The sequence below is a fragment of the Streptomyces sp. NPDC038135 genome (assembly GCF_055601245.1).
Genome location: NZ_JBVJXS010000002.1, coordinates 1 through 57,671, shown reverse-complemented (window position 1 = coordinate 57,671; position 57,671 = coordinate 1). Strand labels below are relative to the sequence as shown.

The window sequence follows — 57,671 nt, the reverse complement described above, 5'->3', positions numbered from 1 at the left end:
GCGGGGTCCATCTGCTGCACGGCGGCCGGATCACCGTCGGCCGCTCCGCCGACGCCGACGTCCCGCTGGACGACCCGGACGTCTCCCGGCTGCACTGCGCGGTCACGGTCGGCGCCGACGGCCGGGTCTCGGTCACCGACCTCGGCTCCACGAACGGCACCACCCTGGGCGGCACGCGCGTGGGCGAGCGCCCGGTGCGGTTCCCCGCGGGCGCGCTGCTGCGGATCGGCGAGTCCGCCCTGCGCGTTACGCCGTCCGGGGGACCCGGGGCGCGCACGGCGACGGTGCCGGACGGGGAGGGGTGCCTGCGGGTGCTCCCGGGCGGCCCGGAGGAGCACGCGCGCGTGGAGCCGCCGGCCGCCGCGGGCGGCCCGGACCCGGACGGGCCCACCCGGCACGCGTACGGCACGGCGGACCACGCCGTCGGCCACGACCACACCCGGGTCGAGCCCCTGGTGCCCGGGCAGGCGGAGGCGCCGAGCGCGGAGCGCCTGGACGCTCCGTACGGCGCGGGCGGCGACACGCACGCCGGACCGCACGGCGTCGGCCTGCCCGGCGGTCCGGAGTTCCCCGAGGACGCCGGCCACGGCACCCGTAAGGGCACGCCCCTGCGGGGCACCGACGTGCCGCCGGGAGTGCGGCGGCGCGGCGGGCTCGGCGCCTGGGCGCGCCGGCTGGCGGGCGGGCGCGGCGAGCAGCCGGCCGGCCCGCCGGAGGAGTACGGCGCGGCGGGCGGCGGGACCGCCGCCGCGCACACCGGCGCCCCTCAGCGGCCCGAGACCTGGCCGGACCCGGCCGCGCTGCTGCTGACCGCGCTGGGCCCGGGCCCCCGGCTGTGGGAGCGGGGCCCCGGGCACCCGGAGGCGCTGACCGTGCGGCTCGGCACGGCGGACCGGGGCGCGCCGGACGGCTCGGGCGTGCTGCCCGCCGTGCCGGTGACCGCCGCGCTGCGCGAGGCGGGCGCGCTGGGCCTGGCCGGGCCGCGCCCGCGGCTGTCCGGGCTGGCCCGGGCGGTGCTGGCCCAGCTCGCCGCGCTGCACTCCCCCGACCTGCTGGAGATCGTGCTGATCAGCGCGGACCGCGCCCGCCCGGTGGAGGAGCGCACGGCCGAGTGGTCCTGGCTCGGCTGGCTGCCGCACGTCCGCCCCGGCCACGGGCAGGACTGCCGGCTGCTGCTCGCCCACGACCGCGAGCAGGCCGCGGCCCGCACGGAGGAACTGCTGCGCCGGGTCGAGGAGTACGCGGCGACGGGCCGCGGCACGGCCCAGCCGGCCCCGCCCCGGACGGCTTCGGCTTCGGCTTCGACTTCGCCCGAGCACGGCGTCCCCGGGAGCGGCGGCATCGCGCACCCCGGCGCCGCCTCCGTACCGGGTCAGCGGCGGCACGACGCCCACCCGGGCCCGGGCCACCACCCCGGCCCGGACCCGGCCCTCCCCGCCGGACCGGCCTCCGCCACCGGCACGGTGCTCGGCACGGCGGCCGCCTTCACCGCACCGGCGGGCGGCGCCCGACCGGACACGGCCGGCGACGCCACCCCGGTCCCGCCGCCGGCCGCCACCGGACCCGCGGACGCCCCGACGGCCGCCCGCCGCCCCTCGTGGGCCAGGGAGGACGCCGGCCCGGCGGGAACCGGCGGCTTCCCGGGGCCGTACACGGTCGTGGTCGTGGACGGGGACCCCGGAGGCGCGGCCCTGCGGGAGTCCCTGGCGCGGCTGGCCGTGGCCGGGCCGCGGGCCGGGATCCACGTGGTGTGCCTCGCCGAGACCGAGCCCGCCTCCGCCGCCTCCCCCGTCACCCGGACCTACGAGACCGCCTGCGAGGCCACGCCCACCTTCCGGCACTGCGGGGCCGTCGCCCTGCTCGGCGGTGACGTCGCCGGCGCCCTCCATCTGATGCGGGTCGCGCCCACCGGTCCGGTCGGCCCGGGCACCCTCGCCACCGTCGACGCCGTCTCCCCCGCCTGGGCCGAGCGGTTCGCGCGGGCGCTGGCTCCGCTGCGGCCGGACGGCCCGCTCGCCGAGCCGCACGCGCGCGTGGCCGTACCGCTGCCGACGTCCGCGCGGCTGCTGGACGAACTGGGTCTGGCCCGGGCCACCCCGGCCTCGCTGATGGCCCGCTGGGCGGACGCGGCCGACGACACGGCGTCCCCGGCCGGCCGGGCCAGGGCGGTGCTGGGCGCCGGGCCGCACGGACCGCTCACCGTCGACCTGGTCGCCGACGGGCCGCATCTGCTGATCGAGGGGCCGGCCGGCAGCGGCCGTACCGAGCTGCTGCGGACGGTGGCCGCCTCGCTCGCCGCCGCCGAACGGCCCGACCGGCTGGGCATGGTGCTGATCGACGGCCGGGACGGCGTCGGCACCGGCGCGGGGCGCGGCGAAGGACTGCGCGTCTGCACCGACATACCCCATGTGACGACCCACCTCATCGCCAACGACCCCGTGCGCATGCGGGAGTTCGCGCAGTCGCTGACTGCGGAGCTGAAGCGGCGTGCGGAGCTGCTGGGCCTGGCGGACTTCGCCCAGTGGCACACCGGGCGCGAGATGCCGGGCCGGATCGTCGCGCAGCGCGGGCCGAACGGCCGCACCGCCGCCGCCGGTTCCGGCACGGCGGACGCGGCCGGGGACATAGAGACGCCGCCCAGTTCCACGCTGCGGCTGCGGCCCGGCGCCGCCGCGCGGCAGCGCGCCGAGGCCGCGCCGCCGCTGCCCCGGCTTGTGGTGGTCGTCGACGACCTCGACGCGCTGGTGTCCCCCGCGCTCGGCTCGCCGGGCCGGCCGGCCGCCGGCTCGGTGCTGCGTGCGCTGGAGGCGGTGGCCCGGGAGGGCGAGCGGCTCGGGGTGCACCTGGTGGCGACGGCCGGCACGGGCGGCCGCACGGCGGAGACGGAACCGGCCAGGAGGGCCACCCTGCGCATCACGCTGGACGCGCCGGCCGCCGGACGCACGGGCTCCGCCGCGGCCGAGCGCGCCGGCGAGCCCGGCGGGGAGCCGGCGCCGGGGCGGGGCCGGCTGACGTACCCGGACGGACGGGCGGTCGGCTTCCAGGGCGGCCGGGTCACCGGCCGTATCCCGCGCACCGCGACCCAGCGGCCCACGGTGGTGCCGCTGGAGTGGCAGCGCATGGGCGATCCGCCGGCCCGCCGGCCGGTGCGGGAACTGGGCAACGGCCCGACCGACCTGGCCCTGCTGGCCAGCGCGGTGCAGCGGGCGGCCCGCGAGGTCGCCGCGGCGGAGGTGCCCTCGCTGCTCTGACGGACCGCCCCGGGGCGGCCGCGCATACCCCGTTGATCACGAGCCGGTCACGATGGACCGCTGGACGGCGCAGGCGCTCTTGCCGCCCCCGTCCGGCCCGGCGTAGACCGGACCGGACGGGACAGAGTTCTGACGTTCAACGGAGAACGACGAACGGGGAAGTGATGCGCAGCAACAGCGGCACCATCCGGACACACAGGGCCGTCACCACACTCGCCGCACTGGTCGCGGGAGCCCTCGCGCTGTCCGCCTGCTCCGGCGGCGACAGCGACAAGAAGGGCGACGGCGACACGGGCGGCGGAGCCACCGGCTCCACCCTCACCCTGCCGAAGCTGAACGGCGAGAAGCTCGAGGTCGCCGCCGTCTGGACCGGCACCGAACAGGCGAACTTCAAGAAGGTCCTCGCGGAGTTCGAGAAGCGCACCGGCGCGAAGGTGACGTTCGTGCCCGCCCAGGACCCGATCATCAACTTCCTGGGTTCCAAGATCGCGGGTGGTCAGCCGCCGGACGTGGCGCTGCTGCCGCAGCCGGGCGCGATCAAGCAGGCCGTGCAGAAGGGCTGGGCGAAGCCGCTCGGCGCGGACGCGCTCAAGGAGCTGCGGAAGAACTACTCGCAGGGCTGGCAGGACATCGGCAAGGTCGACGGCAAGAGCTACGGCGTCTACTACAAGGCCGCCAACAAGTCGCTGATCTGGTACAACGCCAAGGCCTTCGAGAACGCGGGCGCCAAGGAGCCCAAGAACTGGCAGGACCTGCTGACCACCGCGCAGGCGGTGTACGACTCCGGGGTCACCCCGTTCTCGGTCGGCGGCGCCGACGGCTGGACGCTGACGGACTGGTTCGAGAACGTCTACCTCTCCCAGGCCGGCCCGGAGAAGTACGACCAGCTCGCCCAGCACAAGATCAAGTGGACCGACCCGTCGGTGAAGCAGGCGCTCACCACGCTCGCCCAGATCTGGGGCAAGAAGGACTACGTGGCGGGCGGCGCGGACGGCGCGCTGCAGACCGAGTTCCCGGCCTCCGTCACGCAGACCTTCACCGGCGGCGACCAGCCGAAGGCCGCCATGGTCTACGAGGGCGACTTCGCGCAGGTCAACATCGGCGACACCAAGGCGAAGGTGGGCACGGACGCGAAGGTGTTCCCGTTCCCCGCCGTGGGCTCCACCGCGCCGGTGGTCTCCGGCGGTGACGCGGCCGTCGTGCTGAAGGACTCCAAGGCGGCGCAGGCCCTGGCCACCTTCCTGGCCTCCCCGGACGCGGCGACCATCCAGGCCAAGCTCGGCGGCTACCTCTCGCCGAACAAGAACGTGGCGGAGTCGGCGTACCCGAACGAGGTGCAGCGCACCATCGCCAAGGCGCTGATCGCCTCCGGCGACGACTTCCGCTTCGACATGTCCGACCAGGCCCCGCAGGCGTTCGGCGGCACCCCCGGCAAGGGCGAGTGGAAGGACCTGCAGGACTTCCTGAAGAACCCGAAGGACGTGGCGGGCACCCAGGCACAGCTCGAGAAGGACGCGGCGGCCGCGTACGGGAACGGGAGCTGATCCGGCCATGGCGTCGGCAGCGGCGGCCGGGGCCCCACCGGGCCCGGCCGCGCCCAAGAGCCGCAAGAGCGTGACCGGCACCCGCAGGGCCGTGGCAGCGCTGTTCCTGCTGCCCGCCCTGGTGCTGCTCGGCGCGCTCGTGGTCTACCCGATCGGGTACTCGGTCGTCCGCAGCTTCTACAACGCCTCCGGCGACGGCTTCGCCGGGTTCGACAACTACAAGGCGCTGTTCACGGACGACGGCATCCGCACGGCCCTGAAGAACAACATCATCTGGGTGGTGTTCGCGCCGACGGTCTCCACCGCGCTCGGTCTGATCTTCGCGGTGCTGACCGAACGGATCCGCTGGGGAACGGCGTTCAAGCTGGTCGTCTTCATGCCGATGGCGATCTCGATGCTGGCGGCCGGGATCATCTTCCGGCTGGTGTACGACCAGGACCCGGACAAGGGCGTCGCCAACGCGGTGTGGGTGGGCGTGCACGACACCTTCGCCCAGTCGTCGGCGTTCCCGAAGGCGCACCCGGGCCGTGACTCGCCGCTGAAGGCGGACGCGGGCGGGTTCGTCACCTCGGCCCCCGTGCGCGCCGGGCAGCCGGTCACGCTCCCGCTCGTCGGGGTGGCGCCGGACCAGATGCCGGACGGCGCGAAGAAGGCCGCGGCCGCCGGGGCCGAGCCGGGGAAGGTCACCGGCACCGCCTGGCAGGACTTCACGCGCGGCAAGGGCGTCGGCAGGCTGGGCTCGCCGGACCCGTCCGAACTGGGCTACGCGGGGATGCGGATCGAGGCGGTGAAGGACGGCAAGGTGGTGGCCTCCACCGAGGCGGCCGGTGACGGCACCTTCACACTGCCCGCGGCGGCCGACGGGGCGCTGCTGCGGCTGCCGGCGAGCAACTTCAAGGAGCCGTACAACGGCGTCGACTGGCTCGGCCCGGCGCTGGTCACCCCGGCGGTCATCGGGTCGTACGTGTGGATGTGGGCGGGCTTCGCGATGGTGCTGATCGCGGCGGGGCTCGCGGGCGTGCCCCGGGAGCTGCTGGAGGCGGCGCGCGTGGACGGCGCCAACGAGTGGCAGGTGTTCCGCAAGGTCACCGTGCCGCTGCTCGCGCCGGTCCTCGCGGTGGTCGTGGTCACGCTGATGATCAACGTGCTGAAGGTCTTCGACCTCGTCTACATCATCGCCCCCGGTTCCTCCCAGGACGACGCCAACGTGCTGGCCCTGGAGCTGTACCGCAAGGGCTTCGCGGAGGGCCAGCCCGGCATCGCCAGCGCGATCGCGGTGTTCCTGCTGCTGCTGGTGATCCCGGTGATGCTGTTCAACATCCGCCGGCTGAGGCGGGAGGTGCGGCGATGAGGACGCGTGCGCCTCGGCACGGCCGGGGGTCCGGGGGTCGTCCCCCGGGAGGGCACAGCGACATCCGCCGGCTGAGGCGGGAGGTGCGGGGATGACGGCGACTGCCGGAAGGATCGGGAAGGTGACACCCACCGACACGGCCGTGCGGGCCCGGCAGTCGTGGGCCGCGCGGATCACCGGGCGGCTCAGCGGCGGACTGGTCCGCTTCTTCCTGCTCCTCGTGGGCCTGTTCTGGCTGGTGCCGACCATCGGTCTGCTCATCTCCTCGCTGCGCGCGCCGGAGGACATGAGCGCGAGCGGCTGGTGGCAGGTATTCGCCAAGCCGTCCCAGCTGACCCTCGACAGCTACCAGAAGCTGCTGGAGAACGGCGACATCACCAACTCCCTGGTGAACACCGTGCTGATCACGGTCCCGGCGACGATCCTGGTCGTGGTGATCGGCTCGCTCGCGGGCTACGCCTTCGCGTGGATGGAGTTCCCCGGCCGGGACTGGTGGTTCCTCGGCGTGGTCAGCCTGCTGGTGGTCCCGGTGCAGGTGGCGCTGATCCCGATCGCGGAACTGTTCGGGAAGATCGGGCTGTTCGGGACCATCCTCGGGGTGATCCTGTTCCACGTCGGCTTCGGCCTGCCGTTCGCGGTGTTCCTGCTGCGCAACTTCTTCGCGGAGATCCCCAGGGAGCTCCTGGAGGCGGCCCGGCTGGACGGCGCCGGTGAACTGCGGCTGTTCACACGGGTGGTGATGCCGCTCGGCGGCCCCGCGATCGCGAGCCTCGGCATCTTCCAGTTCCTGTGGGTGTGGAACGACATGCTGGTCGCCCTGGTGTTCACCAAGTCCGGCTCGCAGCCGATCACGGTCGCCCTGCAGACGCAGGTACGGCAGTTCGGCAACAACATCGACGTGCTGGCGCCCGGCGCGTTCATCTCGATGGTGATCCCGCTGGCGGTGTTCTTCGCGTTCCAGCGGCAGTTCGTGTCCGGAGTGATGGCGGGCGCGGTCAAGTAGTCACCGACAGCACGGTTTTCCTGGGGCGGGCCCGCCGGGGCCCGCCCCTCGGCGTGCGGCCGGTGCGTGCGTTCGCGGTGTCCCCCGAACGCCGTACACGCCGTAACCAATTCACTCCATCGGCCGTTCCCGGGCCAGACGCCCGTGCCGACCGACCCATGGATGTCCCGTGCCCAGGTTCACTGTGATTGTCCCCGCGTACCAGGTCCAGGCGTACCTCTCCGAGTGCCTGGACTCGGTGCTCTCCCAGTCGTACCCCGATCTCGAACTGATCGTCGTGGACGACTGCTCGCCGGACGCCTGCGGCGCGATCGCCGACGAGTACGCGGCCCGCGACGCCCGCGTGCGGGTCGTGCACCTGGCGGAGAACCAGGGCCTGGGCCGCGCCCGCAACGCCGGCATGGCCGGGGCGACGGGCGACTACCTGCTCTTCCTCGACAGCGACGACACCCTCACCCCGGGCGCGCTGCGGGCGATCGCCGACCGGATCGAGGAGACCGGCGACCCGGACCTCCTGGTCTTCGACTACGCGCGCACCTTCTGGACGGGCGAGGCGGTGCGCAACCAGGTGGCCGCCCAGCTGACCGAGCGGGGCCCGGCGCCGTTCCGCCTCGAGGACCGTCCGGGGTTGCTGCGGGTGCTGATGGTCGCCTGGAACAAGGCGTACCGGCGGGAGTTCGTCGAGGAGCGGGGCCTGTCGTTCCCGCCCGGCTACTACGAGGACACTCCCTGGACCTTCCCGGCCCTGATGGCGGCGGAGTCGATCGCCACCCTGGACCGGGTGTGCGTGCACTACCGGCAGCGCCGGCAGGGCAACATCCTGGGCACCACCAGCCGCAGGCACTTCGACGTCTTCGAGCAGTACGACCGGGTGTTCGCCCACGTCGACCGGCATCCGGAACTGGACCGCTGGCGTGCGGAGTTGTTCGGCCGGATGATCGACCACTACGTCACGGTCCTCTCCCGCCGGGACCGGCTGCCGCGCGGCAGCCGCGCCGAGTTCCTGCGCCGCGCCCGGGCCCACTACCGCCGTTACCGCGTCCCCGGCGCCGCGGTGCCGGCCCGCTCCCGGCTGCGGCACGCCCTGGTCCGCTTCGGCCTGCACCGCACCTTCCGCGCCCTGCGCCTGGCCGCCGCCCTCCGGCGCCGCTCGCTGACGCACGCGCGCAGGCTCACCCGCGCCCTCCGGGCCGGTGCGCTCCGGCTGCACTACCGGGTCCAGCTCCGCCTGCCGCTGCGCGCCGACCGCGCGGTGTTCGCCGCCCAGGAGGGGCCCGGCGGCGGGCCGGGCGCGCTGGAGGAGGCGTTCCGCACGCACGCCCCGCACATCCGCACGGCCTGGGTCGCCCGCCCCGAGCACCGGCACGCGGTTCCGCCGGGTGCGGGCCGGCTGCTCCCGGGCACGGCCGGCTACTGGACGGCGCTGGCCCGCTCCAAGTACCTGGTGCACGACGCCCACTTCGGCCCCAGACTGCGCAAGCGCCCGGGCCAGGTCTTCGTCCAGACCGAGCAGGGCACCCCGCTCGGCCACCGGGGCCTGGATCTGCAGGAGCGCCCGGCGGCCGCCCGGGGCACCGACTTCGAGGAGCTGCTGCGGGGCGTCGACCAGTGGGACCACGTACTGTCCGGCAACCGGCACACCACCCTGACCTGGGAGCGGGTGTACCCGGGCCGCTACACCACGCTGGAGTACGGCTCCCCGCGCAACGACGTCCTCCAGCGGGCCACCTCCGCGGACGTCACCCGGCTGCGCGAGTCGCTGGGCGTCCCGGAGGGCGCGGTCGCCGTCCTGTACGCGCCCGCGCACCGCGACCACCTCCGCACCCAGCGTCCGCTGCTCGACCTGGAGCTGATCCAGCGCCGGCTCGGTCCGCGCTTCGTCGTCCTCGACCGCTCCCCCGCCCCGCACGCCGGCTCCCCGGTGGCGGACGGCCGGATCATCGACGTCTCCGGGCACCCGGACGTGGCGTCCCTGTGCCTGGCCTCGGACGCGCTGCTCACCGACTACTCGTCGCTGATGTTCGACTACGCCTGCCTCGACCGGCCGATCGTCGTGCACACCGGGGACTGGGACACCTACGCGGCGACCAGGGGCGTCTACTTCGACCTGCGCGCCTTCCCGCCGGGCGCGGTCGCCGCCGGCGAGGACGAGCTGATCGACGTCTTCGCCACCGGCCGGTGGCGGGACTCCGGCTCCGGCCGGCTGCGGGCGGCCTTCCGGGAGCGGTTCTGCCCGTACGACGACGGGCACGCCGCCGAACGGGTCGTACGGCGGATCGTGCTGGGCCAGACGGAGGGGCTGCCGGCGTTCGTCCCGCTCGCCGAACGCAGGCCGGCGCCGTCGGCCGCGGCGGCGCCGCCGCGTTCCCCGCTCGTCACCGTGCCGCAACCTTCCGGCCCGCACCCCGTCACCGAGAGCCGCTGAACAGCGTTGGTCATTCCGGGAGTTCCCATGCCCCTCGGCACGACGCGGCCCACTCCCGTCCGGCCGTCCACCTGGCGTCCCGCCGGACGGCCGAGTCGCGTCGGCGGGCAGACGCGTGTCGGTAAGCCAACGAAAAGAGCAGAATGCCCCGCTTCAGCATCATCGTCCCGTCCCACGGGGTCGCCGGCCGGCTGTCCCAGGCGCTGGACTCGGTCCTCGGCCAGTCCTTCGGCGACCTCGAGCTGATCCCGGTCTGCGACGCACCGGACTCCCCGGCCGCCGCGGTGGCCGCGGCGCACGCCGAGCGGGACTCGCGGGTGAACCCGGTCCACTCGCCGCCGTCGGCCGGTCTGAGCGGGGCGCGGAACACCGGGCTGCGGGCGGCGGGCGGCGCGTACGTGCTGTTCCTCGACGGCGACGACCTGCTGCTGCCGGGTGCGCTGGCGGCCCTCGACGCGCGGCTGACCGAGACCGCGGGCGTCGACGTGATGTACACGGAGCACGAGCGGACGCCCTGGTGGGAGGGCGAGCCGGCCAACCCGGCCGCGCCGCTGCTCGCGAAGGCGCCGAAGGGTGCCTTCCCCCCGGACCGGTGCCCGGAGCTGACCGGCGTGCGGCTGCCGGTGTGGGGCACCGCCTACCGCCGGGCCTTCCTCACCGAGCACGAACTGCTCTTCCCCGAAGGCCACTTCACCGACCTCGGCTGGAGCGGGCTGACCGGCATCGCCGCCGGGCGGATCGCGGTGCTGCGCCGGGCCGTCGTACGGCACCGGTCGCGCCGCCAGGGCAGCCGGCTCAACCTGCCCGGGCCGCACCAGCACACGCTGCTGGACCAGGTGGAACTGGTGCTGACCCGGGCCGCCGTGGCGGGGCTGTCCGCCGAGCGGGCGCGGCCCCTGTTCGACCAGCTCTTCGCGCACGTGCTGAAGACGGCGTCGCGCCCGGAGCGGCTGCCCTCCGGGCACCGCGCCTTCTTCCGCCGGGCCGGGCGGCTCCACCGGACGCACCGGCCGGCCGGGCACCGCAGGCCCGCGGGCAGCCTGGGGGTGCAGCACCGGCTGCTGGCGGCGGGCGCGTACACCGCGTTCCGGGCGCTGCGGGGCGCCAACCGGGTGGCTTCCCGGGCCGCCGAGCGGCTGCCGCGCCCGCGCATGGTGCGCACCCGGCTGCGCTACGCACGCGACCTGCGCCGGCCCCTCGACCCCCGGCTCGCGGTGTTCTGCGCCTACTGGGGGCGGGGATACGCCTGCAACCCGGCCGCCGTCCACGCCAAGGCCCGGGAGCTCGCCCCGCACATCCGCTCGGTGTTCCTGGTCGAGGCGGACCACGTCCATGCGATGCCGGAGGGCGTCGACCACGCGGTGATCGGCTCCCGCCGCTACTGGGAGGTGCTGGCCCGGGCCACGTACCTGGTCAACAACGCCAACTTCGCGGAGGGCGTGGTGAAGCGGCCGGGCAGCGTGCACCTGCAGACCCAGCACGGCACCCCGCTGAAGACGATGGGGGTCGACCAGTCGACGTACCCGGTGGTGGCGGCGCGGTCCGGCAGCTACACCAAGCTGCTGGGCCGGGTGGACCGCTGGGACTTCAACCTGTCCTCCAACAGCCACTCCACCCAGATGTGGGAGCGCGCCTTCCCCGGCTCGTACGAGCACCTGGAGTACGGCTATCCGCGCAACGACGTCTACTACACGGCGACCGCCGACGACGTCGCCCGCGTCCGCCGGGAGCTGGGCGTGCCCGAGGGCGCGACGGCCGTGCTGTACGCGCCGACCCACCGCGACCACCACACCGGGTTCGAACCCGGCCTGGACCTGGAGGCGTTCTGCGAGGCGGCCGGCGAGGACGTCGTCGTCCTGCTGCGCGCCCACTACTTCTACGACGTGGGGCGCCCGGCGGGCTCCGGACGGGTCATCGACGTCACCGCGCACCGCTCCTCGGAGGACGTGTGCCTGGCGGCGGACGCACTGGTCACGGACTACTCGTCGATCATGTTCGACTACGCCAACCTGGACCGGCCGATCGTGGTGTACGCCGACGACTGGGAGGTCTACCGGGAGACGCGGGGCGTCTACTTCGACCTGCCGGCCGGGCCGCCGGGGCCGGTCGCCCGGACCCCCGGCGAGCTGGCCCGGATCTTCCGCGACGGCTCCTGGGCGGGCCCGGAGTCCACGGCGCTGCGGAGCGCGTTCCGTGAGCGGTTCTGCCAGTTCGACGACGGGCGGGCCGCCGAACGCGTCGTACGGCGGGTGCTGCTCGGGGAGCCGCCGGAGGCGATCGCACCGGTGACGCCGCTCGCCGAGCGCGTCCCCGCCCCCGCCGCCGCGACCCTCGTGAGGAGCTGACCCGTGCCCCGCTTCAGTCTCATCGTCCCCTGTTTCAAGGTGCAGGGCTTCCTGCGCGAGTGCCTGGACTCGGTGCTGGAGCAGTCCTTCGGCGACTTCGAGGTGATCGCCGTGGACGACCGCTCCCCGGACGGCTGCGGCGCGATCCTGGACGAGTACGCGGCCCGCGACCCGCGGGTGAGGGTGCTGCACCTGCCGGAGAACGCCGGTCTGGGCCGGGCCCGCAACGCGGGACTGCCGCACGCCACCGGCGACTACCTGTTCTTCCTGGACAGCGACGACACGCTGACTCCGGGCGCGCTGGGCGCCATGGCCGACCGGCTGGCGGAGGCCGACGACCCGGACGTGCTGGTCTTCGACTACGCGCGCACCTACTGGTGGGGCGGCACCCGGCGCAACGCCCTGGCGCACGTGCTGGCCGAGGCCGGCGCGGAGGAGTTCACGGCCGCCGGCCGGCCGGAGATCCTGGACCTGCTGATGGTGGTGTGGAACAAGGTCTACCGGCGCGGCTTCGTCGAGGAGAACGGCTTCGAGTTCCCGCCCGGGTACTACGAGGACACCCCCTGGACCTTTCCGGTGATGCTCAGCGCCCGGCGGATCGCCGCGCTGGACCGGATCTGCCTGAACTACCGGCAGCGCAGGCAGGGCAACATCCTGTCCACCACCAGCCGCAAGCACTTCGACATCCACGACCAGTACGAGCGGGTCTTCGCCTTCGTGGACGGGCGCCCCGAGCTGGCGGCCTGGCGGCCGTATTTGCACCGCAAGATGGGCGAGCACTGCCTGGACGTCCTCGCCAAGCCGGACCGGCTGCCCCCGGCGGACCGGGCCGAGTTCTTCCGGCGCACGGCGGAGATGTTCCGCCGGTACCGGCCCGAGGGCGCCCTCGTGGACGGTGAGGTCGCGGTGCTGGAGGGCGGCTACGCGCGGTACCTGCTGAAGCGGCAGGCGGGTCGGGCCGGGCGGGAGGCCGTGCGGCGGGCGGCGCCGGCCCGGCGGGCCGTCGGGGCCCGGGCCCGGCGCGGCTGGGCGCGGCTGCACGCGCACCGGCCGCTGGACGAGAACCTGGTGGTGTACTCGGCGTCCTCGCACCGGGGTGTGCTGGGCGACCCGGCCGCCGTCTACCGCAAGGCGCTGGAGATCGCCCCGGGGCTGCGCGGGGTGTGGGTGGTGCGCGACGAGGAGGCCGCCGCGCGGCTGCCGGCCGGCGTCGAGCACGTGCTCGTGGACTCGCGGCGCTGTCTGGAGATCACCGCGCGCGCCAGGTTCTTCGTCAACGACGTCAACTGGCCCGGCGCGCTGGTCAAACGGCCCGGCAGCGTGCACATCCACACCCACCAGGGCACCCCGCTGAAGTACATGGGGGCCGATCTGCTGGACAAGCCCGGCGCCCGGCTGGGCTTCGACGTGCCGCAGATGCTGCGCCGGGCCGACCGCTGGGACTACAGCCTGGTCGCCAACCGGCATTCGGAGCTGGTCTGGGAGCGGGCCTACCCCTGCCACTTCACCTCGGTGCGCACCGGCAGCCCGCGCAACGACGTGCTGGCCGGCGCGGCCGAGGGGGCGGGCGCCGGCTTCCGGCAGCGGCACGGCATCCCGGCGGACCACACGGTCGTGCTGTACGCGCCGACCCGCCGGGACTACCGGCGCGGCGGGCACGTGGACCGGATCGACCTGGCCCGGTTCGCGGCGGACCTCGGCGAGGGCAGCACCCTCGTGGTCCGGCTGCACCCGACGCTGGCGGCCGGTCCGGCGCGCGGCATGGGCCTGACCGAGCTGGCCCGGCGCGGGGTGCTGGTCGACGCGACGGACGAGCCGCACGTCGAGGAGGTGATGCTCGCCTCGGACGCGCTGGTCACGGACTACTCCGCGATCATGTTCGACTACGCCGTCCTGGACCGGCCGATCGTGGTGCACGCCGACGACTGGGCCGCGTTCACCGCGAGCCGGGGCGCGTACTTCGACGTCACGGCGCAGGCGCCGGGCCATGTGTCCCGCTCCGAGCGGGAACTGGCCCGGCTGTTCACGTCCGGTGCGTGGCGGGACGAGGAGGCGCGGCGGCTGCGGGCGGACTTCCGCGCCCGGTTCTGCGAGTTCGACGACGGGCGGGCCGCCGAGCGGGTGGTGCGGACGCTGCTGCTCGGCGAGAGCATGCCGGCCGGGCCGGGGTCCGTGCGGATCCCCGGCCAGGCGGTCGGCGGCCCACTGCCGGCCCCTGAGACGAGGCCGGCCGGCCGCCGGTGACGGGTCCGGCTACTCGATGACGAGGTCGACCTCGATGTTGCCGCGGGTGGCGTTGGAGTAGGGGCAGACCTGGTGGGCGGTCTCGACCAGCTTGCGGCCGGTCGCCTCGTCCACGCTCTCGGGCAGCTCCACGCGCAGCGTCACCTTCAGGCCGAAGCCCTCGCCCTGCTTGCCGATGCCGACCTCGGCGGTCACCGCGGCGTCGGTGACGTCGACCTTCGCCTGGCGGCCGACGAGGCCGAGGGCGCTGCCGAAGCAGGCGGCGTAACCGGCGGCGAAGAGCTGCTCCGGGTTGGTGCCCTGGCCGTCGCCGCCCAGCTCCACCGGCGGGGCCAGCTTGACGTCGATCTTGCCGTCGGAGGAGACGGCACGGCCGTCGCGGCCGTGGGTGGCGGTGGCGACAGCGGTGTAGAGCGCGTCCATGAAGACCATCCCTCTGGAAGTCGGTTGCGTTCCGGCGGCTCCGGTCGGGGCCGCCTCACGGCTGTAAGTAGAGCACACAATTAAATTGTGCACAACTGAATGGCGGGAGAGAGCTACCCTGGAGCCATGAGCGCCTCGCCGACCCCGTCGACCCCGCCGGCCACCGAAGCCGCCCCGGACTCCGAGTGGCTGCGGCTGGACCGCCAGATCTGCTTCTCCCTGCACGCGGCCTCCCGCGCCTTCAACGGCGTGTACCGCGTGATCCTCAAGGACCTCGGGCTCACCTACCCCCAGTACCTGGTGCTGCTCGTGCTGTGGGAGCACGGCGATCTGCCGGTGAAGAAGCTCGGGGAGCACCTGCGGCTCGACTCCGGGACCCTGTCGCCGCTGGTCAAGCGGCTCGAGGCGGCCGGACTCGTCACGCGTGAGCGCAGCGCGCGGGACGAGCGCTCGGTGTCGGTACGGCTGACCGGGCAGGGCGCGGCGCTGCGTGAGCGGGCCCTGGAGGTGCCGCGCCGCATCGCGACGGCCACGGGCTTCGACCTGGCGGAGATCGCCGAGCTGCGCGAGCGCCTTGACCGGCTCACCGGCGCGCTGGACGCGGCGGTGCCGGCGGAGGCTCCGGGGCCCCGCTGAGGCCGGGACGGGCCCGGCGGACGTAGAGCCGTACGGCCACCTCGTCCCGCACGGACTCCTCGGCCACCGCGAAATCCCGGGCCAGCAGGGCGGCCTTGGTCCGTTCGACCGGGCTGCCCGGCGTCCACCGCCCGGCCAGCAGGCCCCGGTCGGCGACCGCCCAGACGCGCTCCAGCCGGGCCATCCGGCGCCGCAGGTCCGGTGGTCCGGCCTCCCGCCCGTAGAGGGTCCCGGACCCGGCGGCCGGTTCCGCCAGCGCCAGGTCCCGTGCGCCGCGGAAGGCCGCCGGGTAGGCCAGGGCCGCGTTCCGCGTCCGCGCCGGCAGGAACAGCACCGGGTCCCCCGGGCGCAGCTTCCGGTCGGCGGCCCGGGCGACGGCGGCGAGGTCGTCGGGGCGGCGGGCCGGGTCGCGGTCGGCGCGGAGCAGCGGGAGCTGGTGGGTGAGGGCCAGGAGGACGGCGACGGCGCCGGCCAGGGCGGCGAGCGGGGTGCGGGTGCGGAGCGGCAGCAGCCGATCGGCACCGGCGGCCACCAGCAGCGGCGCCCCCGACAGGGCGTAGAGCACGTACCGGTCGACGTACAGCGGCGACACCTGCGACACCAGCATCAGCACGGCCGGCGGCACTACGGCCAGCGGCGCGGCGATCCCCGCGCACGTCGGCTCCCCCCGCCGCCCGGCCAGCGCCAGGAGCCCCACCAGCGCCAGACCCAGGCACACCCAGAACACCCCGTCCGTCGGCCCGAGGAAGGTGCGCAGCAGCCCCCGCGCCGTCGCCCGCGTCGGCGTGCGCAGCCACGCCACCTGCGCCGACTGGGTCCGGGACACGAGCACCAGCGGCAGCAGCCCGAGCCCGGCCGCCGCCGCCGCGCACCCCCAGCCCCGCCACACCCGCGGCGCCACCCGGGTCAGCGCCAGCGACAGCGCGTGGGCCGGGAGCAGCAGCACCGCGAACTCGTGCAGCCAGCAGGTCAGGGCGACGACCGCGCCGTACGCCCACCAGGTGCCGCCGCGCACCGCCCGCACGAGCAGCAGGGTCGCGCCCGTGGCCCCGGCCGCGACCAGCGCGTACGAGCGGCCCTCCTGGGCGTAGTGACCGGCCATCGGCGAGACGGCGTACAGCAGCCCCGCCCAGAGCCCGACGCGCGGGCGCGCGAGCCGGGCGCCGAGCGCGGCGACCAGGCCGGCGGTCAGCGCCGCCGCGCACACCGACGGCAGCCTGAGGACGACCTCGCCGGGGTGCACGGCCAGGACGGTGTGCATGAGGAGGTAGTACAGGCCGTGCACCGCGTCCACGTCGTGCAGCAACCGCCAGATCTGCGGCACCGTACGGCGGGCCACCTGGAAGGTGACGGCCTCGTCGCGCCACATCCCGCCCCGGTCGAGCCGCCAGCAGCCGACCGCGAGCATCACCAGCGCCGGCACGCCGACGGCGGCGGCCCGCCGGACGCGTCCCGGCACCCGGGCGGGCCCGGCCACGGGGACGGCGGCCGCCGCTTGCGTCTCGCCGTGCGGCTGCGGTTTCAGAGGAGACCCGAGGTTGACCACGGCCCGATCTTTTGCGATTAGCCAATCTTTGCCGGGGAATGACGGCGTATCGGCACAGATACACCATACGCCCGGATTAGGCTCGCGCGTGATGAACCGTCTCCGTGTCACCCCCGGCCCGGTCCTCGCCCTCTCCGCCGTCTGGCTCGTCACCCGCGCCCTGATGTCGTGGCTGCTCACGCACGACAGTTCGCCTCTGCTGGGCGGGGGCGCGGTGCCGCGCGAGGTGTGGCGGCTGTACTTCCACTGGTACGGCGTGCTGTCGCACGGCGCCTTCCCGGCCCATGACAGCACCTGGCAGTACCCGCCGGGCGCGGGCGTGGTGCTGCTGGCGCCGGGTGCGCTGCCGTGGCTCACGTACTTCCAGTCGTTCGTGGCGCTGGCGTTGGCCGCGGACGCGCTCGTCGCGGCGGCGCTGGTCCGGGCCGGGGCTCGGCCCGGCGGGAGCCTGCTCGGCGCGGCCCTGTGGACCTGCGGTCTGCCGCTGCTGCTGCACATCCCGCTGGCCCGGTACGACGTGCAGGTGACCGCGCTCGCCGTGGCCGCCCTGCTGGCGTCGGGGCGCTCCCCGCGCGCGGGCGGCGTCCTCGCGGCGCTGGGGGCGCTGGTGAAGGTGTGGCCGGCGCTGGTGCTGCTGGGCACGCCCCGGGGTGACGCGACCCGCCGGGCGTGGGGCTGGGCGGCGGCCGGCGGAGGTCTGGGCCTCGCCCTCCTCGCCGTCTCGTTCAGCCGTCCGCTGGCGTTCCTGCGGGAGCAGGGCGGCCGGGGCGTGCAGATCGAGTCGCTCGGCGGCACCGCGCTCAACCTGGCGCGCCATGCCGGCTGGCCCGGCCGGCCCCGCTACCAGTACGGCGCGATCGAGCTGGTCGGCCCGTACGTGCACGCCGTGGCCACCCTCTCCCTCGGGCTCACGGCGGCCGCGTTCGGGCTGCTGGTGCTGTGGCGGCTGCGGGCCCGGCACTGGAGTCCGGCCACCCCGTACGACGCCGCGCTCGCCGCGGTGCTGCTGTTCACCGTCACCAGCCGGGTCATCAGCCCGCAGTACCTGATCTGGCTGCTGGGCCTGGCCGCCGTGTGCCTGACGTCCCGGCACACCAGCCAGCGGCCGGTGGCCGTGCTGCTGCTCGCGGCGAGCGCGCTCAGCTCGCTGGCCTACCCGATGCTCTACCGCGAGGTCGTGGGCGGCACCTGGACCGGCTGTCTGCTGATGCTGGCCCGCAACGCGCTGCTGGCGGCGGCCGCGGTGCTGTCCTTCGTCCGGCTGTGGCGCTCGGCGAGGCCGCCGGCCGGAGAGCAGGCTCCCCCGACGCGGCTCCGCCCGGACTCCGACCGTCTCCCGGATCCAGCACTGAGCGGCCTGTAATGGGGTAATACAGACTTTCCTACGTTTCCGGCCCGTGGACCCCATGAGTACAGAACCGCACGACCCGCATCCGGCACCCCAGGTCGGTGTCGTCGTCATCGGCTACGACGACGCCGCGCACGTCGCCGACGCCGTACGCTCGGCGCTCGCCCAGGGACCGTCCGTCGGCGAGGTGGTCGCCGTGGACGACTGCTCGACGGACGGCAGCGCCGAGCTGCTGGAACGGCTGGCCGCCGGGGAGCCCCGGCTGCGGGTGGTGCGCCGGGGCGTGAACAGCGGCGGCTGCGGCACCCCGCGCAACACCGGGATCGAGGCGGTGACGATGCCGTACGTGATGTTCCTCGACAGCGACGACGTGCTGCCGCCCGGCGCGGTGGACGCGCTGCTGACGGCCGCCACCGAGGCGCGCGCCGAGGTCGCGGGCGGCCTCTGCGTGCGCCGGGAGCTGCCTTCCGGGCGCGAACAGCCGTGGCAGGCGGCGCTCTACACGGCGCCCGCCGTCCTCGCGCGCCCCTCCCAGCGCCCCCGGCTCGTCCACGACACCCTGTGCGTCAACAAGCTTTACCGGACCGGCTTCCTGCGCGAGCACGGCATCCGCTTCCCCGAAGGCCGCTTCCTCTACGAGGACTTCGTCTTCACCGCGCGCGTGCTGGCCGCCGCGCCGCGCGTCGCGCTCGTGCCGGACCGCGTGTACGTGTGGCACGTGCGCCGGTCGGCCGAGCGGCTCTCGCTCTCCCTGGACCGCGAGGACATCGGCAACTGGCAGGCGCGCACGCAGGCGTGCGCGCTGGCGTACGACATCCTGCTGAGCGCCGGGCAGAAGGTGCTGGCGCGGGCCGCGCGGGCCAAGTTCCTCGACCACGAGCTGCGCATGTACGCGCGCGAACTGGGCTTGCGCGACGCGCACTACCGGCGCGCGTGGTGGGCGCACACCCGTGAGTACCTGGCGCGCTACGACGCCGCCGACTGGGAGCTGAACCCGGCGGCCCCGGGGCGGCTGCTGGGCCGGGTCGTCCTGGAGTCGCCCGAGCCGCGCGACCTGCCACGCCTCAGGGAACTCGCCGCCCGCCCCGCCCGGTTGCTGCCGCCCTACGCCCGCACCGCCGACGGCACACCCGTCTGGTCACCCGAGCTGCCCCAGGTCACCCTCGCGCCCCTGCTCACCCGGCCCACCGGCGTCCTCCCCCTCGCGCTGGACGCGGAACTGCGCCCGCGCGCGCGGGACAGCCGGCTCCGCCTGCGGCTGCACGAGCTGTACGGACGGCTGGCCGCGGCCGGACCGCGGGAGCTGGACGTGGAGTGGCGGTCCCGGCAGGACGGGCGGCCCGCCCAGCGCGTCACGACGGCCCTCGCGCCCGCCGGAGCGGAGGGCTGGTCGGCCGAGGCGCCCGTCGACCTGGCCGCGCTCGGAGCGGGCACCTGGGACCTGCGCCTGACGGTGCGGTTCGCGGACGGCACGGCACGCGACCTCACCGCGCACGCCCTCGCGGGCGCCGGGCGGCTGCGCCGCCGTGTCGTCCCGAGCGCCCGGCACGGCCTGCTGCTGGTCCAGCCGTACGCCACGCACTCCGGCGCTCTGGCACTGCGCGTGGCGGCCGGGACACACGGAGTCGTCACAGTGGCCCGCGACCGGCTGCGCCGCCTGCTTCACTGACGTCCAGCAGTCAACAGCCGCCGGCCGCCACCGGCCGGCCACTGACGAGGGGACGGTCGCTATGACCTGGCTGATCACCGGCGGCGCCGGTTACATCGGGGCGCACGTCGTCCGCGCGATGGCCGAGGCGGGCGAGCGGACGGTGGTCTACGACGACCTGTCCACCGGCGCGGCGGCGCGCGTGCCGGACGGGGTGCCCCTGGTGCGGGGCTCGGTCCTGGACACCGCGGCCCTGGCCCGTACGCTCGCCGCGCACGAGATCACCGGCGTCGTCCACCTGGCGGCCAAGAAGCAGGTGGGCGAGTCGATGGAGCAGCCGCTGCGGTACTACCGGGAGAACGTGGAGGGTCTGCGCGTCCTGCTGGAGGCCGCGGTGGCGGCCGAGGTCACGTCCTTCGTGTTCTCCTCGTCCGCCGCGGTGTACGGCACGCCGGACGTGGACCCGGTCACCGAGGAAACCCCCTGCCGCCCGCTCTCCCCCTACGGCGAGACCAAGCTCGCCGGCGAGTGGCTGGTCCGCGCGACGGGCCGGGCGACCGGACTCGCGACCGCGTCCCTGCGCTACTTCAACGTCGCGGGCGCGGCCGCCCCCGAGCTGGCCGACACGAGCGTCTCCAACCTCGTCCCCATGATCTTCGAGAAGCTCACCGCGGGCGCGCCGCCCTGGATCTTCGGCGACGACTACCCGACCCCCGACGGCACCTGCGTCCGCGACTACATCCACGTGGCCGACCTGGCCGAGGCCCATGTGACGGTCGCCCGCGCCCTGCAGTCCGATCCGGGCCGCGACCTGACCCTCAACATCGGCCGCGGCGAGGGCGTGTCGGTGCGCGAGATGATCGACCGGGTCAACGCGGTCACCGGCTACGACCGGCCCCCGACCGTCACCGCCCGCCGCCCCGGCGACCCCGCCCGCGTGGTGGGGTCGGCCGACCGCATCGGCACCGAACTGGGCTGGCGGGCCAAGCGCGACGTCCAGGACATGATCGCCTCGGCCTGGGAGGGCTGGACGCATCTGCACCCGGAGGCGGCGCGCTCCTAGGGCGCCCCCGGAGCGGGCCGCCGGGCCCGCAGGCCTCCGGGTCCGCCGGCCTCCGGGTCCGCCGGCCTCCGGACCCGGTCACAGCGCGGTAAGGGCCGCCGCGGTGGCGCGGGCCAGGTCGTCCAGGTAGTTCTTCGGGAGCTTGGGGGAACGGATCACCACCGAGCGCCAGTAGAGGGGCCCGGAGATCAGGTCGAGGGCGAGGTCGGTGTCCACTCCGGACCGCACCTCGCCGCGCTGCTCCGCCGCGGCCACGATCCTGCTGGCCACCGAGTCCTGGCCGTCCCGCACCGCCTTCTGCAGCGCCTCGGCGATCTCCGGACTGCGGGCCGCCTCCGCCTGGAGGTCGGGGATGATCTGCGAGGCGACGGGGTGGCGCAGGGCGCGGGACGTGATGCCGTAGAGCAGGCGGAGGTCGCCCTCCAGCGAGCCGGTGTCCGGGACCGGGAGCCCCAGCACGGCCAGCGCGGAGACCACGTCCAGCACCAGGTGCAGCTTGGAACGCCACCGGCGGTACACCGCCGTCTTGCCGACGCCGGCCCGCCGCGCGATCCCCTCGATGGACATCCTGGCGTACCCGACGGCCGCCAGCTCCTCGAAGACGGCCGCCCGGATGGCCTCGGTCACGTCCTCCCGGAGCACGGCGGCCCCCGCTGGGGCCCGGCGGCGCGGACGCTTCGGGGTCTCGTCGGCGTTCGTCGTCATACGGACCAGCATAGGGCGTTACGACGAAACGGTTGCGTTCCGACGTTCGATGGTTCTACTCTCACGTTGCGACGATACGGTCCCGTCCCGACGTAAGAGAACGTGAAGAGAAGCGTAAGGAAACGCCGGACGACGGACGGGGACCGCTCAGGCCCGGCGAACGCCGGACGCACCCCCCTCCCCCGAGCGAAAGCAGCGGATGTGAGTCAGGTCCTCCACACACCGCCCCCCACCCAGGTCCCGGCCGAGGACGACCTCGCGGCGCTGGCCGCCCGGCACGGTCTGACGGTCAGCGGCGCCCGCCCCTCCCTGCCGGCGTACGTCCGGCAGCTCTGGGCTCGCCGCCACTTCATCACCGCCTTCGCCACCGCCAAGCTCACCGCCCAGTACAGCCAGGCGAAGCTCGGCCAGGTCTGGCAGGTCATGACCCCACTGCTGAACGCGGCGGTCTACTACTTCATCTTCGGCGTGCTGCTCGGCACCAAGCACAACGTCCCCGACTACGTGCCGTTCCTGGTCACGGGCGTGTTCATCTGGACGTTCACGCAGAGCTCGATCATGGCGGGCACCCGGGCCATCGCCGGCAACCTCGGCCTGGTCCGCGCCCTGCACTTCCCGCGCGCCGCGCTGCCGATCTCCTTCGCGCTCCAGCAGCTCCAGCAGCTGCTGTTCTCGATGGCCGCGCTGGTCGTCATCCTGCTCTGCTTCGGCGTCCCGGTCGCCGCCTCCTGGGTGCTGGCGATCCCCGCCCTGGTGCTCCAGTTCACGTTCAACGCCGGCGTGTCGATGGTCATGGCCCGCATGGGCGCCAAGACCCCCGACATCGCGCAGCTCATGCCGTTCGTGCTGCGGACCTGGATGTACGTGTCCGGCGTGATGTGGAGCATCGACAAGATCGACAAGAACGACCACCTGCCGCACATCGTCAAGCTGCTGCTGGAGCTGAACCCGGCGGCCGTCTACATCGACCTGATGCGGTTCGCGCTGATCGACAGCTTCCACACCCTGCCCCCGCACGTGTGGGCGGTCGCGACGGGCTGGGCCCTGCTCGCCGGGGTCGGCGGCTTCATCTACTTCTGGAAGGCTGAGGAGACCTACGGCCGTGGCTGAGCAGACCGGGACCACCAGCGAGCAGATCCCCACCGTCGTCGCCGACCGGGTCGACATCGTCTACCGGGTCAACGGCACCGGTGCGGGGCGCGGCACCGCCACTGCGGCCCTCAACCGCATGTTGCGGCGCCAGCAGGCCGAGAAGGCGGCGGGCGTGCGCAAGGTGCACGCCGTCAAGAAGGTGTCGTTCGTCGCCTACAAGGGTGAGGCCATCGGCCTCATCGGCACCAACGGCTCGGGCAAGTCGACGCTGCTGAAGGCGGTCGCCGGCCTGCTGCCCGTGGAGAACGGGCACATCTACACCGACGGCCAGCCCTCGCTCCTCGGCGTCAACGCGGCGCTGATGAACGACCTCACCGGCGAGCGCAACGTCCACCTCGGCGGCCTGGCCATGGGCATGTCCCGCGAGGAGGTCAAGCAGCGCTACGAGGAGATCGTCGAGTTCTCCGGGATCAACGAGAAGGGCGACTTCATCACCCTGCCGATGCGCACGTACTCCTCCGGCATGGCGGCCCGGCTGCGCTTCTCCATCGCCGCCGCCAAGGACCACGACGTCCTGCTGATCGACGAAGCCCTGGCCACCGGCGACCGCTCCTTCCAGAAGCGCTCCGAGGCCCGCATCCGCGAGCTGCGCAAGCACGCGGGCACGGTCTTCCTGGTCAGCCACAACAACAAGTCGATCCGGGACACCTGCGAGCGGGTGCTGTGGCTCGAACGCGGTGAGCTGCGCATGGACGGGGCGACGGACGACGTACTGAAGGAGTACGAGGCCTTCACCGGCGACAAGAGCGACAAGCCGGCCCGCAGGCCGGCGAAGAAGGCGGCCCCCAAGGCGCCCGCGACCACGCCGTAACGCCGAAACCCCGGCCCCGGACGCTCGTTCTCCCAGTGGGGCCGCGCTCGCGGACGCCCTTACCTCGGGCGTGGTTATCCTTTTCATACCGCTAGTGACAGTATGTTATGAAAGGTGCCCACCAGAGACGGCGAGCGCAAGGAGCCTCCGCGATGCCACACCTCAGCGTCATCGTCCACGGGCCGAACACCCAAGGACACCTGACCGAGCTGCTGGCCGCGCTGGAGACCCGCCCGCTCCCGGACATCGAGGTGATCGTCGCCGCCGTCGGCGACTGGGCCCGGGAGACGGCCGAGGAGCACGCCCCGGAGACGATCGTGGTGCCGCTGCCGGAGGGCACCGGCGACGGCGCGGCCCGGGCCGCGGGAGCGGCCCGGGCGTCCGGCCGCTGGCTGCACTTCGTGCACGCCAAGGACGGTCTGCCCGCCGGGGCGTCCCGGACGGTCGCCGAGCGCGCCGCGGAGCTGGACGACACGGTCGACGTGCTCCTCTTCGACCACGTCACCACCACCTGGCGGACCGCGGCGGCCCCGTCCTCCGGCGGCCGTCACCTCGCCGCCGCCGGCCGCGCCGCCCTGGCCCTGGACGACGCGGCCGACCTGCTGCGCCTCGCCCCGCTGCTCGGCACCCGCGCCCTGCGCGCCGAGTTCTGGCGGGCGCACGAGGACCTGCTCACCACCGACGACGAGCCGTACGCGGCCTACGCGGCCCTGCTGCGCGCCGGCCGCGTCGCCTGCCTGAACCAGGTGGCGTACGACGACCGCCGGCTGCGCCCCGAGAGCCTGCCGCCCCTCGCCCCCGAGGACCGGTACGCGCTCGTCGACCGCTACGAGTCCCTGCTCCCGCTCACCCGGGACCGCCGCGCGGCCCGCGCGGTGCTGTACGACCTGATGGTCCGCGACCTGCTGCGCACCTTCGCCCGGGAGGACCTGCCCGATGCGGTGGCCCGCGAGTTCTTCCGCCGGGCCTCGCTGGCCGCGGTCCGCTGGCGCCCCGAGAACCACCACCGCCCGGCCGGCCTGGAAGGCGTCCGGCACACCCTGCTGGAGGACGGCGCCTACACCAGGTACCGCGCCTTCCAGGCCGCCAACCGCACCCGGCGCGCCGCCCGGAAGGCGGTACGCGAGCGCAAGCGGCAACTGGGCGCGAAGGTCCGCGACCAGCAGTACCGCAGGGCGCTGAGCCGCCCGGTGGACCCCGGACTCGCCGTGTTCGCGGCCTACTGGGAGCGCGGGGTCGCCTGCAACCCGGCCGCGATCGCGGCCCGGCTCGGCGAACTCGCCCCGCACATCCGCCGGGTGTGGGTGGTGAGCAAGGAGAACGCGGCCCTGCTGCCCCCCGGCACCGACCACGTGATCCCCGGCACCCGCCGCTACTGGGAGACGCTGGCCACCGCCAAGTACCTGACGAACAACGTCAACTTCCCCAACGCGGTCGTCAAGCGCCCCGAGGCGGTCCACCTCCAGACCCACCACGGCACCCCGCTCAAGCGCATGGGCCTGGACCAGCGCGATCACCCGGCCGCCGCCAAGGGCCTGGACTTCGCCGCCCTGCTGGCCCGCGTCGACAAGTGGGACTACAGCGTCAGCGCCAACAGCCACTCCACCCGGATGTGGGAGCGCGCGTACCCGGCCCGCTACACCTCGCTGGACCACGGCTATCCGCGCAACGACGTCTTCTACACGAGCGGCGCCGCCGAGGTCCGCGCCGCCCGTGAGCGGCTGGGCATCGCCCCCGGCGCGAGAGCCGTCCTCTACGCCCCCACGCACCGCGACTACGAGGCCGGCTTCACCCCGAGGCTCGACCTCGCCGCGCTGGCCGACCGGCTCGGCGGTGACACGGTCCTGCTGGTGCGCGCCCACTACTTCTACGGCGGCGCGGCCTCCCCGCTCACCGGTCTGCGCCGGTCCGGCCGGATCATCGACGTCTCCTCCTACGACCCGGTCGAGGAGCTGTGCCTGGCCGCCGACGCGCTGGTCACGGACTACTCGTCGATCATGTTCGACTACGCCAACCTGGACCGGCCGATCGTGATCCACGCCGACGACTGGGAGACGTACCGCACCACCCGGGGCGTCTACTTCGACCTGATGGCCGACCACCCGGGCCAGGTCGCCCGCACCCAGGAGGAGCTGACCGAGATCCTCACGTCGGGCGCCTGGCGCGACGAGAGCGCGGCGAAGGCGCGGGCCGCCTTCCGGCGCCGGTTCTGCGAGTACGACGACGGACGCGCCGCCGAACGGGTCGTACGACGCGTCTTCCTCGGCGAACCCGAGGAGGCGCTGCCCCCGGTGATCCCGCTGGAGAGACGCACCCCCGCCCCGAGCCCCGAGGAGGCCGGCGCATGACGCTCCCCGACGTCACGGTCACCGTCATCGTCTACAACGACGCGGCCCGCCTCCCCCGCGCGGTCGCCTCGCTGCGCGCCCAGACCCACGCCAACATCGAGATCGTCATCAGCGACGACCACTCCACCGACGACACGCCCGCCGTGGCACGGGAGCTGGCCGCGCGCGACCACCGCATCCGCTACCTCCGCCTGCCGGAGAACAGCGGCGGCTGCAGCGCACCGCGCAACCGGGCCATCGAGATCGCCCGGGCGCCGTACCTGATGTTCCTGGACAGCGACGACGAACTCCCGCCCCGCGCCGTCGAGTCGCTGCTCGCCGCGCACCGCGAACGCGAGGTGGACTTCGCCATGGGCGCGGTGCGGCGGGTCCGGGTGGACAACGGGCGCCGCTCGACCTGGATGCCGCACCTGGTCGCCGAGCGCCGCACGCTGGACGGCATCGAGGCCGACCCGCGGCTGCTGTTCGAGCACCTGTCGACGAGCAAGATGTACGCGCGGGCGTTCCTTGACCGCCACGAACTCCGCTTCCCCGAGGGCATCCACTACGAGGACCAGCTCTTCTCGGCGCAGGCCTACTGCCTGGCGAAGGCGTTCACGATCATCCCGGACCCGGTGTACGTCTGGTACATCGAGCCGTTCGCCGAGCAGGCGGCGGCGTCCATCTCCAACCAGCGGCACAAGATCTCCAACGTCCGCGACCGGGTGCACGTACAGCGCCTGATCGACGACTTCCTGGTCGAGAGCGGGCACGCGGTGCTCCGCGAGGACAAGGACTTCAAGTTCCTCAAGCACGACTTCCGGATGTACGCGGGCGACCTGCCGTACCGGGACGACGCGTGGCTCGGGGAGTTCGCGCAGATCATGAACCCGTACCTGGACACGCTCGCGGACGGCGCCTTCGTCCGGCTGCCCCGCGCGGAGCGGGTGGTGCTCGAACTGCTGCGCGACGGGCGCCTGTCCGACGTACGGCTGGCGGCGCGCGGCCTCGGCCACAACGTGGCCCCGCGGCACGTCACCGCCGGCCCGTCCGGCGCCGCCTACTGGGGCGACACGCTCCCCGCGACCGACCGGGGCCGCCGTGAACTGGACATCTCCGACCTGGAACTGGACACCAAGCCGTTCACCAGCGCCCAGTTCCGCCACGAGATCACCGAGCTCACCCGGGGCCCGGGCGCCTGTATCGACCTGACCATCCGCACGTTCGACCCCGGCCTGCGGCTCCCGGTGGGGCCGCAGCGCGCGAGCCTGGTGCTGAGCCCCGGCCGGCGCCGTCTGACCGTCCCGTTCCGGCTGGACCCGGTGCGGCCGGGCGTCTTCGAGGGCCGGGTCCGACTGGACCTGGCGGCGGCACCGCTGCCCGTGCAGGGCTTCGACGGAGTGCGCCACCCGCTGCTCCGCCTGTCACAGCAGGGCCTGGCCAACTCGGGCCTGCTGCTGGCCCCGCTGGACTTCCCCTCGGCGCGGGCCCGGGTCGATCACCGCGCGGGCCTCACGGCCCACGAACTCACCATCGAACCCGAGGGCCGCAACCCCGGCCGCCTGCAGATCCGCTGGAGCCCCCGCTCCCTGACGGCCCACGTGGTCCGCCCCCTGACCCGGAAACTCGCCCACCCCAAACTCCGAAACGCAGCCCGCCTGGCCGCCAGCCTCCTGAAGTAACGCCCCACAGCCACGCCCGCCCTGGCTAGCCCAAGGGCGGGCAGGCGCGCGCACAACTGCAGGCGGCGAGCCGCCCAGCCGCAGACACCGGCCGCCCCTAGCCGCGGGCACGCACGCCCACCCAACCGCAGACACCGGGCCCGCCCAACCGCGGGCACGCGCGCCCGCCCAGCCACAGGGCTCCTAGCTGCGGGCACGCGTGCCGCTGGGGGCGGCACGGGTGGGCGGTGGGGGTCCCCCGCTCGAGCGAAGTCGAGAGTGGGGGAGGCACCCGGCGAGCGCGGGCAAGCGAAACGCCCCCGGCTCGCACCAACACCGTTCACCCGGAAACACCGCTCACCTCCCCCCCGGCCGGCAACACCCTCACCGCACCACCTCGTACAGCACCTGCCCCCCAGGCCCCCCAGCCACCCGCCGCAACCACGGCTCCGCATCCCCCCGCCCCCCGACCACCCACCGCACCCCGTACTCCCGCAACACACCCCGCCGCACAGCCGCAGCCCCGGAGCCCTCCGAGCCCCCGGAGCCCTCGGAGAAGTACCGCCGCTCCGCAGCCTCCCGAGCCCCCGCCGACGGCAGGAATACGTCGGGATACCCAGGCGCCACCGTGTACGCCCCGTACGCCGGAATCTGCCGCGAGGCCATCGTCCGCGCCATCACCACGTCCCCGTACCTCACCCACGGCGTGATCCAGTGGTACCCGGCCCAAGGCGTCCGGTACTTCGCCGCGACGGGCCCCGGCAGCGCGTCCCGCCCCGTCACGTAGCCGACCGTCCCCACCTGCGTCCACGCGCCCACCAGCAGCGCTGCGCCCAGCAGGCAGGCCCAGCCGGCCCGCACCGCCCGCCTCCCCGCCGACACGGCCTCCAGCGCGGCCGCGAGCTGCGCCGGGATCAGCGCGGCGGGCAGCGCCCGGCCCCACGAGTAGTGCCCGGTCAGCCCGCCCGCGGTGAACACCAGCATGCCGAGCAGGAAGAACAGCACCAGCGGATCCCGGCGGTCCCGCCGCCACCGCGCCCCCAGGGCCGCCACCCCGAGCAGCACCAGCCCGAACCGCCCGGCCAGATGCCCGTACAGCGACCGGTGGATCGCCTCGAGGTCGGCGCCCGCGGCGAACAGCGCGAAGAAGTCGTAGTACGGCCACACCCACAGCAGCACCAGGCCGAGGGCGGCCGCGGCGCCGAGCCGGGGCCACTCGGCGCGGCCCGGCCGCGCGGCGACCACCGTGGCCAGCGCCCCGAGGGAGGCCACGACCCCGGTGAACTGGTGGCACAGCAGGATCAGCGCCCAGAGCGCGCCCAGGCCCAGCCACCCGCCCCAGCCGGCCCCGGCGCGCAGCGCCCGGGTGAGCCACGCCCAGAAGTGGAACGAGAGCCCGAGGGCCAGGACGCTGGGGTACGCCACCGTCAGCGCGAGGGAGTTGAGGCCGAGGAAGCCGCTCCAGTTGAACAGCAGCGGGCCCCACAGCAGGACCAGGCTCAGAAACGCCAGGGCGGGCGCCGCGCGGTGGGCGCTGAGGGTGCGGACGTAGCGCCACACGCCTGTGGCCAGCAGCCCCAGCCCCACGAGCGCGCCGACCCGCAGCACGTGGAACACCGGCAGCCCGGTCACCCGGGCGAGACAGCCCAGCAGGAGCATCCAGGGCGAGTAGTACGGGCTCGTCGTGTCGGCGTCGACCAGCGGGTTGCCCGGGTGCAGCAGGCTGTGCCGCAGGCGCTGCACGGTCGCCGCGTGCATGCCGAGATCGCCCGCCCAGGGCAGGCGGACGATCACCAGGAGCATCAGGACCAGCACGAGCGCCGCGGCGACCGAGGGCAGTGCCCGCCCGGCCCGGGCGGCGCCGGGCGGGCAGGGGCGCATCCCGCGCGACCACTGCCGGGCGGTTCTCGGTGAGGTCGCTGTCACAGGCCAGACCCTATCGGAAATGTCCTGAAAGCCCGGAATCAGACTATTCGCCCTAATGGGCAGGGACGAAGGCGCCCCGGGCCTGGACCGGCCCGGGGCGCCTTCCACAGCCGTACGGCTGACGCCGTGGCTACGAGTGCGAGCGCAGCAGCGTCCGCATGGTCCGCATCGCCACCGACAGGTTGGCGAGGTCGAACTCGTCGGAACCGCGGATCTCCACCAGGGTGGTGCGCGCACGGGAGAGCAGCGCGGCGTTCTTCTGCTCCCACAGGTCGAAGCGCTGCTCCGGCGTGGAGGTGCCGTTGCCGACGGCCAGGACGTCGGCGGTCAGCGCGGCGTGTGCGGCGTACAGGTCCTCGCGGATCGCCGCGCGGGCCATGGACTGCCAGCGGTCGTTGCGCGGCAGCTCGATGATGCGGTCCATGAGCTGGGTGATGCCGAGCCGGTCGGCGAGGTCGTAGTACACCTCGGCGACGTCCAGCGGCTCCTTGCCCATGCGGTCGGCCACCGAGACGATGTCGAGCGCCGGGAAGGCGGAGGAGAACCCGGCCACGCGGGTGGCCAGCTCGTCCGGGACCCCGGCGGCGGACAGCTCGTCGAAGACGTGCTGGTACCACTCCTGGTCCGCGCCGCGCACCAGCTTCGGCAGCTGCTGCCAGACCTGCTCGACCCGCTCGGCGAAGAACTCCACCGTCTCTGCGAGCTGCAGCGGCTGCGGCCGGTTGTTGAGCAGCCAGCGGGTGCCGCGCTCGACCAGACGGCGCGAGTGCAGCCGGATGCGGGTCTGGACGGCCGCCTCGACCTTGTTGTCCAGCTCCTCCACCGCGTCCCACACCGGCGCCGAGCAGAAGATCGCGCGGGCCGCGGTCTGGGCGCGGACGATCTCCTCCAGCGAGGCTCCGGTCTCCTCGCGCAGCCGGTGCAGGTACGTCGTACCGCCCGTGTTGACCGTGTCGTTGACCAGCACGGTCGTGGTGATCTCGCGGTGCAGTGGGTGGCTTTCGATGCCCTCGGGGAACCGCTCGCGCAGCGCCGCCGGGAAGTAGGCGTGCAGCAGGGTGCGCAGGTACGGGTCGTCCGGCAGCGAGGTGTGCAGCAGCTCCTCGGCGACCGTGATCTTCGTGTACGCCAGCAGCACGGCCGTCTCCGGGCCGGTCAGGCCCTGGCCCTGGGTGAGGCGCTCACGGATCTGGCGGTCGGTGGGCAGGAACTCCAGCGCCCGGTCGAGGTGGCCCTCGCGGACCATGTGGCGGATGAACCGCTGCTGCGCGTGCAGCATGTCCTTGGACTGGGCGAGTGCGTTGGCGATCGCCGTGTTCTGCGCGTAGTTGTTGCGCAGCACCAGGCTGCCGACCTCGTCGGTCATCTCGGCGAGCAGCTTGTTGCGCTGCTTGACGGTCATGTCGCCGTCCGTGACCAGCCCGTTGAGCAGGATCTTGATGTTCACCTCGTGGTCGGAGGTGTCCACGCCGGCGCTGTTGTCGATCGCGTCGGTGTTGATCCGGCCGCCGTGCAGCGCGAACTCGATGCGGCCGAGCTGGGTCAGGCCCAGGTTGCCGCCCTCGCCGACGACCTTGACCCGCAGGTCGCTGCCGTCGACGCGGATGGCGTCGTTGGCCTTGTCGCCGACGTCGGCGTTCGACTCGGCCGACGACTTCACGTACGTGCCGATGCCGCCGTTCCACAGCAGGTCGACCGGGCTGTGCAGGATGGCCTTCATCAGGTCGGCCGGCGTCATCTTGGAGACCTTCTCCTCGATGCCCAGGGCCTGGCGGATGTGCGCGTTGAGCGTGATCGCCTTCGCGGTGCGCGGGAAGATCCCGCCGCCCGCCGACAGCAGCGCGGTGTCGTAGTCGGCCCAGCTCGAGCGGGGCAGCTCGAACAGGCGCCGGCGCTCGGCGTAGGAGGTGGCCGCGTCCGGGTTCGGGTCGATGAAGATGTGCCGGTGGTCGAAGGCGGCGACCAGGCGGATGTGCTCGGAGAGCAGCATGCCGTTGCCGAAGACGTCACCGGACATGTCGCCGATGCCGACGACCGTGAAGTCCTCGCTCTGCGTGTCCACGCCCAGCTCGCGGAAGTGCCGCTTCACGGACTCCCAGGCGCCGCGCGCGGTGATGCCCATGCCCTTGTGGTCGTAACCGGCCGAGCCGCCGGAGGCGAAGGCGTCGCCGAGCCAGAAGTGGTACTTCTCGGCGACCTCGTTGGCGATGTCCGAGAAGGTCGCCGTGCCCTTGTCGGCCGCGACCACCAGGTAGGTGTCGTCGCCGTCGTGCCGTACGACGTCGCGCGGCGGGACGACCTCGCCGGCCACCATGTTGTCGGTGATGTCGAGCAGCGCCGAGATGAACGTCTTGTAGCTCGCGATGCCCTCGGCCAGCCACGCGTCCCGGTCCACGCTCGGGTCCGGGAGCTGCTTGGCGACGAAGCCGCCCTTGGCGCCGACCGGCACGATGACGGTGTTCTTCACCATCTGCGCCTTGACCAGGCCGAGGATCTCGGTGCGGAAGTCCTCACGGCGGTCGGACCAGCGCAGGCCGCCTCGGGCGACCTTGCCGAAGCGCAGGTGCACGCCCTCCACCCGCGGCGAGTACACCCAGATCTCGTACGCCGGGCGCGGCGCGGGCAGGTCGGGGATGGCCTGCGGGTCGAACTTCATGGAGACGTAGTCGTGCGGCTCGCCGCTCTGCGCCTCCTGGAAGAAGTTCGTGCGCAGCGTGGCCTTGATGACGGTCAGGAAGGAGCGCAGGATGCGGTCCTCGTCGAGGCTCGCCACCTGGTCCAGCGCCGCGTCCAGCTCCTCCAGCAGGGCGTCGGTGATCTCCGAGCCGGCCTTCTGCCGGTCCGGCGACATCCGCGCCTCGAACAGGGAGACGAGCAGCCGGGTGGTGTGGACGTTGTCGCGGAGGGTGTCCTCCATGTAGTCCTGGCTGAAGGTGGAGCCGGCCTGCCGCAGGTACTTGGCGTACGCGCGCAGCACCATGGCCTGCCGCCAGGTCAGCCCGGCGCTCAGCACGAGGGCGTTGAAGCCGTCGTTCTCCGCCTTGCCGGTCCAGGTGGCGGCGAAGGCCTCCTGGACGCGCTCACGGGCGTCGTCTCCGAAGTGGTCGGTGCCGGCCGGCGACTTGGGCATGCGCAGGCCGAAGTCGTAGATCCAGGCGGTGGTGCGGTCCGCGCAGCGCAGCTCGTACGGGCGCTCGTCCACGACCTCCACGCCGAGCCGCTGGAGCACCGGCAGCACCGCGGACAGGGAGACCGAGTCGCCCCTGCGGTAGATCTTGAAGCGGCGCTCGTCGGGGGCGGCGCCGACCGGCTCGTACAGGCTGAGGGAGAAGTTGTGGCCCTTCTCCTCGCTGAGCCGCTCCAGGTGGACCAGGTCGGCGACGGCCGCGCGCGGGCTGTGGTCGGCCTTGTAGCCCTCGGTGAAGGCGTTGTTGTAGCGGCGCAGCAGCTCGGCGGCGCGCTCCTCGCCCAGCTCGGCGTTGAGCGCCTCGGCGAACGCGTCGGCCCAGGAGCGGGCGGCCTCGACCAGCCGCGCCTCGATGCGCTCCTTGTCCGCGTCCGAGAGCTGGGGCAGCTCGGTGCCCGCCGGGACCCGGACGACGAAGTGCAGCCGGGACAGGATCGACTCGGTGTTCCAGGCGGTGAAGTCGACGCTGATGCCGCCGAGCTCCTCCTTCAGGATGTCGATGATCCGCAGCCGGACGCCGGTGGTGTAGCGGTCGCGCGGGAGGTAGACGAGGGCCGAGTAGTAGCGGCCGTACTCGTCCTGCCGCAGGTACAGCCGCAGCCGACGGCGCTCCTGCAGGTACAGCACGCTCGTCGCGATGGCCTGCAGCTCGGCGACCGGGGTCTGGAACAGCTCGTCGCGCGGGTAGGTCTCCAGGATCTGGAGCAGGTCGCGGCCGTCGTGGCTCTCCGGCGAGAAGCCGGCCCGCTGCAGGACCTCGTCGACCTTGCGCCGGATGACCGGGACCCGGCGGACCGACTCGGTGTAGGCGGCGGAGGAGAACAGGCCGAGGAAGCGGCGCTCGCCGACGACGTTGCCGTCCGCGTCGAACTTCTTGACGCCGATGTAGTCCAGGTACGACGGCCGGTGCACGGTGGCGCGGCTGTTGGCCTTGGTCAGGACGAGCAGCTTGTGCTCGCGGGCCTTGGCGCGGGCGTCGGCGGGCAGCCGCTCGAAGGAGGGGCTGACGGGGTGCTGGTCGTCCGCTGAGTGGTGCGGGTCCGCGCGCAGTATGCCCAGACCGGTGCCGGGCACGGCGGCCAGGCAGTCGTCGCCGCGCAGCTCGTACTCGCGGAAGCCGAGGAACGTGAAGTGGTCGGAGGAGAGCCAGCGCAGCAGCTCGCGGGCCTCCTCGGCCTCGGCGGCGGGCAGGTCGCCCGGCAGCGGCTCGCTCTCCAGGCCGTCGGCGATGCGGGCGGCCGCGTCGCGCATCTTCTCCCAGTCCTCGACGGCCTCCCGGACGTCGGACAGGACGCGCAGCAGGTCGGCGGTGATCTGCTTCAGGTCGGAGCGGTCGGTCTCCCGGTCGATCTCGACGTGGATCCAGGACTCGATGTGCGCGTCGTGCGGGAGGTCGCCGGTGGGCGAGGTCGGCAGGACCTCGATCAGCTTGCCGGTGACGTCGCGCCGGACGACGAACTGCGGGTGGATGACGACGTGGATGCCGCGGCCCTGCCGGGTCAGCTCGTTGGTGACCGAGTCGACGAGGAAGGGCATGTCGTCGGTGACGACCTCCACGACGGTGTGGCTGCAGGTCCAGCCGTTCTCTTCCACGGTCGGGGTGTGCACCCGGACGTTGGCGGTGCCCTGCGGCCGGTTCTCGGCGAGCCGGTAGTGCGAGACCGCGGCGCCGAAGACGTCGACCGGGTCGCGGTCCGACAGGTCTTCCGGGGCGGTGTGCAGGTAGTAGCGCTGGAGGAACGCGTGCCCGGCCTCGCTGTCGGGGATGCCGGCCGCGCCCTCGCCCGTCGCCGTCGTCCCGGTCGGTAGGTGCCCCCCGACCGGGCTGTTCTCAGCTACCCGGGCCGCCCGTTCGAGCAGCTCGGCCTTGGCTTCGTCCAGCTTGGTCTGCATTGTCCTCTGGCTCCTGTCGCGCGCCGTTGCGTGACGTAGAAGGAAATACGGTCTCTTTCCCTCCGGCTCGACGCCACGGCCCGGGGTGTCCGGTCCGATCCGACGCTATGCCGCGAGGTGAGAAGAGCGGGGGGTATTCGGCCATTTTCGACACGCCCGCCGGGTGTGACGCCGCTCTCGGCGCCGCCGGCTCGTGGGCCGTGCTCGGCATCCCGGGGGCTTCGGCGCCCCCGGCCCGCCCGCGAAGACCAGCGACCGCCGCCCGGTCACGGAGGTGCTCCGTGCAACCCGGGCGCGGGGCAGGGGCAACGTCGCCCCCGCGAGCTATCGCGCTGATCACGCCACAAGGCTATCGCTCCTTACCCGGGGGTCGTCATGAGCCGTATGTGTACAAAACCGGGGGGTGAAGTTTGACGTTCTGCACAGGGGTGGGCCGGGGACAGGTGACGTATCCGGCGGCCGGGCGTGGCGCCGCGCCGGCGCGGGACCGGCGGGCCGGGCGCACCGGGTCGCGTCGCGGTCCGGCGGGCCGCACCCTGAAAGCGACGGGCCCTCTTGGCAAGCGCGCCGGGTACGGGCACCTTGCCCAGGACAGCGCCCGTCCCCGCGCAGGGGGGCCGTGCCCGCCCAGGAGGCCGACATGCCCGCGAAGATCCTCATCATCACCGGCGACGCAGCGGAGTCCCTCGAGGTCCTCTACCCCTACCAGCGTCTGCGCGAGGAAGGCTACGACGTCCACGTCGCGGCCCCGACCCGCAAGACGCTCCGCTTCGTCGTCCACGACTTCGAGCCCGGCTTCGACACCTACACCGAGAAACCCGGCTACACCTGGCCCGCCGACCTCGCCTTCGCCGAGGTCGACCCCGGTGAGTACGCGGCCCTCGTCATCCCCGGCGGCCGCGCTCCCGAGTATCTGCGCAACGATCCCGAGCTGCGCAAGATCCTCAAGGCGTTCTTCGACGCGGACAAGCCGGTCGCGCAGATCTGCCACGGCCCGCTGCTCACCGCCGCCGTCGACAGCCTCAGCGGCCGCAGGGTCACCGCCTATCCCGCACTGGAACTCGACATGCAGGCCGCCGGGGCCCACTTCGAGGACGCCGAGACGGTGGTCGACGGCACCCTGGTCTCGGCCCGCGCCTGGCCGGACCACCCGGCCTGGATGCGGGAGTTCATCACGGTGCTGCGGTCCAAGGCCCCGGTGACGTGACGACCGTCCCGCCGTAGCGCGGGGGCGCCGCCGGCTCCGCTCACGCCGCTATTCGCTGCGCCTCCGCGACCGCCTCGGCCAGCGTGTCCACCACCGGGGCCCCGGCCTCCTCGAGGCTGGCCCTGCTGTGCGACCCGCCGGTGTACAGCACCGCCCGCGCCCCCACGTGCCGTGCGGCCACCGCGTCGTCCGCCGCGTCGCCGATCACCACGGTCCGCGTGGCCCGCACCCCGGTCAGCGCCTCCAGGTGCCGCACCATGTGCTCGGCCTTGCTGCCTCCGGACGGCCCCGTGCGCCCGTCCACCCGCAGGAAGTGCGCCTCGATGCCGAGGCCGCGCACCAGCGGCACCAGCTCCTCGTGGCCGTACATGCTCAGCAGCGACTGGCTGTTCCCCTCGGACCGCCAGCCGGCGAGGAGCTCGGCCGCCCCCTCGGTGAGACCGCACCGCACCCGGTGCTCCGTGTAGTACCGGTGGAAGACGCCGTCCATCAGCTCCCACTCGGCGTCCGTGGGCAACCGCCCGAGCAGCCGCTCGTAGAACCGCGGCACCGGTACGCAGTACAGCGCCCGGTACTGCTCAAGCGTGATCGGCGCCAGCCCCAGCTCGGCGAAGGCCGCGTTCGTCGCCCCGATGATCGCGTCATTGTCGTGGAAGAGGGTTCCGTTCCAGTCCCAGACGATGTGCGCGCCTGCGTGCATCCCCATGTCCAAGACCGTACCCGCACCCACTGACAATGAGGACCCACCGGCCATCAAGGACGGTCCGGGTACGGGCAGCCTTTCTCAGGCCCGGTCCACCAGGTTGGGGATCTCCTGGGTGGCGTACCAGAGCAGCTCGTGGTCCTCGGCCCCGTCCACGACGAACTGCGCGTCGTCGTCCCCGCCGTCGGCCGCCTCCAGCGCCGCCGCGGCGGCCGTCACGTCCTCCTCCGCGTCACCGGCGTCGACGTGCACCGCGGCCGCCTTGGCGAGCGGCACCGCGCCGCTCACCGTCACCTCGCCGAGCGAGGCCTGGTCGAGCGCACGGTCCGGGTCCGCCGAGACCGCGCCGTCGGCCACGTCGACCGCGACCACGACCCGGCGCCGCGCGGCACCGGAGTCCCGCGCCAGCAGTCGCAGCGAGGCCAGCGCGGCCCGGCTGAGCGCCGCGTACTCCAGCTCCTCGATGTCGTCCGAGACGTACCACTCGCGCAGCCCGGGCGTGACGCCGTACGCGACGAAGGGGCCGCTCCCCAGCTCACCGGTCTTGTGCGCCTCGGCGAGACCGGGGAGGGTCAGGGGGACGTAGACGCGCATGGCTGGCCGCACTTTCCTGGTCGTCCGACGGGCCTTCAGGATACGTGCGCCCGTCCCCTTTCGAGTCCCCGCCCACACCCCCGGCGGCGTCCACCCGGCGCCTCGCACCTCACCCGGTGGCACCGCCCGTCCACCGGCTTCCCGGGGGTCCGCATCACCCGGATAAGTGAACCTGCGCGGCCCTCGCCACGCCCCCGGCGTTCCTTGCGATGCCGGCCTCCGCCCCCGTACAAGATCCCCACCAGCGAGTTACCGCCCGGTACGTTCCGGGCCCGCAGAACGGGGACACCCATGAACAAGGTCATGAGCCGCGGCACCGCTCAGCCCCGGCCGCGTCACCGCCCTCCGACCCGGCACGACTCCCGTCGCCCGGGCGGCGCGCCGCCCCGCAACCCGGTCCGCGGCCGGGCCGCCACAGCGCCCGTGACGGCCGTGGCGCAACCCCGCCCCACCGACGTCTTCGCCGACCGCCTGCTGGCCGTTCTCAGCGGCCAGCGGCCCGTCCACTGGATGCTCCGGCACACCGTGGGACGCGCCTACGACGAGCTCGCCCGGCTGGCCGAACGGGGACCGCTGCGCACCCGCGGCACCCGTCCCGTCGTCCGCGACATCGGCTACTACGTCCCCCGCGCCGGCGCCCTGGAGGTCTTCGCCCGCATCGCCGCCGGCGACCACCTGCGCGCCATGGCCTTCCGCCTGGAACAGGGCCCGGACCACCGCTGGCGCTGCACAGCAGTGGAACTCGGCCCCAGGCCCCGCGCCTAGCCCCCGAGCCGCGTAGCTGCGGGCATGCGTGCCGCACCCCGCAGGCGCGCCACAAAGAACAAGGGGCCAGGCTCCCGAAAGGAACCTGGCCCCAAGTCACCAGCTGAAGCCCCGCAGGGACCCCCTACTTCTTACGACGCCGCCCGCCCTTGGCCTGCCGACGCCGCTCCGCCCGCGTAAGACCGTCGGACTCGGAGCGAACCGGCTCGTCGTCCTCGAGGTCCCGCTCCAGGATGCCGCCCTCACCGTCCACGGTCGGCGCGGAGAAGTGCAGCTCCCGCCGCTGCGGCACGTCCAGCCCCTTGGCCCGGATCTCCGGACGCGCGCCCGCCTGAGCCGGCACGTGGTCCTGGACACCCTCGGCGACCGGCGCGGCCTCCTCGACCGGCACCTCCTCGACCTGCTGCTCGACCTGGACCTCCAGGTTGAACAGGTAGCCGACGGACTCCTCCTTGATGCCCTCCATCATGGCGGTGAACATGTCGAAGCCCTCGCGCTGGTACTCGACCAGCGGGTCCTTCTGCGCCATCGCGCGCAGGCCGATGCCCTCCTGGAGGTAGTCCATCTCGTAGAGGTGCTCGCGCCACTTGCGGTCCAGGACCGACAGCACGACCCGCCGCTCCAGCTCACGCATGATCTCGGAGCCGAGCTGCGTCTCACGGGAGGCGTACTGCTCGTGGATGTCGTCCTTGATGGACTCGGAGATGAACTCGGCGGTCAGACCGGCCCGGTCACCGGCCGCGTCCTCCAGCTCCTCGACGGTGATCTTCACCGGGTAGAGCTGCTTGAAGGCGCCCCACAGCCGGTCCAGGTCCCAGTCCTCGGGGAAGCCCTCGGCGGTCTCCGCGCCGACGTACGCGTCGATCGTGTCGTCCATGAAGTGCTGGATCTGCTCCTGCAGGTCCTCGCCCTCCAGGACGCGGCGGCGCTCGCCGTAGATGACCTCGCGCTGCCGGTTGAGCACCTCGTCGTACTTCAGGACGTTCTTACGGGTCTCGAAGTTCTGCTGCTCGACCTGCGACTGCGCGGACGCGATCGCCCGCGTGACCATCTTGTTCTCGATCGGCACGTCGTCCGGCACGTTCGCCATCGACATCACGCGCTCGACCATCTGGGCCTTGAACAGGCGCATCAGGTCGTCGCCGAGGGAGAGGTAGAAGCGGGACTCGCCGGGGTCGCCCTGACGGCCGGAACGACCGCGCAGCTGGTTGTCGATACGGCGCGACTCGTGCCGCTCCGTGCCCAGCACGTACAGCCCGCCGAGCTCCTCGACCTCTTCCTTCTCGGCCCGGACCGCCTGCTCGGCCTTCTCCAGGGCGGCGGGCAGCGCGTGCGCCCACTCCTCGATGTGCTCCTCGGGGTCGAGGCCGCGCTGCCGCAGCTCCGCCTCGGCGAGGTCCTCGGGGTTGCCGCCGAGCTTGATGTCGGTACCACGGCCGGCCATGTTGGTGGCCACCGTCACGGCGCCCCTGCGGCCGGCCTGTGCGACGATCGACGCCTCACGCTCGTGGTGCTTGGCGTTCAGCACCTCGTGCTGGATGCCGCGCTTGCTGAGCTGCTGGGACAGGTACTCCGACTTCTCGACGGACGTCGTGCCGACGAGGATCGGCTGGCCCTTCTCGTGCTTCTCGGCGATGTCGTCGACGACCGCCTCGAACTTGGCCACCTCGGTGCGGTAGATCAGGTCGGACTGGTCCTTGCGGACCATCGGCTTGTTGGTCGGGATCGGGACGACGCCGAGCTTGTAGATCTGGTGGAACTCGGCGGCCTCGGTCATCGCCGTACCGGTCATGCCGGAGAGCTTGTTGTAGAGGCGGAAGAAGTTCTGCAGGGTGATCGTGGCGAGCGTCTGGTTCTCGTCCTTGATGTCCACCCCTTCCTTCGCCTCGATCGCCTGGTGCATGCCCTCGTTGTAGCGGCGGCCGGCGAGGATACGGCCGGTGTGCTCGTCGACGATCATGACCTCGCCGTCGATGACGACGTAGTCCTTGTCCTTCTTGAACAGTTCCTTGGCCTTGATGGCGTTGTTCAGGTAGCCCACGAGCGGGGTGTTCACCGACTCGTAGAGGTTGTCGATGCCCAGCCAGTCCTCGACCTTGCTGACACCGGACTCGTGGATGGCGACCGTGCGCTTCTTCTCGTCGACGTCGTAGTCGCCGGTCTCCTCCATGCCCTTGAGCGGGTTGCCGGCCTCGCCGCGCTTGAGGCGGAGGACGAGCTTGGCGAAGTCGCCGTACCACTTGGTGGCCTGATCGGCCGGGCCGGAGATGATCAGCGGCGTACGGGCCTCGTCGACGAGGATGGAGTCGACCTCGTCGACGATGGCGAAGTTGTGGCCGCGCTGGACGAGCTCGTCCTGGGACCACGCCATGTTGTCGCGCAGGTAGTCGAAGCCGAACTCGTTGTTCGTGCCGTAGGTGATGTCGCACGCGTACTGCTCGCGACGCTGGGCCGGCGTCATGTTGGCGAGGATGCAGCCGACCTCGAGGCCGAGGAACTTGTGGACGCGACCCATCATCTCGGAGTCGCGCTCGGCCAGGTAGTCGTTGACGGTGATGAGGTGCACGCCGTCGCCGGACAGGGCGTTCAGGTAGGCGGGCAGCGTGCCGACGAGGGTCTTGCCCTCACCGGTCTTCATCTCCGCCACGTAGCCGAGGTGGAGCGCGGCGCCGCCCATCAGCTGCACGTCGTAGTGCCGCTGGCCGAGGACGCGCTTGGCCGCCTCGCGGACGGTGGCGAACGCCTCCGGGAGGAGGTCGTCCAGGCTCTCACCATCGGCGTACCGCTGCTTGTACTCCTCGGTGAGGCCACGCAGCTCGGCGTCGGAGAGGTCGACGAAGTCCTCTTCGATGGAGTTGACCTGGTCCGCGATGCGGTGCAGCTTGCGCAGGATCTTGCCTTCGCCTGCACGCATGATCTTCGAGAGGACGGACACGGGGGCTGGTCTCCTTGCCGGTCGGGCCTGGGACGGTCGGGTTTCCTTCTGACGTACTGAGCAACGGCCATCGTATGCGAGGACCCGGCTGCGCCGGGAGGCCTGGCGGCGCGACTGCTGCTTCACCATGGACAACGGGCGGCCATCACGGATAGTGCCGCACCGCGTCAGGGATTTGCGCGAAATGTGACCGTCCGCTCACGCACGGCCGAACAGCTGGCGCGTCGGGTGCCGTCCGCCCAGAATCGGCCGATGGAACCCGTCACGCTCACCACCGACCGTCTCCTGCTGCGCACTGTCGGTCCCGACGACACCGAGGCGGTGTACCGGGCCGCCCAGGATCCGGACATGCAGCGCTGGATCTCCCAGTTCCCGTCGCCCTATCTGCGTGAGCACGCCGAGGGTTTCACCGGCCGGATGGTGCCCGACGGCTGGGCCTGCGACTCGATGTACACCTTCGGCCTCTTCCTTCCCGGCGGGGAGCTGGCGGGGATGCTGGCCATCACGATGCGCGCGCTGGGCGTCGGCGAGGTCGGCTTCTGGGCCGTCCGGGAGCACCGCGGCCGCGGATACGTCACGGAGGCCACGCTCGCCGCCGCCCGCTGGGCCTTCACCGCTCTGTGCGTCGACCGCCTGGAGTGGCGCGCGGAGGTCGGCAACGCGGCCTCGCGCGCGGTGGCCGAGCGCGCCGGTTTCACCGTCGAGGGCACCCTGCGCTCGGGCGTCAACAACAAGGGGGTGCGGCGCGACTGCTGGGTGGGGTCCCTGCTCCCCTCGGACCTGGGCCTGCCGTCGACGGCTCCCTACCTGCCCGCGCGCGGCTGACCGCACCTTGGCGAAACCGCAGCTCGCGCCCCGTTGTCAGTGGCGGCCTCTATCGTCCGCAGCATGACGACCCTGCCGCGCCCCACCACCACCCTCACCGCGGACGACGCCCGCCGCATCGCCCTGCGGGCCCAGGGCTTCCTCGGCGCGCCCGACCGGCGGGCCGGAGTCCGGGGCGTGCTCCGCCGTCTCGGCGCGGTCCAGCTCGACACCATCTCGGTGCTCGCCCGTTCCCACGAGCTGATCCCGTACGCGCGCCTGGGCGCGGTCGGCCGCGGGACCGTCGAGACCGCCTACTGGAAGACATCCGCGGCGGGCAAGGCCGCGGCCCCCCACGCCTTCGAGTACTGGTCGCACGCCGCGTGCATCCTCCCGGTCGAGGAGTGGCCGCACTTCGCGTTCCGCCGGCGCGCCTACCGCAACCGCCCGCACTGGAACCACCAGTTGCCCGACGGGGTGTACGACCAGGTCGTCAAGCAGCTGCGCGCGGAGGGCCCGCTCACGGCCACGGACCTGGGCGGCGCGAAGCGGACGAGCGACTGGTGGGACTGGTCCGGCACCAAGGTCGCGGTCGAACGCGCCCTGATGTACGGCGAGGTGGTGTGTGTGGAGCGCCGCGGCTGGAAGCGGGTCTACGACCTGGCCGAACGGGCGATCCCGGCCGCGTTGTTGCACGACGAGCTGGACGACGCCGAGTGCGTGCGCCGTCTGGTCCGGCTGGCCGGTGAGGCCCTGGGCGTCGGCACGCGCGCGGACATCGCCGACTACCACCGTCTCAAGGGCGAGCAGGTCGACGCGGTGATCGCCGACTCGGGTCTGGTGCCGGTCGAGGTGGCGGGCTGGTCCAAGCCGGCCTGGGCGGATCCGGCCGCTCTCGCCGCGCCGCCGCGCGGCCGGCACCGCACCACCCTGCTCTCCCCGTTCGACTCGCTGATCTGGGAGCGGGCGCGCACGGAGCGGATCTTCGGCTTCACCCACCGGCTCGAGGCCTACGTACCCAAGCCGAAGCGGATCCACGGCTACTTCGCGATGCCGGTGCTGGCGGGCGGCCGGCTGGTCGGCCGCGTCGACCCGGCCCGTGAGGGCCGCACGCTGGTGGCCCGGCAGGTCACGCTGGACGGGGCGAAGGCGGTCCCGGCGGTGGCCGAGGCGCTGGTCGAGGCGGCGAGCTGGGTGGACTGCACGGACGTCCGGGTGGAGCGCGTGGAGGCGCCCGAGCTGCGTGAGCCCCTCAGCAGGGAGCTCGCCGTTCTGCTCGGCTGAGGCCGTCTAGCGGATTTCGAGGATCTTCTCCCGCATCGCGTAGACCACCGCTTCCATCCGGGAGTGCAGCTGCAGCTTCTCCAGGATGTTGCGCACGTGGTTCTTCACGGTGTTCTCGGAGATGAACAGTTCCTTGGCGATGTCGCGGTTGTTCATCCCGGTGGCGACGAGCTTGAGGACCTCCAGCTCGCGATCGGTCAGCCGGGGCGCCGGCACCAGCCGGCGCTCGTCGGTGCGCTGGATCATCGACTTGAACTCGGTGAGGAGCTTGGAGGCCATGGACGGGCTGATCTGCGACTGCCCGTCGGCCACCGCGCGGATGGCGGTGGCCACCTCGTCCGTCGAGATCTCCTTGAGGAGGTATCCGGTCGCGCCCGCCTTGATCGCGTCGTAGAGGTCGGCCTCCTCGTCGCTGATCGTCAGCATGATGATCTTCGCGCTGGGGGCGACCTCCTTGATGGAGGTGCAGGCCTCGATCCCGCCGCGTTTGGGCATCCGCACGTCCATCAGCACGATGTCGGGCAGCAGGTCCGCGGCCTTGTCCACGGCCTCGGCGCCGTCGCCCGCCTCGCCGACGACCTGGATGTCCTCCTCGGCCGCGAGCACGATCTCCAGGCCGCGGCGGAACAGGGCGTGGTCGTCGACCACCAGGACCCTGATCGGTTCCTTGCGCGGAGCGTCCGTGTCCTGGTCCGTTCCGACGAGACCGTCATGGGCGTCGGCGCCCCGCATCGGTCCGAAGGTGTCCGCCATCGTTCCTCCCCCTGAAGGCTGTGGCCTGTGGTCCTGTGCCATCGCCAACCCAAGGCAACGGCCCACCGGTTGGGCCGGTGCGGCCATGATTCCATGCCCGGACGTCACCGAGGTGACGAGCGGGGCGCCCAGTGGGCGCACACCGGTGCCCCTGGGGGCGCACGCGCGCTTCCAGGGGCACCGGCTCAGCTTGTGCCGGGTGGATCAGCCACCCAGCGTGCCGCCCGCCGCGGGCGGTTGCGCCTCAGCGACCATCGGGTCGGTGCTGAGGTGGATGACGCCGTAGTCGTAGGCGTGCCGCCGGTAGACGACACTCGGCTCCTTCGTCTCGGAGTCGACGAACAAGTAGAAGTCGTGGCCGACCAGTTCCATCTCGTAGAGGGCCTGGTCGAGGCTCATCGGGGAGGCGACGTGGGTCTTCTCGCGGACGACGAGGGGGCCTTCGCCCTTGACCTCGAGCGAGCCGATCCTCTTCGTCGGCACTCCTTCCGTGTCTTCCTCGTGGACGGGCATGCCGTTGCCGTTGAGCGTCGCCGCGCCGGGGACGTGGTCGGCGACCTCGGCCGCCGGGATCCGGCGTGCGCCACGGCGCGAGAACCGCTTGTCGTGCTGCTTGCGCAGCCTCGCGTCCAGTTTCTCCGCCGCCAGATCGAGTGCCGCATACGGGTCACTGGCCGCTGCCTCCGCCCGGATCACCGGACCGCGGGAGCGGAGGGTGATCTCCACTCGGTCGCAACGGTCGGCCTGACGAGGGTTGGGCTCCTTGGACACCTCGACGTCGAGGCTGATCACCTTGCCATCGAGCTTCTGGATCTTCTCCAGCTTCAGCTTCTCGGCCACGTGCTTGCGGAACCGCTCGGGCACCTCGGTCTTGCGGCCCTTGACGACGATGTCCACGCAGAACTCCGTTCCCGGATCGCTCCGCTCCATCGGCGGAGCATCTCCCTTTTGCACCAGATCCCGGTGAGCACCGGAACCTCGGACTCGGTGACGTCCACCTCCTCCTCCCCCATGGGCGAGATCTCCACCCCACCGGCGCGGGTCAATACGGAAAACCCGCTGCACGGCATTCCGATTGAAGAGGTGTGGCCTGCGCCTTTCCTCACAACCGAACATATCTCGCCCGGACGGATGTCGTCACCCTCTACTGCGGCGTACCTCCGTTCAGGTGAATTAACCCCGTTACTACCTGCAACGATGCAGCTTCGCGGTCAGTTCCGGCTTATTTCGAAAGAATCCCGAGGGGCGGCGATCACGGCCGCGCGGAGCGTCTCTCCGACGGCGTTCCAGGCCGTATTTTCCGGTGCATCATGCACCCACCGCTCCTTCTCCGATCGAGCTCCGATCCGTCGTTCCTCCCTACCTTCCCGGGTTGCGGCCGCGTACACAGCGGTTGCGCCATCGCGGTGGATTACGGCCACCTCCCGCAGGGCCCGCGCCGCCTCCGCGAGGCTCGCACCGGTCGTGACCAGGTCGTCGACGAGCACCACCCGGCCTCCCACCAGCAGCCGGGCCCCGCCCGGGGTCACCTCCAGCGCGCCCGCGAGGTTCGCCAGGCGCCGGCGCGCGTCGAGCCCCGCCTGGTCCGCCACCGCACGCCGCTGCCGCAGCACGGCGGCCACCCGTGCCGGTGTCCCGGTGCGCCGCAGCTCCCCGGCCGCCGCGAACGCCGTCCGCCGCACCGGATCGTGTCCGCGTGCCCGCACGGCCCGGCGGGCGGAGGGCACGGGCACCAGCAGCACGGTCGCCGGCCCGCCCACCGGCGGCCCGGCGCCGCGACCGGCCGGTCCGAGACCCACGCGCACGGCTCCCGCCAGGGCGGCGCCCAGCACCCCCGCGAGCGCGAGCGCGCCCCGCTCCTTGTGGGCGAGGAGCAGCTCCCGCACCGCTCCCCCGTAGGGAGCCGCCGCGTGCACCACCGGCAGCCCGGGCGGCTCGGGCAGCGGCCGCACCCGGCGTGGCGGGGTCGCCCCCAGGAGGCTTCGGCAGCGCGGGCACAGCGCCGTACGAGGTGCCCCGCAGCCCGCGCAGTCGGTCGGCAGCACCAGGTCGGTGAGGTCCCGCCACCACCCCCGCATGGGCACAACTGTGCCGAGGTCCGGGACCGCCCGCCACCCCTGTGGACAACGCCCTGTGGACAACCCGGGACGGCCCGCGTCAGCCCGGGTAGACCGGTGCCGTCCCGTCCTTGTCCACCTTCTGCCACTGCGCGCCCGACGGCAGCCGCACGACCCCGTCGTCCTCCGAGTACGCGACCAGCGGCGCTCGCTCGTCCTCGGACGCGGCGATCGCCATCACGCCGGACAGGGCCGCGGGCGCGGGACCGTCCAGGGTGGAGCCGTCGACCTGCACGTACCGCATCTGGTGCACACCGCCCTGTTCGAGGCCGACGGCGACCAGCCGGCTGTCCCCCGCCCAGGCCATGGCGGTGATCTGCTCCAGATCGGGTGCGGCGGAACGCAGTTCGACGACCGCGGGGCTCTCCCCGGACTCCTCGTCGCGCGCGATCCGGCCGATGAGCAGCGACTGCTTGCCGTCCTTCTCCACGACCAGCGCGACCCGCGCCCCGTCGGCCGCCACCCGCACGTCCCTGATGCGTCCGGGCAGGTCGGGGACGGTGACCCGGACCGGTTTGCCGACGCCCTGCTCCACCACGTACAGCTTGGGATCGCGCGGGTCGCGGTCGGCCACCCACAGGTCGCCGCCGGCGTCCCAGCTCGGCGTGGTGAGCCGGTCGTCCGCGTTCAGCGCCTGGCTGCTGACCACCGGGCCGCCGAGCGAACCGTCCGGCTCCAGCGAGGTCACGTACAGGTTCCTGCCGTCGGCGCCGATCCCGGCGACGGTGCGCTCGTCCCGCGAGACGGCCACCGACCGCAGCTGCCGCTCGCCCCGGCCCAGCGGGCCCGGCACCGGGACGGCACTGGTCCCGGTACCGAGGGTGGGCAGCCGCACCAGCCGGTGCTTGCCGTCGAGGAAGTAGAGGTTGTCGGGGCGCTGCGCCGAGGCGTGCCAGGCGGCGGACTCCGCGTCCCCCTCCCGCAGGTCGCACAGCCGGTGTCCGCCCGGGCCCTGCAGCTCGACCGCGTCCAGCGTCGGCGTCAGGTTCCGCAGCGTGAAGAGCAGCTGGGTCGCCATCTCCGTGCACCGGGCGGACCCGACCTTGGAGGCCCTGGCGTTCAGCGGCACCGTCAGCCTGTTCTGGTCGTCCGGCGCGAGCCCCGACACGCCCTTCCGCAGGTCCGTACCGGTCGGGAAGCTGGACCTGACGACCGGCCTGAGCCAGGTGCTGGGACCAGTCAGCAGCGACCGGACCACCTGGGTCATCGGGTCCACCTTGCTGCGGACGAACACCGGGTCGGCGACCGCGACCGGCTGCCCGGTCGTCCTGACCGTCGTGGAAGAGGCGAAGTAGTACTTGTTGACGGACGTGTAGTTGCGCTGGAAGTCCGTCTTGCCCATGACGACGCCCTGGGGCAAGGAGTCGATGCGCCACTCCCCGCTCTTGGCGTCCTTGATGAGGTGCACCCGGTTGCGGTAGGCCCCGTCGGCGGGCGCGTAGGCCTGCTCTCCGTCAACGGTGGCGACCCGGGTGCCCGCGAGGACGTAGGTGAGCGTGTCCCCTGCCTCCCGGCCGGCCGGCTGGTGGTCGGCCACCACGCTCGGCCCGTTCGCCAGGACCGTGGCCGACTGCTCCGGCCGCCAGGTGCGCGCGGCGTCGGTCGTCAGGTACTTGCGCGCGGTGTCGTACTCCGGGTCGTCGCTGGTCAGCGCCTCGAGGAAGCCCTGCATGATCTCGCTGGGCTCGGCGTTCTCGGCGGGCGGCATGGCGAACACGCGCACGCCCGTGTCCTGCCGCGGCGTGGACTCGACGTCCCGCAGATCCCCGCTGTCGGGCATCGACGCGCATCCGGACAGCAGAACGGCCCCGCAGACTGCGTAGGCCACCGCGCGTCCCGGCCGGTGCCGGGCGCCCCCCTCGCGGTCATCGCCCACGAAATGCCTCCCCTGGCTCGGTCGCGTCCTCGGGCCCGGCCTGTTCCGGACGGCCCGCGTCTGGGTCTGCCGCCTGCCGCGGATCCCGCCTGTCCTCGGTACGCGGTGGCCCGGCCGGCCGGGGCACCACGCGCGCGCCGTTGCCGTTGCCGGGCAGCGCGCTCGGGTCGACTGCGGGCGTCGCCGTGGCGAGCCCCGAGGCGCGCGCGGGCAGCGGCGGTACCCGGCCGCCGCCGCCCGGCTGCACCGGCACGGTCGCCCGCTTCTCCTCGCTCCCGCGGGTCAGGCCCGCGTCGTCGAGTCCGCGGTTGCGCCGCGAGTCCTTGGGCTCCAGCGGTATCGGCGAGCCCCGCAGGGGTTCGTCCGCGGTGCGCGGCAGGGTCAGCCGGAACTGGGAGCCGCCGCCCGGCTCGCCCCAGGCCTGGAGCCAGCCGCCGTGCAGTCGGGCGTCCTCCAGGGCGATCGACAGGCCGAGGCCGGTACCGCCGGTGGTACGCGCGCGTGCCGGGTCGGCCCGCCAGAAGCGGCTGAAGACCCGGGTCGCCTCTCCGGGCTTGAGACCCACGCCGTAGTCGCGCACCGCGACGGCGACGGCCCCGCCCGCGGCGGCGAGCCGGACGACGACGTCCTTGCCCTCGCCGTGCTCGACGGCGTTGACGACGAGGTTGCGCAGGACGCGCTCCACCCGCCGGGCGTCGGCCTCCGCGACGACGGGCTGCTGGTCGCCGGCCACGCGGATGCGGGTGCCCTTGCGCTCGGCGAGCGGCTCGGCTCCGCCGACCACCCGGCGCACCACTTCCCGCAGGTCCACCGGCTCGGCCTCCAGCGCCGCAGCGCCCGCGTCGAAACGGCTGATCTCCAGCAGGTCCGCGAGCAGCGACTCGAACCGGTCGAGCTGGTCGGCGAGCAGTTCGGCCGACCGGGCGGTCACCGGGTCGAAGTCCTCGCGCGCCTCGTGGATGACGTCGGCGGCCATCCGCACGGTCGTCAGCGGGGTGCGCAGCTCGTGCGAGACGTCGGAGACGAACCGCCGCTGCATCCGCGACAGGTCCTCCATCTGCTGGATCTTCACCTGCAGGTTCTGCGCCATCTTGTTGAAGGCCTCGCCCAGACGGGCGATGTCGTCCTCGCCGGTGACCTTCATCCGCTCCTGCAGCCGCCCGGCGGACAGCCGTTCCGCGATCCCGGCCGCCATACGCACCGGCGTGACGACCTGCCGCACCACCAGCCAGGCGATCGCTCCGAGGAGTACGACGACGAAGAGGCCCGCGGTCGCGAGCGTGCCCTTGACCAGGCTCAGGGACTTCTCCTCCTGCGTGAGCGGGAAGAGGTAGTACAGCTCGTAGGGGTGGCCGTTGGGGTCGTTGACCTGCTTGCCGATGACCAGCGCCGGCTGGGAGTCCTTGGCGTTGGAGTAGACGATCCGGGTGTAGCTCTGGGCGGCCGTCGTACTGCTGTTGACGCGGTCGCGCAGGTCGGCGGGCACGCTGGAGGACGGGTTGACGTTCCCGGAGCCGCGCGGACTGCGACCGCCCCCGCTGTCGTCGCCCACGGGCAGCGTCACGACGTCGAACGCGCCGGCTCCGCCGCTGGACAGCGATTCGACGAGGTCGCTCATCCACTGGATGACGTTCTGCGACTGCCGTCCGTCGGTGGTGTCGGCGTCGTCACCGGACGCCGGGGCCGTGCCGGCGCCGCCGACGGCCTCGTCGGCCTTCTGCTTGGCCACCGCGAAGCCGCCGGTGGCCTGGCTCTGCGACGCCTTGACCTTCGCGTCGAGCAGACCATTGCGCACCTGCCCGATGACGACGAAGCCCAGCAGCAGAACGACGCCCAGCGACATCAGCAGGGTCGTGGCGACGACCCTGAGCTGGATGTTGCGCCGCCACAGCCGCATGACGGGCAGCAGCGGACGCCGGACCCAGCGCATGAACAGACGGAGGACCGGACTGCCCTGGACCCCGCCCTGCAGCAGCCCGCCCTCGAAGAGGCGTCCCCAGCGCGAACCCGCCGTCTTCCGGCCGACAGGCCGCTCCGGACGGGTCCCGGACCGGCCGGGGGCCGAAGCGGCACTGTCACCGGACATGTCAGCTCGGTCCTGCCTTGTATCCGACACCACGGACGGTCACCACGATCTCCGGCCGCTCCGGGTCCTTCTCGACCTTGGAGCGCAGCCGCTGGACGTGCACGTTGACGAGCCGCGTGTCCGCGGCGTGCCGGTAGCCCCACACCTGCTCGAGCAGCACCTCGCGGGTGAACACCTGCCACGGCTTGCGGGCGAGCGCGACCAGCAGATCGAACTCGAGCGGGGTCAGCGCGATCGACTGCCCGTCGCGCTTCACCGAGTGCCCGGCCACGTCGATCACCAGGTCACCGATGGTGAGCTGCTCCGGCGCCGGCTCCTCCGACCTCCGCAGCCGCGCCCGGATACGGGCCACCAGCTCCTTCGGCTTGAACGGCTTCACGATGTAGTCGTCAGCGCCGGACTCCAGGCCCACGACGACGTCGACGGTGTCGCTCTTGGCCGTGAGCATCACGATCGGCACCCCGGACTCCGCCCGGATCAGGCGGCACACCTCGATGCCGTCCCGGCCGGGCAGCATCAGGTCCAGCAGCACCAGATCGGGCTTGGACTCCCGGAAAGCGGCCAGCGCCTTGTCGCCGTCGGCTACGAAAGACGGCTCAAAACCTTCACCACGCAGCACGATCCCGAGCATCTCGGCCAGTGCGCTGTCGTCGTCGACGACAAGGACTCGTCCCTTCATAAACGACATCATCCCATTCTTGTAACGACGACAGAGGCGCAGGTGAGGGAGCTCACTGCCCCGTGACGATAGTCGTACCCGACCGTCACTGTCTGCCCCGGCGCCGCCGTTCCCGCGGCCGGACCCGCCGATCGGGCCGCGGTCGGCGTCCGGCCCCCGGTCGGGGGCGGGGCGGATCCGGCATGGTGGTCCCGGCCGGTACCGGCCCCCTGCCCCGCGCCTCACGGCAGGGCGGAGGGGGCCGCCACTCAGGTCGCTCCGTCGCTCAGCCGGACGTCACCTGGCGCGACCGCGCGCACAGTTCAGCGAGCGACCCGGCCGTCACGGGTGAGACCACGCCTTCCTCGGTGACGATCGCCGTCACCAGCTCCGGCGGCGTCACGTCGAACGCCGGGTTGTACGCCTGGGTCCCCAGGGGCGCCACCGCGATGCCGCCACCGGCTCCCGCCACCGGCATCTGCGGGGCCAGGATGTCGGTCACCTCGTACCCGGGGCGCTGCTCGACCTCGATGGACGCCCCGTCCGCAGTGCCGGGATCCACCGTCGTCACCGGCGCCACCACGATGAAGGGCACATGGTGGTACCGGGCGAGCACTGCGAGCGGATAGCTCCCCACCTTGTTCGCCACCGAACCGTCGGCCGCGATCCGGTCCGCGCCGACCAGCACCGCGTCCACCTCACCCGCCGCGAACAGCGACCCGGCCGCGTTGTCGGTGAGCAGGGTGTACGCCATCCCGCGCCGCGCCGCCTCGTACGCCGTCAGGCGCGCGCCCTGCAGCAGCGGACGCGTCTCGTCCACCCACAGCCTGCGCAGCCGCCCCTCCCGGTGAGCGGCGAGGGCCACCGCGAACGCCGTCCCCTCCCCGCCCGAGACCAGCGACCCGGTGTTGCAGTGGGTCAGGATGCGGTGCCCGCCGCCGGGCAGCAGCTCGTCCAGCAACGCGAGCCCGTGCACCGCCATCCGCCCGCTGGCCTCGGCGTCCTCCTGGTGCAGGCGGCGTGCCGTGGCCAGCGCCGCCATCGCCGCCGCCGTCGGGTCGCCGGTGGTGGCGAGCGCCTCGCGATGGGCGGACGCCGCCCTGTGCACCCCGAGGGACAGGTTCACGGCGGTGGGCCGGGCGCTCTCGAGCGCCGCCGCGGCCTCCTCGACGCCGAAGCCCCGCGCGGCGGCGAGCGCGACGCCGTACGCCCCGGCGATCCCGAGCAGCGGTGCCCCGCGCACGGCCAGCGAGCGGATCGCCTCCACCAGCGCCGGTGCGTCCGTGCACACCAGCTCGACCTCCTCGGCCGGCAGCCTCGTCTGGTCGAGGAGGACCACCACGGGGCCTTCCGGCGGTTCCTCCCATCGGATCGCAGGTATCTCGGCCGGCCGCTTGTCCTCGCCGGATTGCGCGTACTGATCAGCCATGCGGTCAGTCTGCCCCGGAACCGGCGGACAATTGAAGGAGTCCAGCGCCTACCGCGGCCGGTCGTCCGACCACCACCCCATGGCACGATGTCTGCCAACCTGCCGCCGCGTCCGCGGACGGGCACCGTGAAGGAGCTTCGATGACTGACACTCCGGGCTGGGCCTCGCCCGGATCCGCCCCGTCGCCCGACGGGCGGGAACCCGGCGCGTCCGGCCCCGCCGAGCCCGCCGACCGCCCTGGCCCCGCCGAGCCCGCCGCACAGCCGGGCCCGGACACGCAGGCGCCGGGCGCGAAGTGGTCCAACGAGCAGCCCCCGCCCGGCCAGTGGTCCGCGCCCACGGGCGCACCGAGTCCCGGCCAGGCTCCGCCGCCACCGCCGCCGCCCGGCATGGGCTGGGGCGGCGGCCCCGGGGGAGGCCGGTACGGCGGCCCGCCCGGCGGTTACGGCGCTCCCGGCGGCTACGGCGCGGCCTGGGGCGGCGGCTGGGGCGGGCCCCCGCCCGCGGCCAAGCCCGGCGTGATCCCGCTGCGCCCGCTCGGCGTCGGCGAGATCCTCGACGGCGCCGTCTCCACCATGCGCACCCACTGGCGCACGGTTCTCGGCATCTCGCTGACGGTCGCGGTGGTCACCCAGCTCGGCCTGATCCTGCTGCAGGGCCTCCTGCTGAACGACAGCGCGACCGCCGACGCCCTCAGCGACCCCAGCGCCTCCGGAAGCGAGATACTCCGGGCGCTCGGCACGCTCATGACCGGCACCTTCGTCGTCGCCGTGATCTCCGTCATCGGCTCCATCGTCGCGACCGCCCTGCTGACGACCGTCACCAGCCGCGCCGTTCTCGGCAGGCCGGTCACCACCGGCGAGGCCTGGCGGGACGCCCGTTCCCAGGTGCCCAAGCTGTTCGGCCTCCTCATCCTGCTCGGCCTCATCTCCGCCGGCGTGATGTTCGGCGGCGCTCTGCCCGGCATCATCGTCCTCGCCCTCGGCGGGAACGAGGGAGCCGGCATCGCCCTGCTGATCCTCGGCATGCTGGCCGCGCTCGTCGTCGCGATCTGGCTGACCGTCCGCTTCTCCCTCGCCTCGCCCGCACTGATGCTGGAGCGGCAGGGCATCGTGAAGTCGATGAGCCGCTCCGCGAAGCTGGTCCGCGGCTCGTGGTGGCGCGTGCTGGGCATCCAGATGCTGGCCGGGCTCATCGCCAACATCGTCTCGTCGCTCGTCGTCATCCCCTTCGCCCTCATCGCCGGCGCCACCGCAGGCGGGGGCATGGCCACGTTCTTCACCACCGGCGCCCAGAACGCCGGCTGGACCTTCCTGATCATCAGCGGCATCGGCTCGGTGATCGGCGCCATGATCACGCTGCCGATCACCGCCGGCGTCACCGTGCTGCTGTACATCGACCAGCGCATCCGCCGCGAGGCCCTCGACATCGAGCTGGCCCGCGCCGCCGGTGTCCAGGGAGACGGCCCCGCCACCCCTGCCCCCGGCCCCGTACCGGGGAGCTGATGCGGTGAACCTGACGGGGGGAGTTCTCACGGCGGTACCGGCGCTGCCGGGCGCCGCCGGATCGGCCGTACGCGGCCTGCTGGGCGTCACAGCCCGCGCCGGCGTCCTGACGGCCGGCGGTTCGGGCGACGAGCCGCCGGTCACCATCCCGCGCGACCCGGCGCGGGAAGCGGCGCGCCGCGAACTGTCCAAGCGGATGTACCACGAGAACGATCCCGGGCTGGTCCAGCGGGCCCTGAACGCCTTCTGGGACTGGGCCGGCCACCTGCTGGACACCGCGGCGTCCGCGACGCCCGGCGGGGCGCTCGGCCTCGTCGTGGTGGTCGTGGTCGTCGTGGCCGTCCTGGCCGCCCTCTGGTGGCGCCTGGGCACCCCGCGCCGCACCCCCGTCTCCGCCGCCGCCCTGTTCGACGACCGCCCCCGCAGCGCCGCCGAACACCGGGCGGCCGGCGAGGCGCACGCCGCCCAGGGCCACTGGAGCCAGGCCGTCCAGGAACGCATGCGGGCCATCGTCCGCTCCCTGGAGGAGCGGGCCCTGCTCGACGTGCGCCCCGGCCGCACCGCGGACGAGGCCGCCGCCGAGGCCGGCCGCACCCTCCCCGCGCACTCCGACCGGCTGCGCTCCGCCGCCCGGGAGTTCGACGACGTCACGTACGGCGGCCGCCGTTCCGACGAGCAGGCGTACCGGCGCATCGCCGAACTCGACCGCGACCTGGAACGCAACAGGCCCGACCTGACGAAGAGCGCCACCGGCACGGCCCACGGCGCCCGCCAGGGGGTCGCCGAATGAGTACCGGGACCTCGCTGCCGGCCACCTCGGCATCGCCCACCGCCCGCCACGTCTGGACCCGCTCGCGAGGCATCGCACTCGCCGTACTGCTGGTCCTGGTCGCGGCCGTGGCGATCGCCGCCGTCCGCTCCCAGACCCGCCACGGCGCGCTCGACCCGCGCTCGGCCGACCCCTACGGCAGCCGGGCGGTCGCCGAACTCCTCGCCGACCGGGGCGTCTCCACGCGCGTCGTCACCACACTCGGCGCGGCACGCGCCGCGGCCGGACCGAACACCACGCTCCTGGTCGCCGTACCCGACCTGCTGACCCACCGGCAACAGACCCGGCTGCACTCCGCCACCGCGGCCTCCGGCGGACGCACCGTCCTCGTCGCGGCCGGCGGCTGGTCCGTCGAACGGCTCGTGCCCGGGGTCACCGCGGACCCCGCCACCAGCACGGACTCGACGCTCGCACCCGGCTGCGCCCTTCCCGAAGCCCGGCGCGCGGGCAGCGCCGACACCGGCGGCATCCGCTACACCACCACCCACCTGGGCGCCGACTCCTGCTACCCCAGCGAACGCCTCGCCACCCTGCTCCGCGTCCCGGCGAAATCCGGAAGCGGCGACACCGTGGTGCTCGGCGCGCCCGACATCCTCTACAACAAGCGCCTCGACGAGCAGGGCAACGCCTCGCTCGCCCTCCAGCTCCTCGGTTCCCGTCCCCATCTGGTCTGGTACCTCCCCTCGCTCTCCGACGGCTCGGCCGCCGACTCCGGCGACCAGAAGACGTTTCTCGACCTGCTTCCGTCCGGCTGGCTCTGGGGCACCCTGCAGCTGTTCGTCGCCGCCGTGCTCGCCGCGTTCTGGCGGGCACGCCGGTTCGGGCCGCTCGTGCCCGAGAACCTCCCCGTCGCCATCCGCGCCTCCGAGACCGCCGAAGGCCGCGCCCGCCTCTACCGGAAGGCCGACGCCCGCGACCGCGCGGCCGCGGCGCTCCGCGCGGCCACCCGCACGCGTCTCGCCCCGCTCGTAGGCGTCCCCGCCGCCCAGGCGCACGCACCTGAAGCCCTGCTCCCCGCCCTGTCCGCCCAACTCCACGGCGACGGGAAGAACCTGCACCCCCTGCTGTTCGGACCGCCCCCCGGCGACGACACGGCCCTCATCGCACTCACCGACCAACTCGACGCCCTCGAAAGAGAGGTTCGCCGTTCATGATGGACCCGACCACTGACAACGCCGGGACCACCGGGGACCCGGACGCGGCCCGAGCCTCCCTCGAAGCCCTGCGCGCCGAGATCGCCAAAGCCGTGGTCGGCCAGGACCCCGCCGTGACCGGCCTCGTCGTCGCCCTCCTGTGCCGCGGACACGTTCTGCTGGAAGGAGTCCCCGGGGTCGCCAAGACGTTGCTCGTCCGCGCACTCGCGTCCGCGCTGGAACTCGACACGAAGCGGGTCCAGTTCACCCCCGACCTGATGCCGAGCGACGTCACCGGCTCCCTGGTCTACGACACGCGGAGCGCCGAGTTCTCCTTCCAGCCCGGCCCGGTCTTCACGAACCTGCTGCTCGCGGACGAGATCAACCGCACCCCTCCCAAGACCCAGTCCTCCCTCCTGGAAGCCATGGAGGAACGCCAGGTGACGGTGGACGGCACACCACGCCCGCTCCCCGACCCGTTCCTCGTCGCCGCGACCCAGAACCCGGTGGAGTACGAGGGCACCTACCCCCTCCCCGAGGCCCAGCTCGACCGCTTCCTGCTCAAGCTGACCATCCCGTTGCCCTCGCGCCAGGACGAGATCGACGTCCTGACCCGCCACGCCGCCGGCTTCAACCCGCGCGACCTGCGCGCCGCCGGCGTACGCCCGGTCGCCGGCCCGGCCGCCCTGGAGGCGGCCCGCGCCGCGGTCGCCAAGACGAGCATCTCCCCCGAGATCACCGCCTACGTGGTCGACATCTGCCGCGCCACCCGCGAGTCGCCCTCCCTCACCCTCGGCGTCTCCCCGCGCGGCGCGACCGCCCTATTGGCGACCTCACGCGCCTGGGCCTGGCTGACCGGCCGCGACTACGTCACCCCCGACGACGTCAAGGCCCTCGCCCTGCCCACCCTGCGCCACCGGATCCAGCTCCGGCCCGAGGCCGAGATGGAGGGCGTGGCCACCGACTCCGTCATCAACGCCATCCTCGCCCACGTCCCGGTCCCCCGCTGATGGCCGTCACCGGACGCGCCGCCCTCCTGGCGGCCCTCGGCTCGATCCCCGTCGGCATCCTGGAGCCGGGCTGGACCGGCATCATCGCCGTCAACGGCTCCGTCGCCCTGGCCTGCGCCTGCGACTTCGCCCTGGCGGCTCCGGTACGACGGCTCGGCCTGTCCCGCTCCGGCGACACCTCCGCACGCCTCGGCGAGACCGCCGACGTCACTCTCACCGTCACCAACCCGACCAGCCGCCCCTTGCGGGCGCGCCTGAGGGACGCATGGCCCCCCAGCAGCTGGCAGCCCGGGACCGAGGGCGAGGGCTCACGGCACCGCGTCACCGTGCCGGCCGGCGAACGCCGCCGCGTCACGACCCGACTGCGCCCCACCCGGCGCGGCGACCGCCAGGCAGACCGCGTCACGATCCGCTCCTACGGCCCGCTCGGTCTCTTCTCCCGCCAGGGCACGCACAAGGTTCCCTGGACGGTGCGGGTCCTGCCTCCGTTCACCAGCCGCAAGCACCTGCCGTCCAAGCTCGCCCGACTGCGCGAGCTCGACGGTCGCACCAGCGTGCTGACCCGGGGCGAGGGCACCGAGTTCGACAGCCTGCGGGAGTACGTCCCCGGTGACGACACCCGCTCGATCGACTGGCGCGCCACCGCCCGGCAGTCCGCGGTCGCGGTGCGCACCTGGCGCCCCGAGCGCGACCGTCACATCCTCCTGGTCCTCGACACCGGCCGCACCTCCGCCGGCCGCGTGGGTGACGTCCCCCGTCTGGACGCCTCGATGGACGCGGCACTGCTTCTGGCGGCGCTCGCCTCCCGAGCCGGCGACCGCGTCCAACTCCTGGCCTACGACCGCCGAGTACGGGCCCGGGTCCAGGGCCGCGCCGCCGGCGACGTCCTGCCGTCCTTGGTCAACGCGCTGGCCACGCTGGAACCGGAACTCGTGGAAACGGATGCGCGCGGCCTGACGGCGACCGCTCTGCGTACGGCCCCGCGCCGCTCCCTGATCGTGCTGCTCACGACGCTCGACCCGGCTCCTGTGGAACAGGGCCTGCTGCCGGTGCTTCCGCAACTCACCCAGCGGCATACGGTTCTGGTGGCCTCAGTGGCCGATCCCCATATCGCGCGAATGGCGCAGGCCCGAGGGAACGCGGAGGCCGTGTACGAGGCCGCTGCCGGGGCGCAGGCGCAGGCCGAACGGCAGCGCACGGCTGAGCAGTTGCGTCGGCACGGCGTGACCGTAGTGGACGAGACGCCCGACGAACTGGCTCCGGCATTGGCGGACGCCTATCTGGCTCTTAAGGCGGCCGGCCGTCTCTGACCCTCGCATCTCTTCGGTCCCCTCGGGGACCTGAAAAGGTCCGGAACGCAGAAAACCCCCGCATCTTTCGATGCGGGGGTTTTCCCAATAATTGTTCGGCGGCGTCCTACTCTCCCACAGGGTCCCCCCTGCAGTACCATCGGCGCTGTGAGGCTTAGCTTCCGGGTTCGGAATGTAACCGGGC

General features: G+C 73.2%; 39 protein-coding genes and 1 rRNA gene (1 of these 40 running past the window's edge). 24 read left to right on the top strand and 16 right to left on the bottom strand.

Annotated features, from left to right (window positions below; genetic code table 11):
• The 7 genes from ACZ7JA_RS04585 to ACZ7JA_RS04555 all read left to right on the top strand — a co-directional run.
• A protein-coding gene (locus ACZ7JA_RS04585; RefSeq protein ID WP_470807183.1) for an FHA domain-containing protein crosses the window boundary here: on the top strand, nucleotides 1-3,251 show its 3' portion. It extends 352 nt beyond the left edge of the window; the window shows 3,251 of its 3,603 coding nt (coding positions 353-3,603); its start codon lies off the left edge, out of view; its stop codon occupies nucleotides 3,249-3,251.
• 164 nt (nucleotides 3,252-3,415) lie between these two features.
• Entirely contained in the window at nucleotides 3,416-4,795 is a 1,380-nt protein-coding gene (locus tag ACZ7JA_RS04580; RefSeq protein WP_351665337.1) for an ABC transporter substrate-binding protein, read from the top strand.
• A 7-nt stretch (nucleotides 4,796-4,802) separates the two neighbouring features.
• Complete coding sequence (locus ACZ7JA_RS04575; protein WP_389453666.1) at nucleotides 4,803-6,146, top strand: carbohydrate ABC transporter permease; 1,344 nt, start codon at nucleotides 4,803-4,805, stop codon at nucleotides 6,144-6,146.
• Nucleotides 6,147-6,237: 91 nt separating this feature from the next.
• On the top strand, nucleotides 6,238-7,149 hold the full coding sequence (locus ACZ7JA_RS04570) for a carbohydrate ABC transporter permease (RefSeq protein WP_389306242.1): 912 nt from the start codon (nucleotides 6,238-6,240) through the stop codon (nucleotides 7,147-7,149).
• 169 nt (nucleotides 7,150-7,318) lie between these two features.
• Nucleotides 7,319-9,574 carry a bifunctional glycosyltransferase/CDP-glycerol:glycerophosphate glycerophosphotransferase gene (locus ACZ7JA_RS04565; protein WP_470807181.1) on the top strand — a complete coding sequence of 752 codons (2,256 nt, stop codon included), beginning with the start codon at nucleotides 7,319-7,321 and terminating at the stop codon, nucleotides 9,572-9,574.
• A gap of 143 nt (nucleotides 9,575-9,717) precedes the next feature.
• Complete coding sequence (locus ACZ7JA_RS04560; RefSeq protein WP_470807179.1) at nucleotides 9,718-11,919, top strand: bifunctional glycosyltransferase/CDP-glycerol:glycerophosphate glycerophosphotransferase; 2,202 nt, start codon at nucleotides 9,718-9,720, stop codon at nucleotides 11,917-11,919.
• Between the two features lie 3 nt (nucleotides 11,920-11,922).
• Entirely contained in the window at nucleotides 11,923-14,163 is a 2,241-nt protein-coding gene (locus tag ACZ7JA_RS04555) for a bifunctional glycosyltransferase/CDP-glycerol:glycerophosphate glycerophosphotransferase (RefSeq protein WP_470807178.1), read from the top strand.
• Nucleotides 14,164-14,172: 9 nt separating this feature from the next.
• Here the strand turns inward: ACZ7JA_RS04555 and ACZ7JA_RS04550 are convergent, their stop codons facing one another.
• A complete protein-coding gene (locus ACZ7JA_RS04550) occupies nucleotides 14,173-14,586 on the bottom strand; it encodes an organic hydroperoxide resistance protein (RefSeq protein WP_383022996.1) in 414 nt (137 codons plus the stop codon).
• A gap of 126 nt (nucleotides 14,587-14,712) precedes the next feature.
• On the opposite strand from ACZ7JA_RS04550, the gene ACZ7JA_RS04545 reads away from it, so the two are divergent.
• Entirely contained in the window at nucleotides 14,713-15,222 is a 510-nt protein-coding gene (locus tag ACZ7JA_RS04545; RefSeq protein WP_470807176.1) for a MarR family winged helix-turn-helix transcriptional regulator, read from the top strand.
• Here the strand turns inward: ACZ7JA_RS04545 and ACZ7JA_RS04540 are convergent.
• On the bottom strand, nucleotides 15,170-16,630 hold the full coding sequence (locus ACZ7JA_RS04540) for a glycosyltransferase family 39 protein (RefSeq protein WP_470807707.1): 1,461 nt from the start codon (nucleotides 16,628-16,630) through the stop codon (nucleotides 15,170-15,172). The genes ACZ7JA_RS04545 and ACZ7JA_RS04540 overlap by 53 nt on opposite strands.
• Nucleotides 16,631-16,859: 229 nt before the next feature.
• Here ACZ7JA_RS04540 and ACZ7JA_RS04535 point away from each other — a divergent pair, with 229 nt between their 5' ends.
• From ACZ7JA_RS04535 to galE, 3 genes are all read left to right on the top strand, one after another.
• Nucleotides 16,860-18,131 (top strand): glycosyltransferase 87 family protein, encoded by a 1,272-nt coding sequence (locus tag ACZ7JA_RS04535; RefSeq protein ID WP_470807175.1) that lies wholly within the window; start codon nucleotides 16,860-16,862, stop codon nucleotides 18,129-18,131.
• Between the two features lie 43 nt (nucleotides 18,132-18,174).
• Nucleotides 18,175-19,785, top strand: coding sequence for a glycosyltransferase family 2 protein (locus ACZ7JA_RS04530; protein ID WP_470807174.1), 1,611 nt, complete (start codon nucleotides 18,175-18,177; stop codon nucleotides 19,783-19,785).
• A 61-nt stretch (nucleotides 19,786-19,846) separates the two neighbouring features.
• Nucleotides 19,847-20,827 (top strand): UDP-glucose 4-epimerase GalE, encoded by a 981-nt coding sequence (galE, locus tag ACZ7JA_RS04525; protein ID WP_389306229.1) that lies wholly within the window; start codon nucleotides 19,847-19,849, stop codon nucleotides 20,825-20,827.
• Between the two features lie 78 nt (nucleotides 20,828-20,905).
• Here galE and ACZ7JA_RS04520 read toward each other — a convergent pair whose 3' ends face one another.
• Nucleotides 20,906-21,532: a TetR/AcrR family transcriptional regulator gene (locus ACZ7JA_RS04520; RefSeq protein WP_450749425.1), complete on the bottom strand. Its 627-nt coding sequence runs from the start codon at nucleotides 21,530-21,532 to the stop codon at nucleotides 20,906-20,908.
• Nucleotides 21,533-21,733: 201 nt separating this feature from the next.
• On the opposite strand from ACZ7JA_RS04520, the gene ACZ7JA_RS04515 reads away from it, so the two are divergent.
• From ACZ7JA_RS04515 to ACZ7JA_RS04500, 4 genes are all read left to right on the top strand, one after another.
• Entirely contained in the window at nucleotides 21,734-22,642 is a 909-nt protein-coding gene (locus ACZ7JA_RS04515; protein ID WP_351665359.1) for an ABC transporter permease, read from the top strand.
• The gene (locus ACZ7JA_RS04510) at nucleotides 22,635-23,495 is read left to right on the top strand and encodes an ABC transporter ATP-binding protein (RefSeq protein ID WP_389306225.1); all 861 of its coding nucleotides are present in this window, start codon (nucleotides 22,635-22,637) and stop codon (nucleotides 23,493-23,495) included. Before ACZ7JA_RS04515 ends, ACZ7JA_RS04510 begins: the two co-directional genes overlap by 8 nt.
• A 152-nt stretch (nucleotides 23,496-23,647) precedes the next feature.
• A complete protein-coding gene (locus ACZ7JA_RS04505; protein WP_389306223.1) occupies nucleotides 23,648-25,843 on the top strand; it encodes a CDP-glycerol glycerophosphotransferase family protein in 2,196 nt (731 codons plus the stop codon).
• Entirely contained in the window at nucleotides 25,840-27,504 is a 1,665-nt protein-coding gene (locus ACZ7JA_RS04500; protein WP_470807170.1) for a glycosyltransferase family 2 protein, read from the top strand. Before ACZ7JA_RS04505 ends, ACZ7JA_RS04500 begins: the two co-directional genes overlap by 4 nt.
• A 363-nt stretch (nucleotides 27,505-27,867) precedes the next feature.
• Here the strand turns inward: ACZ7JA_RS04500 and ACZ7JA_RS04495 are convergent, their stop codons facing one another.
• Nucleotides 27,868-29,364, bottom strand: coding sequence for a hypothetical protein (locus ACZ7JA_RS04495; RefSeq protein WP_470807706.1), 1,497 nt, complete (start codon nucleotides 29,362-29,364; stop codon nucleotides 27,868-27,870).
• A gap of 175 nt (nucleotides 29,365-29,539) precedes the next feature.
• Complete coding sequence (locus ACZ7JA_RS04490; protein ID WP_389306219.1) at nucleotides 29,540-34,489, bottom strand: NAD-glutamate dehydrogenase; 4,950 nt, start codon at nucleotides 34,487-34,489, stop codon at nucleotides 29,540-29,542.
• Between the two features lie 640 nt (nucleotides 34,490-35,129).
• On the opposite strand from ACZ7JA_RS04490, the gene ACZ7JA_RS04485 reads away from it, so the two are divergent.
• Entirely contained in the window at nucleotides 35,130-35,696 is a 567-nt protein-coding gene (locus tag ACZ7JA_RS04485) for a DJ-1/PfpI family protein (protein WP_351665369.1), read from the top strand.
• A gap of 40 nt (nucleotides 35,697-35,736) precedes the next feature.
• Here ACZ7JA_RS04485 and ACZ7JA_RS04480 read toward each other — a convergent pair whose 3' ends face one another.
• Nucleotides 35,737-36,402: an HAD family hydrolase gene (locus ACZ7JA_RS04480; protein ID WP_470807168.1), complete on the bottom strand. Its 666-nt coding sequence runs from the start codon at nucleotides 36,400-36,402 to the stop codon at nucleotides 35,737-35,739.
• Between the two features lie 78 nt (nucleotides 36,403-36,480).
• The gene (locus ACZ7JA_RS04475; protein WP_351665373.1) at nucleotides 36,481-36,993 is read right to left on the bottom strand and encodes a DUF6912 family protein; all 513 of its coding nucleotides are present in this window, start codon (nucleotides 36,991-36,993) and stop codon (nucleotides 36,481-36,483) included.
• Between the two features lie 291 nt (nucleotides 36,994-37,284).
• Between ACZ7JA_RS04475 and ACZ7JA_RS04470 the strand changes: the two genes are divergently transcribed.
• On the top strand, nucleotides 37,285-37,758 hold the full coding sequence (locus ACZ7JA_RS04470; RefSeq protein WP_389306216.1) for an Rv3235 family protein: 474 nt from the start codon (nucleotides 37,285-37,287) through the stop codon (nucleotides 37,756-37,758).
• Nucleotides 37,759-37,882: 124 nt separating this feature from the next.
• Here ACZ7JA_RS04470 and secA read toward each other — a convergent pair whose 3' ends face one another.
• Nucleotides 37,883-40,693 carry a preprotein translocase subunit SecA gene (gene secA, locus ACZ7JA_RS04465; protein WP_351665377.1) on the bottom strand — a complete coding sequence of 937 codons (2,811 nt, stop codon included), beginning with the start codon at nucleotides 40,691-40,693 and terminating at the stop codon, nucleotides 37,883-37,885.
• Between the two features lie 252 nt (nucleotides 40,694-40,945).
• Here secA and ACZ7JA_RS04460 point away from each other — a divergent pair, with 252 nt between their 5' ends.
• Both ACZ7JA_RS04460 and ACZ7JA_RS04455 read left to right on the top strand, forming a co-directional pair.
• The gene (locus tag ACZ7JA_RS04460; RefSeq protein WP_351665379.1) at nucleotides 40,946-41,518 is read left to right on the top strand and encodes a GNAT family N-acetyltransferase; all 573 of its coding nucleotides are present in this window, start codon (nucleotides 40,946-40,948) and stop codon (nucleotides 41,516-41,518) included.
• Between the two features lie 63 nt (nucleotides 41,519-41,581).
• Nucleotides 41,582-42,781 (top strand): winged helix-turn-helix domain-containing protein, encoded by a 1,200-nt coding sequence (locus ACZ7JA_RS04455; protein ID WP_470807159.1) that lies wholly within the window; start codon nucleotides 41,582-41,584, stop codon nucleotides 42,779-42,781.
• 6 nt (nucleotides 42,782-42,787) lie between these two features.
• Here the strand turns inward: ACZ7JA_RS04455 and ACZ7JA_RS04450 are convergent, their stop codons facing one another.
• The 7 genes from ACZ7JA_RS04450 to mtnA all read right to left on the bottom strand — a co-directional run bounded on the left by ACZ7JA_RS04450 (nucleotide 42,788) and on the right by mtnA (nucleotide 51,700).
• Nucleotides 42,788-43,534, bottom strand: coding sequence for a response regulator (locus ACZ7JA_RS04450; RefSeq protein WP_470807158.1), 747 nt, complete (start codon nucleotides 43,532-43,534; stop codon nucleotides 42,788-42,790).
• Nucleotides 43,535-43,738: 204 nt separating this feature from the next.
• Complete coding sequence (hpf, locus tag ACZ7JA_RS04445; protein WP_389306309.1) at nucleotides 43,739-44,431, bottom strand: ribosome hibernation-promoting factor, HPF/YfiA family; 693 nt, start codon at nucleotides 44,429-44,431, stop codon at nucleotides 43,739-43,741.
• Between the two features lie 314 nt (nucleotides 44,432-44,745).
• The gene (locus tag ACZ7JA_RS04440; RefSeq protein ID WP_389306211.1) at nucleotides 44,746-45,612 is read right to left on the bottom strand and encodes a ComF family protein; all 867 of its coding nucleotides are present in this window, start codon (nucleotides 45,610-45,612) and stop codon (nucleotides 44,746-44,748) included.
• A 79-nt stretch (nucleotides 45,613-45,691) separates the two neighbouring features.
• Nucleotides 45,692-47,527: an LpqB family beta-propeller domain-containing protein gene (locus tag ACZ7JA_RS04435; protein ID WP_351665389.1), complete on the bottom strand. Its 1,836-nt coding sequence runs from the start codon at nucleotides 47,525-47,527 to the stop codon at nucleotides 45,692-45,694.
• Complete coding sequence (gene mtrB / locus ACZ7JA_RS04430) at nucleotides 47,517-49,613, bottom strand: MtrAB system histidine kinase MtrB (RefSeq protein WP_470807156.1); 2,097 nt, start codon at nucleotides 49,611-49,613, stop codon at nucleotides 47,517-47,519. The genes ACZ7JA_RS04435 and mtrB overlap by 11 nt, the downstream gene beginning before the upstream one ends.
• 1 nt (nucleotide 49,614) lies before the next feature.
• Nucleotides 49,615-50,304 (bottom strand): two-component system response regulator MtrA, encoded by a 690-nt coding sequence (gene mtrA / locus ACZ7JA_RS04425; RefSeq protein ID WP_202485207.1) that lies wholly within the window; start codon nucleotides 50,302-50,304, stop codon nucleotides 49,615-49,617.
• Nucleotides 50,305-50,557: 253 nt separating this feature from the next.
• Nucleotides 50,558-51,700, bottom strand: a complete 1,143-nt coding sequence (mtnA, locus tag ACZ7JA_RS04420) for an S-methyl-5-thioribose-1-phosphate isomerase (RefSeq protein ID WP_351665394.1) — start codon at nucleotides 51,698-51,700, stop codon at nucleotides 50,558-50,560.
• Nucleotides 51,701-51,840: 140 nt separating this feature from the next.
• Between mtnA and ACZ7JA_RS04415 the strand changes: the two genes are divergently transcribed.
• From ACZ7JA_RS04415 to ACZ7JA_RS04395, 5 genes are read left to right on the top strand one after another with little or no spacing between them, the layout of a single operon-like run.
• On the top strand, nucleotides 51,841-53,205 hold the full coding sequence (locus ACZ7JA_RS04415; protein WP_470807153.1) for a DUF7847 domain-containing protein: 1,365 nt from the start codon (nucleotides 51,841-51,843) through the stop codon (nucleotides 53,203-53,205).
• Nucleotides 53,206-53,209: 4 nt separating this feature from the next.
• Entirely contained in the window at nucleotides 53,210-53,995 is a 786-nt protein-coding gene (locus ACZ7JA_RS04410) for a DUF4129 domain-containing protein (protein WP_470807152.1), read from the top strand.
• On the top strand, nucleotides 53,992-55,188 hold the full coding sequence (locus tag ACZ7JA_RS04405) for a DUF4350 domain-containing protein (RefSeq protein WP_470807151.1): 1,197 nt from the start codon (nucleotides 53,992-53,994) through the stop codon (nucleotides 55,186-55,188). The genes ACZ7JA_RS04410 and ACZ7JA_RS04405 overlap by 4 nt, the downstream gene beginning before the upstream one ends.
• Nucleotides 55,188-56,177, top strand: coding sequence for an AAA family ATPase (locus tag ACZ7JA_RS04400; protein WP_470807705.1), 990 nt, complete (start codon nucleotides 55,188-55,190; stop codon nucleotides 56,175-56,177). The genes ACZ7JA_RS04405 and ACZ7JA_RS04400 overlap by 1 nt, the downstream gene beginning before the upstream one ends.
• On the top strand, nucleotides 56,177-57,487 hold the full coding sequence (locus ACZ7JA_RS04395) for a DUF58 domain-containing protein (RefSeq protein ID WP_470807150.1): 1,311 nt from the start codon (nucleotides 56,177-56,179) through the stop codon (nucleotides 57,485-57,487). Before ACZ7JA_RS04400 ends, ACZ7JA_RS04395 begins: the two co-directional genes overlap by 1 nt.
• 93 nt (nucleotides 57,488-57,580) lie before the next feature.
• On the opposite strand, the gene rrf is transcribed toward ACZ7JA_RS04395, so the two are convergent.
• Nucleotides 57,581-57,671 (bottom strand): 5S ribosomal RNA (rrf, locus tag ACZ7JA_RS04390); the annotation flags it as partial.

What these genes read in the sequence shown, in the direction of transcription:
- ACZ7JA_RS04580 (WP_351665337.1), top strand. Translation starts at nt 3,416, where the DNA reads ATGCGCAGCAACAGCGGCACCATCCGGACACACAGGGCCGTCACCACA.
- ACZ7JA_RS04575 (WP_389453666.1), top strand. Translation starts at nt 4,803, where the DNA reads ATGGCGTCGGCAGCGGCGGCCGGGGCCCCACCGGGCCCGGCCGCGCCC.
- ACZ7JA_RS04570 (WP_389306242.1), top strand. Translation starts at nt 6,238, where the DNA reads ATGACGGCGACTGCCGGAAGGATCGGGAAGGTGACACCCACCGACACG.
- ACZ7JA_RS04560 (WP_470807179.1), top strand. Translation starts at nt 9,718, where the DNA reads ATGCCCCGCTTCAGCATCATCGTCCCGTCCCACGGGGTCGCCGGCCGG.
- ACZ7JA_RS04550 (WP_383022996.1), bottom strand. Translation starts at nt 14,586, where the DNA reads ATGGACGCGCTCTACACCGCTGTCGCCACCGCCACCCACGGCCGCGAC.
- ACZ7JA_RS04545 (WP_470807176.1), top strand. Translation starts at nt 14,713, where the DNA reads ATGAGCGCCTCGCCGACCCCGTCGACCCCGCCGGCCACCGAAGCCGCC.
- ACZ7JA_RS04540 (WP_470807707.1), bottom strand. Translation starts at nt 16,630, where the DNA reads ATGCTCGCGGTCGGCTGCTGGCGGCTCGACCGGGGCGGGATGTGGCGC.
- ACZ7JA_RS04535 (WP_470807175.1), top strand. Translation starts at nt 16,860, where the DNA reads ATGAACCGTCTCCGTGTCACCCCCGGCCCGGTCCTCGCCCTCTCCGCC.
- ACZ7JA_RS04530 (WP_470807174.1), top strand. Translation starts at nt 18,175, where the DNA reads ATGAGTACAGAACCGCACGACCCGCATCCGGCACCCCAGGTCGGTGTC.
- galE (WP_389306229.1), top strand. Translation starts at nt 19,847, where the DNA reads ATGACCTGGCTGATCACCGGCGGCGCCGGTTACATCGGGGCGCACGTC.
- ACZ7JA_RS04520 (WP_450749425.1), bottom strand. Translation starts at nt 21,532, where the DNA reads ATGACGACGAACGCCGACGAGACCCCGAAGCGTCCGCGCCGCCGGGCC.
- ACZ7JA_RS04505 (WP_389306223.1), top strand. Translation starts at nt 23,648, where the DNA reads ATGCCACACCTCAGCGTCATCGTCCACGGGCCGAACACCCAAGGACAC.
- ACZ7JA_RS04500 (WP_470807170.1), top strand. Translation starts at nt 25,840, where the DNA reads ATGACGCTCCCCGACGTCACGGTCACCGTCATCGTCTACAACGACGCG.
- ACZ7JA_RS04495 (WP_470807706.1), bottom strand. Translation starts at nt 29,364, where the DNA reads ATGCGCCCCTGCCCGCCCGGCGCCGCCCGGGCCGGGCGGGCACTGCCC.
- ACZ7JA_RS04490 (WP_389306219.1), bottom strand. Translation starts at nt 34,489, where the DNA reads ATGCAGACCAAGCTGGACGAAGCCAAGGCCGAGCTGCTCGAACGGGCG.
- ACZ7JA_RS04485 (WP_351665369.1), top strand. Translation starts at nt 35,130, where the DNA reads ATGCCCGCGAAGATCCTCATCATCACCGGCGACGCAGCGGAGTCCCTC.
- ACZ7JA_RS04480 (WP_470807168.1), bottom strand. Translation starts at nt 36,402, where the DNA reads ATGGGGATGCACGCAGGCGCGCACATCGTCTGGGACTGGAACGGAACC.
- ACZ7JA_RS04475 (WP_351665373.1), bottom strand. Translation starts at nt 36,993, where the DNA reads ATGCGCGTCTACGTCCCCCTGACCCTCCCCGGTCTCGCCGAGGCGCAC.
- ACZ7JA_RS04470 (WP_389306216.1), top strand. Translation starts at nt 37,285, where the DNA reads ATGAACAAGGTCATGAGCCGCGGCACCGCTCAGCCCCGGCCGCGTCAC.
- ACZ7JA_RS04460 (WP_351665379.1), top strand. Translation starts at nt 40,946, where the DNA reads ATGGAACCCGTCACGCTCACCACCGACCGTCTCCTGCTGCGCACTGTC.
- ACZ7JA_RS04455 (WP_470807159.1), top strand. Translation starts at nt 41,582, where the DNA reads ATGACGACCCTGCCGCGCCCCACCACCACCCTCACCGCGGACGACGCC.
- ACZ7JA_RS04450 (WP_470807158.1), bottom strand. Translation starts at nt 43,534, where the DNA reads ATGGCGGACACCTTCGGACCGATGCGGGGCGCCGACGCCCATGACGGT.
- ACZ7JA_RS04440 (WP_389306211.1), bottom strand. Translation starts at nt 45,612, where the DNA reads ATGCGGGGGTGGTGGCGGGACCTCACCGACCTGGTGCTGCCGACCGAC.
- mtrB (WP_470807156.1), bottom strand. Translation starts at nt 49,613, where the DNA reads ATGTCCGGTGACAGTGCCGCTTCGGCCCCCGGCCGGTCCGGGACCCGT.
- mtrA (WP_202485207.1), bottom strand. Translation starts at nt 50,304, where the DNA reads ATGATGTCGTTTATGAAGGGACGAGTCCTTGTCGTCGACGACGACAGC.
- mtnA (WP_351665394.1), bottom strand. Translation starts at nt 51,700, where the DNA reads ATGGCTGATCAGTACGCGCAATCCGGCGAGGACAAGCGGCCGGCCGAG.
- ACZ7JA_RS04415 (WP_470807153.1), top strand. Translation starts at nt 51,841, where the DNA reads ATGACTGACACTCCGGGCTGGGCCTCGCCCGGATCCGCCCCGTCGCCC.
- ACZ7JA_RS04405 (WP_470807151.1), top strand. Translation starts at nt 53,992, where the DNA reads ATGAGTACCGGGACCTCGCTGCCGGCCACCTCGGCATCGCCCACCGCC.
- ACZ7JA_RS04400 (WP_470807705.1), top strand. Translation starts at nt 55,188, where the DNA reads ATGGACCCGACCACTGACAACGCCGGGACCACCGGGGACCCGGACGCG.
- ACZ7JA_RS04395 (WP_470807150.1), top strand. Translation starts at nt 56,177, where the DNA reads ATGGCCGTCACCGGACGCGCCGCCCTCCTGGCGGCCCTCGGCTCGATC.